At 56.7% G+C, this 55663-nt stretch carries 56 protein-coding genes (1 of these 56 only partly in view); 25 read left to right on the forward strand and 31 right to left on the reverse strand.

All coding sequences use genetic code 11. From position 1 onward, the window contains the following. Positions 1-277: 277 nt before the first annotated feature. Entirely contained in the window at positions 278-868 is a 591-nt protein-coding gene (locus V8L70_RS11180; protein WP_101147949.1) for a TetR/AcrR family transcriptional regulator, read from the reverse strand. Positions 869-942: 74 nt separating this feature from the next. Further along, entirely contained in the window at positions 943-1830 is an 888-nt protein-coding gene (locus tag V8L70_RS11185) for an AraC family transcriptional regulator (protein ID WP_101147950.1), read from the reverse strand. 227 nt (positions 1831-2057) lie between these two features. On the opposite strand from V8L70_RS11185, the gene V8L70_RS11190 reads away from it, so the two are divergent. Then, entirely contained in the window at positions 2058-2453 is a 396-nt protein-coding gene (locus V8L70_RS11190) for a VOC family protein (protein ID WP_008957857.1), read from the forward strand. 2 nt (positions 2454-2455) lie between these two features. Further along, the gene (locus V8L70_RS11195; RefSeq protein ID WP_232774974.1) at positions 2456-3466 is read left to right on the forward strand and encodes a saccharopine dehydrogenase NADP-binding domain-containing protein; all 1011 of its coding nucleotides are present in this window, start codon (positions 2456-2458) and stop codon (positions 3464-3466) included. A gap of 2 nt (positions 3467-3468) precedes the next feature. Here the strand turns inward: V8L70_RS11195 and V8L70_RS11200 are convergent, their stop codons facing one another. After that, positions 3469-4074, reverse strand: a complete 606-nt coding sequence (locus tag V8L70_RS11200; RefSeq protein ID WP_101147951.1) for a TetR/AcrR family transcriptional regulator — start codon at positions 4072-4074, stop codon at positions 3469-3471. Between the two features lie 141 nt (positions 4075-4215). Here V8L70_RS11200 and V8L70_RS11205 point away from each other — a divergent pair, with 141 nt between their 5' ends. Next, the gene (locus V8L70_RS11205) at positions 4216-4959 is read left to right on the forward strand and encodes an SDR family NAD(P)-dependent oxidoreductase (RefSeq protein WP_008957854.1); all 744 of its coding nucleotides are present in this window, start codon (positions 4216-4218) and stop codon (positions 4957-4959) included. Between the two features lie 129 nt (positions 4960-5088). On the opposite strand, the gene V8L70_RS11210 is transcribed toward V8L70_RS11205, so the two are convergent. The 4 genes from V8L70_RS11210 to V8L70_RS11225 all read right to left on the reverse strand — a co-directional run bounded on the left by V8L70_RS11210 (position 5089) and on the right by V8L70_RS11225 (position 7398). Then, on the reverse strand, positions 5089-5817 hold the full coding sequence (locus tag V8L70_RS11210; protein WP_101147952.1) for an SDR family NAD(P)-dependent oxidoreductase: 729 nt from the start codon (positions 5815-5817) through the stop codon (positions 5089-5091). Beyond that, entirely contained in the window at positions 5817-6299 is a 483-nt protein-coding gene (locus tag V8L70_RS11215; RefSeq protein WP_101147953.1) for a nuclear transport factor 2 family protein, read from the reverse strand. The genes V8L70_RS11210 and V8L70_RS11215 overlap by 1 nt, the downstream gene beginning before the upstream one ends. A gap of 65 nt (positions 6300-6364) precedes the next feature. Next, on the reverse strand, positions 6365-6766 hold the full coding sequence (locus tag V8L70_RS11220) for a VOC family protein (protein ID WP_008957851.1): 402 nt from the start codon (positions 6764-6766) through the stop codon (positions 6365-6367). After that, positions 6763-7398 carry a TetR/AcrR family transcriptional regulator gene (locus V8L70_RS11225; RefSeq protein WP_008957850.1) on the reverse strand — a complete coding sequence of 212 codons (636 nt, stop codon included), beginning with the start codon at positions 7396-7398 and terminating at the stop codon, positions 6763-6765. The genes V8L70_RS11220 and V8L70_RS11225 overlap by 4 nt, the downstream gene beginning before the upstream one ends. A gap of 84 nt (positions 7399-7482) precedes the next feature. Between V8L70_RS11225 and V8L70_RS11230 the strand changes: the two genes are divergently transcribed. Then, positions 7483-8229, forward strand: a complete 747-nt coding sequence (locus V8L70_RS11230) for an SDR family NAD(P)-dependent oxidoreductase (protein WP_198556153.1) — start codon at positions 7483-7485, stop codon at positions 8227-8229. Between the two features lie 193 nt (positions 8230-8422). On the opposite strand, the gene V8L70_RS11235 is transcribed toward V8L70_RS11230, so the two are convergent. Further along, positions 8423-9343, reverse strand: coding sequence for a DMT family transporter (locus V8L70_RS11235; RefSeq protein ID WP_101147954.1), 921 nt, complete (start codon positions 9341-9343; stop codon positions 8423-8425). A gap of 93 nt (positions 9344-9436) precedes the next feature. Here V8L70_RS11235 and V8L70_RS11240 point away from each other — a divergent pair, with 93 nt between their 5' ends. Next, positions 9437-10366, forward strand: a complete 930-nt coding sequence (locus V8L70_RS11240; protein ID WP_101147955.1) for a LysR substrate-binding domain-containing protein — start codon at positions 9437-9439, stop codon at positions 10364-10366. 189 nt (positions 10367-10555) lie between these two features. On the opposite strand, the gene V8L70_RS11245 is transcribed toward V8L70_RS11240, so the two are convergent. After that, positions 10556-11788, reverse strand: a complete 1233-nt coding sequence (locus V8L70_RS11245) for an MFS transporter (RefSeq protein ID WP_101147956.1) — start codon at positions 11786-11788, stop codon at positions 10556-10558. Between the two features lie 80 nt (positions 11789-11868). Here V8L70_RS11245 and V8L70_RS11250 point away from each other — a divergent pair, with 80 nt between their 5' ends. Both V8L70_RS11250 and V8L70_RS11255 read left to right on the forward strand, forming a co-directional pair. Beyond that, on the forward strand, positions 11869-12882 hold the full coding sequence (locus V8L70_RS11250; RefSeq protein WP_101147957.1) for an AraC family transcriptional regulator: 1014 nt from the start codon (positions 11869-11871) through the stop codon (positions 12880-12882). A 70-nt stretch (positions 12883-12952) separates the two neighbouring features. Further along, on the forward strand, positions 12953-13135 hold the full coding sequence (locus tag V8L70_RS11255) for a hypothetical protein (protein ID WP_101147958.1): 183 nt from the start codon (positions 12953-12955) through the stop codon (positions 13133-13135). 40 nt (positions 13136-13175) lie between these two features. On the opposite strand, the gene V8L70_RS11260 is transcribed toward V8L70_RS11255, so the two are convergent. Next, complete coding sequence (locus tag V8L70_RS11260) at positions 13176-13550, reverse strand: GFA family protein (protein WP_101147959.1); 375 nt, start codon at positions 13548-13550, stop codon at positions 13176-13178. Positions 13551-13852: 302 nt separating this feature from the next. Between V8L70_RS11260 and V8L70_RS11265 the strand changes: the two genes are divergently transcribed. The 7 genes from V8L70_RS11265 to V8L70_RS11295 all read left to right on the forward strand — a co-directional run bounded on the left by V8L70_RS11265 (position 13853) and on the right by V8L70_RS11295 (position 22191). After that, a complete protein-coding gene (locus V8L70_RS11265) occupies positions 13853-14215 on the forward strand; it encodes a glucose dehydrogenase (RefSeq protein WP_101147960.1) in 363 nt (120 codons plus the stop codon). 11 nt (positions 14216-14226) lie between these two features. Beyond that, entirely contained in the window at positions 14227-16317 is a 2091-nt protein-coding gene (locus tag V8L70_RS11270) for a pyrroloquinoline quinone-dependent dehydrogenase (protein ID WP_101147961.1), read from the forward strand. Between the two features lie 655 nt (positions 16318-16972). Continuing rightward, positions 16973-17983, forward strand: coding sequence for a TRAP transporter substrate-binding protein (locus tag V8L70_RS11275; protein ID WP_101147962.1), 1011 nt, complete (start codon positions 16973-16975; stop codon positions 17981-17983). A gap of 84 nt (positions 17984-18067) precedes the next feature. Beyond that, positions 18068-18571, forward strand: a complete 504-nt coding sequence (locus V8L70_RS11280) for a TRAP transporter small permease (RefSeq protein ID WP_101147963.1) — start codon at positions 18068-18070, stop codon at positions 18569-18571. Positions 18572-18575: 4 nt separating this feature from the next. Continuing rightward, positions 18576-19856, forward strand: a complete 1281-nt coding sequence (locus tag V8L70_RS11285) for a TRAP transporter large permease (protein ID WP_101147964.1) — start codon at positions 18576-18578, stop codon at positions 19854-19856. Between the two features lie 24 nt (positions 19857-19880). After that, entirely contained in the window at positions 19881-21479 is a 1599-nt protein-coding gene (ggt, locus tag V8L70_RS11290) for a gamma-glutamyltransferase (RefSeq protein ID WP_232774975.1), read from the forward strand. Positions 21480-21504: 25 nt separating this feature from the next. Continuing rightward, a complete protein-coding gene (locus V8L70_RS11295; RefSeq protein WP_101147966.1) occupies positions 21505-22191 on the forward strand; it encodes a TetR/AcrR family transcriptional regulator in 687 nt (228 codons plus the stop codon). A gap of 85 nt (positions 22192-22276) precedes the next feature. Here V8L70_RS11295 and V8L70_RS11300 read toward each other — a convergent pair whose 3' ends face one another. Together V8L70_RS11300 and V8L70_RS11305 are read right to left on the reverse strand one after the other, a co-directional pair. After that, positions 22277-23191 carry an AraC family transcriptional regulator gene (locus V8L70_RS11300; RefSeq protein ID WP_232774976.1) on the reverse strand — a complete coding sequence of 305 codons (915 nt, stop codon included), beginning with the start codon at positions 23189-23191 and terminating at the stop codon, positions 22277-22279. A 91-nt stretch (positions 23192-23282) separates the two neighbouring features. Beyond that, entirely contained in the window at positions 23283-24266 is a 984-nt protein-coding gene (locus V8L70_RS11305) for an NADPH:quinone reductase (RefSeq protein WP_336269419.1), read from the reverse strand. Between the two features lie 153 nt (positions 24267-24419). On the opposite strand from V8L70_RS11305, the gene V8L70_RS11310 reads away from it, so the two are divergent. Next, complete coding sequence (locus V8L70_RS11310) at positions 24420-24776, forward strand: winged helix-turn-helix transcriptional regulator (protein WP_008957830.1); 357 nt, start codon at positions 24420-24422, stop codon at positions 24774-24776. 221 nt (positions 24777-24997) lie between these two features. Continuing rightward, positions 24998-25807 (forward strand): sulfite exporter TauE/SafE family protein, encoded by an 810-nt coding sequence (locus tag V8L70_RS11315; RefSeq protein WP_101147967.1) that lies wholly within the window; start codon positions 24998-25000, stop codon positions 25805-25807. A 115-nt stretch (positions 25808-25922) separates the two neighbouring features. On the opposite strand, the gene V8L70_RS11320 is transcribed toward V8L70_RS11315, so the two are convergent. Beyond that, positions 25923-26843 (reverse strand): LysR family transcriptional regulator, encoded by a 921-nt coding sequence (locus V8L70_RS11320; protein WP_101147968.1) that lies wholly within the window; start codon positions 26841-26843, stop codon positions 25923-25925. A 174-nt stretch (positions 26844-27017) separates the two neighbouring features. On the opposite strand from V8L70_RS11320, the gene V8L70_RS11325 reads away from it, so the two are divergent. The 3 genes from V8L70_RS11325 (at position 27018) to rhuM (ending at position 29268) form a co-directional block, all read left to right on the forward strand. After that, positions 27018-27989 carry a zinc-dependent alcohol dehydrogenase family protein gene (locus V8L70_RS11325; RefSeq protein WP_269801120.1) on the forward strand — a complete coding sequence of 324 codons (972 nt, stop codon included), beginning with the start codon at positions 27018-27020 and terminating at the stop codon, positions 27987-27989. A gap of 383 nt (positions 27990-28372) precedes the next feature. Beyond that, positions 28373-28513 carry a hypothetical protein gene (locus tag V8L70_RS11330; RefSeq protein WP_232774978.1) on the forward strand — a complete coding sequence of 47 codons (141 nt, stop codon included), beginning with the start codon at positions 28373-28375 and terminating at the stop codon, positions 28511-28513. Between the two features lie 386 nt (positions 28514-28899). Continuing rightward, entirely contained in the window at positions 28900-29268 is a 369-nt protein-coding gene (gene rhuM, locus V8L70_RS11335) for a RhuM family protein (protein WP_336269421.1), read from the forward strand. 133 nt (positions 29269-29401) lie between these two features. Here rhuM and V8L70_RS11340 read toward each other — a convergent pair whose 3' ends face one another. After that, entirely contained in the window at positions 29402-30481 is a 1080-nt protein-coding gene (locus V8L70_RS11340; RefSeq protein WP_101147970.1) for an ATP-binding protein, read from the reverse strand. Then, positions 30478-31212: a response regulator gene (locus V8L70_RS11345; protein WP_008957824.1), complete on the reverse strand. Its 735-nt coding sequence runs from the start codon at positions 31210-31212 to the stop codon at positions 30478-30480. Before V8L70_RS11345 ends, V8L70_RS11340 begins: the two co-directional genes overlap by 4 nt. A gap of 139 nt (positions 31213-31351) precedes the next feature. Between V8L70_RS11345 and V8L70_RS11350 the strand changes: the two genes are divergently transcribed. Both V8L70_RS11350 and V8L70_RS11355 read left to right on the forward strand, forming a co-directional pair. Then, positions 31352-32512 carry an efflux RND transporter periplasmic adaptor subunit gene (locus tag V8L70_RS11350; RefSeq protein WP_101147971.1) on the forward strand — a complete coding sequence of 387 codons (1161 nt, stop codon included), beginning with the start codon at positions 31352-31354 and terminating at the stop codon, positions 32510-32512. Positions 32513-32530: 18 nt separating this feature from the next. After that, on the forward strand, positions 32531-35677 hold the full coding sequence (locus tag V8L70_RS11355) for a multidrug efflux RND transporter permease subunit (RefSeq protein WP_101147972.1): 3147 nt from the start codon (positions 32531-32533) through the stop codon (positions 35675-35677). A gap of 159 nt (positions 35678-35836) precedes the next feature. Here the strand turns inward: V8L70_RS11355 and V8L70_RS11360 are convergent, their stop codons facing one another. Then, entirely contained in the window at positions 35837-36346 is a 510-nt protein-coding gene (locus tag V8L70_RS11360; RefSeq protein WP_101147973.1) for a cupin, read from the reverse strand. A 212-nt stretch (positions 36347-36558) separates the two neighbouring features. Here V8L70_RS11360 and V8L70_RS11365 point away from each other — a divergent pair, with 212 nt between their 5' ends. Beyond that, the gene (locus V8L70_RS11365) at positions 36559-37758 is read left to right on the forward strand and encodes a Bcr/CflA family efflux MFS transporter (protein WP_101147974.1); all 1200 of its coding nucleotides are present in this window, start codon (positions 36559-36561) and stop codon (positions 37756-37758) included. A gap of 33 nt (positions 37759-37791) precedes the next feature. Here V8L70_RS11365 and V8L70_RS11370 read toward each other — a convergent pair whose 3' ends face one another. The 4 genes from V8L70_RS11370 to V8L70_RS11385 are packed head-to-tail and all read right to left on the reverse strand — an operon-like array spanning position 37792 to position 41720. After that, complete coding sequence (locus V8L70_RS11370) at positions 37792-38640, reverse strand: ABC transporter ATP-binding protein (protein WP_101147975.1); 849 nt, start codon at positions 38638-38640, stop codon at positions 37792-37794. Then, complete coding sequence (locus tag V8L70_RS11375; RefSeq protein ID WP_101147976.1) at positions 38637-39680, reverse strand: FecCD family ABC transporter permease; 1044 nt, start codon at positions 39678-39680, stop codon at positions 38637-38639. The genes V8L70_RS11370 and V8L70_RS11375 overlap by 4 nt, the downstream gene beginning before the upstream one ends. Further along, entirely contained in the window at positions 39677-40768 is a 1092-nt protein-coding gene (locus V8L70_RS11380) for a FecCD family ABC transporter permease (RefSeq protein WP_232774980.1), read from the reverse strand. The genes V8L70_RS11375 and V8L70_RS11380 overlap by 4 nt, the downstream gene beginning before the upstream one ends. Then, the gene (locus V8L70_RS11385) at positions 40725-41720 is read right to left on the reverse strand and encodes an iron-siderophore ABC transporter substrate-binding protein (RefSeq protein ID WP_101147977.1); all 996 of its coding nucleotides are present in this window, start codon (positions 41718-41720) and stop codon (positions 40725-40727) included. Before V8L70_RS11385 ends, V8L70_RS11380 begins: the two co-directional genes overlap by 44 nt. 294 nt (positions 41721-42014) lie before the next feature. Between V8L70_RS11385 and V8L70_RS11390 the strand changes: the two genes are divergently transcribed. Further along, a complete protein-coding gene (locus V8L70_RS11390; RefSeq protein ID WP_101147978.1) occupies positions 42015-44141 on the forward strand; it encodes a TonB-dependent siderophore receptor in 2127 nt (708 codons plus the stop codon). Positions 44142-44178: 37 nt separating this feature from the next. Here the strand turns inward: V8L70_RS11390 and V8L70_RS11395 are convergent, their stop codons facing one another. The 5 genes from V8L70_RS11395 to V8L70_RS11415 all read right to left on the reverse strand — a co-directional run bounded on the left by V8L70_RS11395 (position 44179) and on the right by V8L70_RS11415 (position 47879). Then, the gene (locus V8L70_RS11395; protein ID WP_008957813.1) at positions 44179-44475 is read right to left on the reverse strand and encodes a DUF1330 domain-containing protein; all 297 of its coding nucleotides are present in this window, start codon (positions 44473-44475) and stop codon (positions 44179-44181) included. A 79-nt stretch (positions 44476-44554) separates the two neighbouring features. After that, the gene (locus tag V8L70_RS11400) at positions 44555-45100 is read right to left on the reverse strand and encodes a hypothetical protein (RefSeq protein WP_008957812.1); all 546 of its coding nucleotides are present in this window, start codon (positions 45098-45100) and stop codon (positions 44555-44557) included. A gap of 80 nt (positions 45101-45180) precedes the next feature. Beyond that, positions 45181-46473: a PQQ-dependent sugar dehydrogenase gene (locus V8L70_RS11405; RefSeq protein WP_101147979.1), complete on the reverse strand. Its 1293-nt coding sequence runs from the start codon at positions 46471-46473 to the stop codon at positions 45181-45183. Beyond that, positions 46470-46898, reverse strand: a complete 429-nt coding sequence (locus V8L70_RS11410) for a DUF2231 domain-containing protein (protein ID WP_101147980.1) — start codon at positions 46896-46898, stop codon at positions 46470-46472. Before V8L70_RS11410 ends, V8L70_RS11405 begins: the two co-directional genes overlap by 4 nt. 237 nt (positions 46899-47135) lie before the next feature. Beyond that, positions 47136-47879, reverse strand: coding sequence for an SDR family oxidoreductase (locus tag V8L70_RS11415; RefSeq protein WP_101147981.1), 744 nt, complete (start codon positions 47877-47879; stop codon positions 47136-47138). Positions 47880-48048: 169 nt separating this feature from the next. On the opposite strand from V8L70_RS11415, the gene V8L70_RS11420 reads away from it, so the two are divergent. Continuing rightward, on the forward strand, positions 48049-48981 hold the full coding sequence (locus V8L70_RS11420; protein ID WP_101147982.1) for an AraC family transcriptional regulator: 933 nt from the start codon (positions 48049-48051) through the stop codon (positions 48979-48981). 76 nt (positions 48982-49057) lie between these two features. On the opposite strand, the gene V8L70_RS11425 is transcribed toward V8L70_RS11420, so the two are convergent. From V8L70_RS11425 to V8L70_RS11440, 4 genes are all read right to left on the reverse strand, one after another. Then, positions 49058-51133, reverse strand: a complete 2076-nt coding sequence (locus V8L70_RS11425) for an FUSC family protein (protein ID WP_101147983.1) — start codon at positions 51131-51133, stop codon at positions 49058-49060. A gap of 3 nt (positions 51134-51136) precedes the next feature. Beyond that, the gene (locus V8L70_RS11430) at positions 51137-52033 is read right to left on the reverse strand and encodes an efflux RND transporter periplasmic adaptor subunit (protein WP_101147984.1); all 897 of its coding nucleotides are present in this window, start codon (positions 52031-52033) and stop codon (positions 51137-51139) included. Positions 52034-52068: 35 nt separating this feature from the next. Continuing rightward, positions 52069-52287, reverse strand: coding sequence for a DUF1656 domain-containing protein (locus V8L70_RS11435; RefSeq protein WP_008957805.1), 219 nt, complete (start codon positions 52285-52287; stop codon positions 52069-52071). A gap of 140 nt (positions 52288-52427) precedes the next feature. After that, the gene (locus V8L70_RS11440) at positions 52428-53330 is read right to left on the reverse strand and encodes a LysR substrate-binding domain-containing protein (protein ID WP_101147985.1); all 903 of its coding nucleotides are present in this window, start codon (positions 53328-53330) and stop codon (positions 52428-52430) included. 201 nt (positions 53331-53531) lie between these two features. On the opposite strand from V8L70_RS11440, the gene V8L70_RS11445 reads away from it, so the two are divergent. Then, positions 53532-54110, forward strand: coding sequence for an NAD(P)H-dependent oxidoreductase (locus V8L70_RS11445; protein ID WP_008957798.1), 579 nt, complete (start codon positions 53532-53534; stop codon positions 54108-54110). A 20-nt stretch (positions 54111-54130) separates the two neighbouring features. Here the strand turns inward: V8L70_RS11445 and msrQ are convergent, their stop codons facing one another. Beyond that, positions 54131-54751 (reverse strand): protein-methionine-sulfoxide reductase heme-binding subunit MsrQ, encoded by a 621-nt coding sequence (gene msrQ / locus V8L70_RS11450; protein ID WP_101147986.1) that lies wholly within the window; start codon positions 54749-54751, stop codon positions 54131-54133. Next, positions 54751-55663 carry the 3' portion of a protein-methionine-sulfoxide reductase catalytic subunit MsrP gene (msrP, locus tag V8L70_RS11455; protein ID WP_008957794.1) on the reverse strand. 104 nt of this gene lie beyond the right edge of the window, so the window shows 913 of its 1017 coding nt (coding positions 105-1017); its start codon lies off the right edge, out of view; it ends in the stop codon at positions 54751-54753. Before msrP ends, msrQ begins: the two co-directional genes overlap by 1 nt.

The following is a 55663-nucleotide window of genomic DNA, read 5'->3' on the forward strand; positions in this document are numbered from 1 at the left end:
GAAGCGAAGTGCCATACCATCTAGTCCACGCTGTTCATTTCGTCATAGCGGCCGCTTCCGTCGATCCTCCTCTCTAGCTCATCCCCACAGTAGCGCCGAGAATGATTCGGATAGAATTCTTCGCATATTTTTCACATTAGCTTCCTACTAGAAGGTAGGGTGAAAGGACGAATTGAAGTTACCCTGGATGCGATATATTGGGAGAACCCATCGGAGTGTGGTTAGTGATATTTACCTTCTAGTAGGTAGGCTAAGTCGATAAATGAAAACTGCCTTTTTACTTACCCTGATCATTGATAAGTCGTTCGATTAAGGGTTCGGTAACAACGCTAAATACTTTTTCGTCGCCGTAGACTCTTGCCGACAGCATGGCGCCATGCACGGCCGCCATGAAGCTTTCCGCTTCAGATTGCGCGGTCCCGGTAAGTAAAAAGGCATTTTGCATCGCCCCTTCCTCTATTACAGAGGCCAGCCACGTCGATAGCGTTCGGAAATGAGCCCTCACCTCAACCACAATCTCTGGGGGTAACACCGGGATTTGGCTCGCGAGTAATGCGCACACACAAAAGCTGCTCGTGGGATCGCCAATACACGCCGTCCAGTAGTTGATATAGGCGCGCAGTTGGTCTGCTGGGTCGGTATTATAGCTTTTTACTGTAGCCAACCCCGCTTTCGCTTCTTCACGATAAAGCTGCAATAGTGTTCGGACTAAATCGACTTTGCTGGGAAAGTGATGGTGAATGCTTGCCTTTCGAATACCGACAACGTCGGCAATATCAGCATAACTGAAACCGTTATATCCGCCCGCAATGATCAAGGTGCGCGCGCAGCGGATGATTTCGTCAGAAGTGTTAGTCAGTTTAGTCATGCGCCAAACCTACCTTCTAGTAGGTTTGCTGTCAAGAAGCCCGACGTAAAATTGAGAGGATGTGGCGCGCTAAGTTACCTCGACTTCATCTGCTCAACAATCCGCGCAGCATCTTTCGCCGGAGGCCGGCCGAAAGTGCGGGCATATTCCCGGCCAAACTGCGTGGAGCTTTCGTATCCCACTTCGTGAGCTGCCTCCGTGACACTGTAGCCAGTGGAAATCAGTAGTGTCCGCGCCTTAAGTAGCCGCACCTGCTTCTGATACTGCAAGGGGCTGAGCGCCGTCACGGCTTTGAAATGACGGTGGAACGCAGAGACGCTCATGGCTGCTTCCTTGGCCAGTGCCTCCATCCGTAAGGGCCGTGCATAATCGTTACGAAGTCGCTGAATGACCTGGTGCACCCGTGCCAGGGCGGTGTCTGGTGTGGCGATGTCGCGCAGCATCCAGCCCATTGGCCCCTGAAGCACGCGGTAAAGAATCTCGCGCTCGTAGGCGGGTGCCAGCGCCGCAATGTCGGCTGGCTGCTCCATCAATCGCAACATGCGCACCCAGGCATCGAGCAGTTCCGGCGTCACCGCTGCCACAGAAAACCCCGTTGTATGCCCGGCGCTGCTTGCAGCATTGGGCAGTTCCGATAGCAGGCCTGCCAGATGGCTAGCGTCTAGGGTTAGGCTCACCGCGAGGTAGGGTTCTCCCGAGTCGCTACTGCGTACAACCCCCGCCGCAGGCAGGTCAACCGACATCACAAAATAGGTCGCGGGGTTGTAGTGCAGGGTACGCCCGCCCACGGTCATGGATTTGCTGCCCTGCAGGATCAGGTTGACCATGGGGTCGTACACGGCGGCAAGCTCGTGTTCTGGAATGGCGCCTTGCACCATCGCCACCCGGGGAATACCGGTCTCGGTGCGGCGGTTTTGTGCATGGGCAGCCAGACGGCGGAGTTCGTTGAGTTGTTCTTCCATGGCGCTATTGAATGCCAGACCAGGAGCAGAGGCAAGCGAAAAGCAGAAATAGGCAGGATTTCGGTAGGAACAGGCGGGCCGTTAGGTGAGCGGGTACCTATCATGGGGAGACTAAATCTCACAGGAGCGTCACATGAGCACTATCGTCATTACCGGAGGTAGCCAGGGGATCGGCGCAAGCACGGCACTGCGCTTACCGGTGGCTATGCCATCTAAAGGGGTGACCCATGCTTGATCATATTTTCCTCACGGTGAGCGATACCGAGCGCTCCATCGTTTTTTACGAGCGGGTGCTACCCCTTTTGGGAATTACCAACCGGCATGACTTTGACGGCCATGATGGCCCGCCTGGCCACCCTGATCTGAAGGGGTTCGGTGCCAAGGGGCGTGTGTTTTTCTGGCTAAAGCAGGGAGAGGCGGCGCCCGGCGCGGTGCATGTGGGCTTCGTTGCAGCGTCCGAAGAGGAGGTCAATGCCGCCTATGCCGAAGCCTTGGCAGCGGGCGCCACAGCGATCCACCCGCCTGGGCCTCAGCTCCACTATGATCCCCGCTATTACGCCGCGCAGGTCAGGGATCTTGACGGCTACACCCTAGAGTTTGTCTACAAAAGCTGGCAGCACTGACCATGAAAACATTGATGATCTATGGCGCCGCCGGTTACACCGGTGGCATGGCGGCGGAGCACGCTGCATCCGCAGGTATTCACCTAGTTGTCGCAGGGCGTGCGAAGGATCGTGAGTCTCTGGACATATTGGCAGGGCGTTTAGGCGCTGATATTCGGCTCTTTTCGCTCGATGATCCGGAGGCAATCGCAAGGGGCCTTGAAGGCATCTTTGTTCTGCTCAACGCCGCCGGGCCTTTTATGAACACGGCCAAGCCGCTGATGTCGGCCGCCATTCGTGCTGGCGTGCACTACCTCGATTTCTCGGCCGAACTCGATACCTACCGGCAGGTGTTGGCGCTCGACGGGCAGGCGCGTGCTGCGGGTGTGATGCTGCTGCCGGGAAGCGGTGGTAGCGTCGCGATGCTGGGAAGCTTGGCGGGGCATGCCGTGGCGCGGGTCACCCATCCCCGCACGATCAGTATCGCCTTGCAGGTGGCGGGGGGAATGTCGAGAGGGTCGGTGACCAGCGCGAGCCAGAACATCACGACGGAGACGCTTCATCTGGTTGGCGGCGAACTCGTTGCACGCAGCCCAGAGGAGGTGCGTGATTTCGATTTTGGCGAGGGCCCGCTATCGTCGTTCCCTGTCACGCTGCCCGATCTCGTGACACTTCACCAGGCGACAGGCGTGCGTGATATCGAAACCTTCGTGCACGTGGCGGCGGGTGCGTTCCCCGATGGAGACGCCAACGAACTCCCAGCGGGGCCCAGTTCCGATGAGCGGGCGGCGAACCGCTACCATGCGGTTGTCGAAGTGACCGATATGGACGGTTCGGTGGCGCGCTCGGTGCTTGATACGGTGAACGGTTACACCTTCACGGCCATGGCGGCGGCAGAGGCAGCCCGGCGAGTACTTGCAGGTGAGGTGCAGCCTGGCTTCCAGACCCCTGCGGGCCTGTTCGGCAACGGCTTTGCCGAGAGCATCGCCGATACACGGATTATCGACGTTACGCCCAGCGAGGATGGGGATTGACGTTAGCTGGAAGCGAACTCAACGTCCAAAGCGCGCCCGGCGACCTCTGCGCACCCAACGAGCTTTTGCTGAGGCAGCCCAAGACAGGCATAGGAAGAGAGGCCGCGCAGCGTGAGTAGGACATAGTCGGTGATTTGGTCGACATCTCCCGAGCGGCAGAAGTTGGCGATGTAGCCATGAATGTCTCCGCTAATGGGTTTGGCCAGCGTGGCAGCCAACGCCGCGGCTTGCGGGTCGTCCGCCCGCATTGCCTCTGTCACCATGCACCCGCGCAACACCGGGTCGCGCGTGTAATGTTTCGCTGCGGCAACGAACAGGCCGGTAAGCGCCTCAGCGGGGGAAGCATCCGAGGAAAGGATCTTGTCCAGCGGCAGCATTTGCTTCGCCATATAACTCTGCAAAGTACGCTCGAACAGTGCCAACTTGCTTCCGTAGGCGGCATAGAGACTTGGCGGCACGATATCCAGTGCCTGCGTAAGCTCTGCGATCCCGACCGCATCATATCCTCGTGCATGAAAGAGCGCCCGCGCGGTCTCGATACCTTGTTCACGGTCGAACGCAGGCCTGCGCGTGCGGGCGGTCTTGATTTTTATGGACTGATTGGCCATGGCAACGGCTACCTAAAATGAAGAGCAAAGCAAGAGTTCTGTTACCGATCGCTACGTTCTGCTATCGATCACTACATAGTACTTGCGCGCCGTTTTAATGCCAAATATAGTGACCACTATACTCAATCAGAGGGAATATCCATGCACTTCGAAAACAAAGTAGCTTTGGTGACAGGCGGCTCTTCAGGTATCGGCCTTGGCATCGCCACGCATCTCGCCCAGTTGGGTGCCCACGTCATCATCACCGGTCGCGACCCTGCGAAGCTGGCGCAAGCAGCTCAAAGTATTGGACCAAACGTCTCTTCTGTCGTTCTGGACGTCACGAATGTCGCGGAAATCGACGCGCTCTACGAAACTGTGCGGCGCGATCATGGTCGCCTCGATATTCTCGTGGCCAATGCAGGTAGCGGGCAGATCATTCCTCTTGGATCACTCACCGAAGAGTATGTCGACAGGACGTTCGATACCAACGTCAAGGGTGTCATTTTCACGGTGCAGTCGGCACTCCCGCTGATGACTTCCGGCGGCTCGATCGTGATCGTGGGCTCCACCTCGTCGATCAATCCCGCGCCTGGTCTAAGCGTCTACGGTGCATCGAAAGCCGCAGTGCGCACTCTTGTTCGAGCCTGGATCCAAGACATTAAAGGCTCCGGCGTTCGTATCAACGTGGTCAGTCCTGGCCCGGTTCACACGGAAAGCCTTGAGAACTTCTTCCCGCCAGAGCAGGCTGAAGCGGCTTTCGAATATATGAAGGGGCAGAGCATGGTCGGCCGGATCGGCACGCCGAAAGACATTGCGCATGCAGTCGCCTACCTCGCAAGCGACGAGGCGGCCTACACCAACGGCATAGAGTTATTCGTAGACGGCGGCGCCTCTCAAGTGTGACCGCATGGGCCAAGCCTTTTGCTATCGCCTCGATCTGCAGATGGATCAGCAGATCGGTGGCCCGTTCCTGAAGTGGCGATAGAAAGCTGACACGCTTATGTCTGCCAACGCTCTATCCGAATCGTGCAATTACCAGGGCTGGCGGCCGTTGCTTCCGAAGAAGCCACCGGTGGGGCCGTCATCGCCTATTAATGACATCCTAATCGCAGTCACTGCGCCTTCATCCGGCGTGAGCGCACCGACGTTGCCATTGAGGTCGGTCTGGACATTGCCGGGCTCGACCACGTTGACCTTGATGCCGAGCGGCTCAAGTTCCTTCGCGAATGCAACCGTGACGGCGCTCAACGCGACCTTCGACGTCGTGTAGTCCATGAAATTGACGCTAGAGTAAATGGACGTCGGATCGGTGATCAGGGCGAGCGAACCCACTCCGCTGCCCATCATGACGATCCGCGCTCCACCCGCCGCCTTGAGTAGCGGAAGGAACTTTTGCGTGACCCGGATCGGACCGTAGAGGTTCACCTCGAAAGTGGCCTTGATGTCCTCCATCCGGGCCTCGCTCGGCGGCAGTTTCGGGTCGATGATGATGCCCGCATTGTTCACGAGAACGTGCAGGGCGCTGGCTTCAAGCGCGACTGTATCCGCCGCGCGGTGAACGCTGCTTTCGTCGGCAACGTCAATATCGAGGAACCGGACGTCTAGTCCCTCATCGAGAAGGGTTTTGACCGCCGCTTCTCCACGGGTGCGGTCGCGCGCCCCCATCCAGACCGACATGCCTGCCTGCGCGAGCCCCCTGGCGATGGCTAAGCCGATGCCTTTGTTGGCACCGGTGACCAGGGCTTGCCGCTTTCCAGACATCACTTGGCCGCCTGTTCGACCGGGACGGCGACGTGGCGGCTGATGTCACCGAACAGGCGCGGGTCGACTTCGCGCGAAGCGTAACGCCATGCGCCGTCGTGATGCTCGAACGTGTCAACATACCGGCCAGTCACGATCGGCTGCAGCGGAAAGCCGGGAAGTTCCTGGTGGACAGTGAAATAGCTGACCGTGCTGACGCTCGTGGCGCTCTTGATATCGATAAGAACGTTCGAGACGGAGTGCCAGGTCCGCGGGGTGTCGTCCACATGATACTGGAGATTCGTGCGGAGAAAATTCGCGATGTCGTCGCGACCTGTGACATAGGTATCGATGACCTTGAACTGGGCGTGCGCGAGCAGCTCGGCGTTCGCGTCGACCTTCCCGATATCCAGGTTGTGGACATAGGCGGCGAGCAGGCGGCGAACCTCGCTCTCTATCACTAGGCGGTCGAGAGCAGTAAGCGTGGTTTCGGGAGTGGTCATAGTCTTCCTTCACAGAGTTAAAGAGATTACGTATATAGCGTGGTTGTCCTCAAGAGGCTGAAGAGTCAACGCTCGGATGGCTGCTGACAGACGACCTCAACATTGACGCCATCGGGATCCAGGACATAGGCGGCGTAGTAGTGGTCGTGATAGTGGGTGCGAATGCCCGGTGCGCCGTTATCCTCCCCACCCGCTGCCAGCGCGGCGCGATAAAACGCATCGACAATGGACCATTTTGCTGCGGCGAAGGCGATATGGAGGCCTTCGCCCGGTAGTTCGTTGTCGTGTATCCATAGCCTTGGGTAGCCCTCCATCCCAAAACCGTGCCGTGTGCCGCCGCTGCGTGTGCGGTCTGGCCCTACGGTGATGATGCGGGTGAACCCCAGCGGGGCAAGCGCCTGTTCGTAGAAGCATCGCGATACTTCCGCATCACGTACGGCGAACTCGACATGGTCAAGAATACTCATGCGTTTTTGCTCTCATCAGGTGTGTGAAGAAAGGTCTCGAAGGCCTGGCCAGACAGTTCGGCTACGGCAAGCAGGCGAGCCCTGGAGCGGCCAGCGCGCGCGCCTGCTGAGAGACCTTGCAGTGTCGTCACGACGTAATCGGCTAGTTGTTGTGCCTGGTGCGGCTGACTTCTCTTGATGTAGCCCTCGATAAAGTCCGCCGCTGCATCGCCATAGGCGTTCGCCAGTTGGCGGGCCTGAGGATCATCGGCGCGCATGCCTTCAGCCACCATGCAGCCACGCTTGGCTTTCGACTTGGTGTAGAGCCGGACGGCTTGCCGCAGTAAATCATCGATTGCTGCTGATAAGGGCCGGTCGGGCGTCAGGATCTTGTCGGCCGGCAGGTTGGCTTCTGCCACGTAGATCGCCAGGCAGCGTTCGTACAGCCCCGCCTTGTTGCCATAGGCGGCGTAGAGGCTAGGCGGGTTGATGCCCAGTGCACGGGTGAGCTCGGCAACTCCTACCGCGTCGTAGCCGCGTTCGTGAAATAGATCTTTTGCAACGGCAACGCCCGCCTCTCTGTCGAAGGGGCGTCGAGGTGAGCGTTCTGCCACACGTTCGCCAGTACCTGTATTGGATGGTTTGCTTTTCATGTTGACGATACCGATTGACTCTTTGGTTTGTAGTGGTCACTATAGCATTGCTTTAGTGACTACTACAAACTGAAAGGTGATACTGTGAAACAAGATATGAACCGTAACGTTGCTGTTGTGACCGGTGGCAGTAGTGGTATCGGGTTTGCCATCGCCAAGCGCTTGATCGATGACGGAGCCGATGTCGTGATAACGGGAAGGCGGCAGGCGGTATTGGATGAGGCCGTACACAGGCTGGGCAGCAGCGCTACGGGGATAGTGGCTGATGTCGCCAGTGCTGCGAGCTTGGCGTCTTTCTATGAGTCTGTGAAAAACCGCTTCGGACGTATCGATACCCTGGTGGCCAATGCCGGTGGCGGTAGTCATGCACCGCTTGGGCAAATCACGGAGCAACAGATCAACCAGCAGTTCTCAACCAACGTTAAAGGCGTGGTGCTGACCGTCCAGGGAGCGATGGGATTAATGGGCTCCGGTGCCAGCATCGTGATCGTTGGTTCCTCGTCCTCAATAGACCCAGGGCCAACCATGAGCATTTACGGTGGCACCAAGGCAGCCGTGCGCAACATGGTGCGCAGTTGGGTGGCGGAACTGAAGGGAACGGGTATTCGCATCAATATCCTGAGCCCTGGGCCCACCAACACGGCTTCATTGCGCGAGGCATTCGGCGAGCACGCTGAGGAAGGCATGGCGTTTCTGACAGCCAAAAGCCCGCTGGGGCGTATCGGTGAACCCGAGGAGATTGCCTCGGTCGCGGCCTTTCTGGCCAGCGATGCCGCCAGCTATGTCAACGGGGTGGAGTTGTTTGCTGATGGTGGCGCTTCACAGACATAGTGAGGCACCAGCACCGTCGGATAGAGCCATACAGTTCCTTGCTATCCTTATCTGCCATTGACTGATCTATGAGCCGAATATAAACCATAATCGGCTCAAGATATGATTTGAATAACTGAGGTGGTAAGGGAATTTGTTGATGCTGGTTAAGCAACTACCGAAGGCTTTTCGGTAGTTCATCAAGAAATAGGCGTCAGACCCGCCGTTGCCGTAACACCATCACCCCCGCCATTAAGATCATGCCCATACCCAGCCACGTCATGGCATCGGGCACTTCGCTGAATAGCAGGTAGCCCCAAAGGCTGGCAAAGATGAGGTAGGCGTAATCAAAGGTGCCGATCAACGCCGATGGGGCAATTTGATAAGCCCTTGCCACCCCGGTATTCACAATGATCAGCAGTAGGGCGTAGGCGCCCACGATCAATAACGCTTTGGCGTCTAGCGGTTGCCAACCGGCGAACAGGAATGGCGCGCGTTCAGCGAGTGTTTCTGTGCTGTTGATTGCTACCAGCACACTGAAGAGAGTGCCTGCTGCCAGGAAGGCTAGATTCAATCCCAGGGTGAGAAGTAAGGGGTGCTCCCGTTGGCAGTGGTGGCGAGTGACCAGCATGGCTAGCGCATAAAAGAGGGCGGCAAGCACGGGTAGAAGTGTGGCAGGTGTGAAGGTGTCGCCGCCAGGGCGCAACACTACCACCACGCCCAGGAAACCGCAGAGGATGCCCAGCCAGGCCTGGCGTGAAAGATGCTCGCCTGCACCAAAAGCAGCTAGCACGGCAATAAACAGCGGTGTGGTGTAAATGGCGACCGCTGCCACTGAGAGCGGAATCAGCGGCAGTGCTGCGTAGTAGGCGATCCACATCAGCAACAGAAGCAGGCTTCTTATCGCCACCCAGCGGCGTGATTTTACCCTGGGGCGAGGGCCTGGATGGCCAATGATCAATCCAAACAGTATCGGCAGCGATAGTGTTGAGGCGATGACATAGAGTTGCCATAGCGACATACTGGCACTCAGATACTTAACCAGAGCGTCGGTCAACGCCAGGAAAAAGACAGCCCCCACGATAAGGCTTATGCCCTGTAGGATATTATCTTGTGGTTCAGCGGTGGCCTTCATTGCAGCATTCCAAGTATGAATTCCGCTCTAGAATGCCGCTGCCTTTAGCAGTGCTTCAAACGACTTCTGCGTCACCATGCATGAGCTCAGATTATGGATAACTTCATCAAGTCTCTTCCACCGCTGGCTTCGCTGCGCCCCTTTGAGGCAGCCGCCAGGCTCGAAAGCTTTTCGCGTGCGGCGGATGAGCTCCACCTGACCCAGGCGGCGATCAGCCGACAGATCCGTGCGCTGGAGGAAGACCTTGGCGTAATGCTTTTCGAGCGCCGTCATCGCCGTGTGTTTCTTACCCGTGAAGGGCGTGAGTTTGGCCGTACGGTCTCCCAGGCGCTGGAAAGTATTGCTACGGGGGCTCAGGCGCTGCGCGGCGACCCAAATGATAAGCGCGTCGTGTTGTTCTGCCAGTTATGTGAAGCGTTCTATTGGCTGATGCCAAAGCTGGCTGACTTCAATCGTCGCTATCCTGACATTGAGATACAACTGGCGACGTCGACACGCCCGATTACCGAATTTAGTGGTAGCTTCGACATTGCGCTGCAAACCAACGGAAGGCCTAGCGGGAGCCATCGATTGGTGTTTACCGCCGAGGACGAGATATTTCCGGTCTGCAGCCCAGCGTACCTGAAAGGGGTCACTACGCCGTTGAGTCTCAACGCGTTGCTGAACCAGCGGCTACTGCACCACCATGCTGACCCGGCGGATTGGTTGGAGTGGGATGACTGGTTGCGTGCCATGGGGCACTTTGAACTCTCAGCAGCGGAGAGTGCTGTTTTCGATAGTTATCCGCTGCTACTGCAAGCGGCTGTCGCGGGGCACGGTATCGCCTTGGGATGGCAGCGCACGACGCAACGCTTAATTGAAAGTGGCGAACTGATCCGCCCGGTGGCCGAGAGCTTGCCCCAGCACGATGCCATCGCTCTATACACACGCCAAGGCGCACCTCAACGCGCAGGCAGCGAAGCGTTATTGGGTTGGCTGCGTGAGGTGTTGGGTGATGAGCAGACTGCTGAAACGGCAGGCTAGGCGCTAGATGAAGTGGCTGAACTGCGTATTGTATTGAAGGTAAGCGCTGATCCTTGCTTTCATTTCCGTATGCCCGCTTCACACATAAAACGAAAGGACAGTCCAAGTGACTGCCCTCTCCTGCTTGATGGCGCTCGAGGTGGCCATCGACCGTGGCTGTTTTTCACGGCTGGCGAGAGTTTCCCTTCTTTACTGACAGGCCTCCGCGACGGCATCGCCATCGGTAGAGACAGTAGGCCGCGTTCTCACGCCGACGAGCACCAGGGCGGCAGCGGCCAGCAACAGCGTGCCGGCGGTTGCAAACACGCCCAGCACGCCGCTGATATCGAACATCACGCCACCGATGGCGGCCCCCAGGGCGATTGCCAGTTGTATCGAAGCGACGATGAGACCACCGCCGCTTTCGGCTTCGTCCGGCACGACACGGGTGATCCAGGTCGACCAGGCGACTGGCACGGCGCCGAAGGCTAAGCCCCACAGCGCCACCATGACGATATCGGTGCCCATCGAGAAACCGCCCAGTGTGGCCAGCAACCAGCCCAGCACCCCCATGATCAGCGGCATCAGCAGCAGCGTCAGGCGCAGGCTACGCTCCAGCAGGTAACCCGCGGCCAGCGTGCCTACGAAGTTAGCGACTCCGAACGCCAGCAGGGTCGAGGAGAGCTCGTTGATACCCATCCGGGATATGCCTTCGAGAAACGGCCGTACATAGGTAAAGAAGGCGAAATGGCCGCAGAACACAAGCAGAAGGGCGACGATGCCGGCCGCCATGCCCGGCCGCTTGATGACGCTCACCAGCGTGCCGAGCGGCGTCGGGCGTCCGGGTGCCATCCGCGGCAGAGTGAAGTACTGCAGCACCAGCGTCAGCACCGAGAGTGCCGTCGTCAGCAGAAAAACATTGCGCCAGCCGATCATGTCGCCGAGATAGCTGCCCAACGCTGCGGCGCTGATGGTGGCAATGGGCACGCCAGCGAACAGCAACGACAGCGCGCGCGGCACGTCATGTTCCGACACCAGCCGCATGACTGTGGCGACAGATAGCGCCCAGAACCCGCCCAGCGCTACCCCGAGTAGTACCCGCCCGACCAGCAACCAGGCTAGATGCGGCGCGAATGCGACGATCAGGTTAGCGGCGATCATCAGCACGGAGAACGCCAGCAGCACGTGGCGACGGTCGAGTCGCTGTGTGACGGAGGTCACCAGTAAGCCGGCAAGCAGCGCCACCACCGCGGTGACCGTGACAGCCTGTCCGGCCTGCCCTGCGCTGATCATCAGCGAATCTGCCATCGGCGTCAGCAGGCTGGCCGGCAGAAATTCAGCCATCACTAGGCTGAACACGCCCATCGTCAGTGAAAACACGGCGGTCCAGCGCGATGGGGTCTGCGACTCGTGTGGCGAGTGTTGAGATTCGTATGCCGTCATTTCGATACTTCCGATTAAGACTTGGGATGACGCGTAGGTTAAAGTATTACCTCAAGACCCTCTATCACTATGAGTGCGGTATGTTTGATAAAACGTCCGAAAATTTCGCCACTGTCGGCCCTGAGAACAGCTCCAGCGAATGGATCAACGAATTGATGCTTGGCATGCGCTTGTCCGGGTTGAGCTATCGGCATGTCCAGGTAGCGCCACCTTTTGGCATTCTTTTCGATACCGACGCCAACTGTGCGCAGTTTCACTTTATTGCCCGGGGGGCCGTCATCCTGCGGCTCGGCGGTGAGGAACAGGTTCTGGAGACCGGCGATGCCATACTCCTGCCTCGCGGCGGCCAGCACTGCCTGCTTTCTTCGCCCGAGGTGATGAGTCGCGACATCGAACAGATCGACTCACTGCCGGTGTGTGATAACTTCAGTTGCGTCAACGAGTGCCCGGACACTGCTGATGTCGCTCCATCGGTGCGTCTATTCAGCGGCTGCATGCAGTTCGATCTCGGTGGTATGCAACCGCTGGTCTCGATGATGCCTGACGTCATGCATGTGGGGACGCTGCTGTCGCGCTATCCGGAGGTATTGCCGATGCTGGAAGCGATGGCGCGTGAAGCGAGTCTTAAACGGGCCGGTTCTGCTGGCATTCTCTCCCGGTTGGCAGATGTGGTAGCCGCCAGCATCGTGCGAGGCTGGGTTGAGTGTGGCTGCGGTGATATCGGTGGCTGGGTCGAGGCGCTGCGCGATCCGCGTCTGGGCAAAGTCATCGCCGCCGTCCACCGCGAGCCCGGGCGTGACTGGACCGTGGCCACCATGGCAGCAGAGGCGGGCAGCTCGCGCTCGGTGTTCGCCGAACGCTTCCGCAGCTCACTGGGTATCTCGCCGCTCGGCTATGTCACCCAACTGCGTATGCGCTTGGCCACGCGATGGATTGCCGAGCGGCAGCTATCCATTGATCAGATCGCCTGGCGCCTGGGCTACGGCTCTCAGGCCGCCTTTAGTCGCGCTTTCAAGCGGTCGACTGGGCAGACACCGGGAAGGTTGAAACACGGCCAAGCACCCGGTTCAAGCGTGGCACGCCTAGGCCAGTAGTAGTTTTGGCGGGTGATCGTGGTGTCGCTCGACGGTCCATCAGCTCAACAGTTTGGTGGAGGATAAAGAAATGTTGGCAGAAAATTTGAGAAACTGGGCTCAGCAAGAACGTCAGGAAGGCGAAAAGCTGGGTATTGAGAAAACAGCTCGTAATCTGCTCAAGCTGGGGGTGCTTAGTGACGAGCAAATTGCTGAAGTGACCGGCTTGGCGTTAGAGGATGTGGTTAAGTTGCGTATTGAAGGTAAGTGCTGATCGATTGCCTTCTGACCTAAGCGGCAGCCCTTGAACCTGCTCAATCTTGCCGATCCCGGTCATATCGCTCCATGGCAGGGAAAGGCGGCAGCCAATGTTCGCGGCGAATGTTCCAAAGCTCATACGTCGGTTTTAGTTGATTCGGAGCATCAAGAGCACCAAGGTGTATTTCGATTTCTTCCTCGCTTACCGAAAAAACCGACGAACCGCATGTCGAACAGAAGTAACGCCCCTGATAACTCTGCGGCTCACCTTCGATAATGACAGCTTGCTTGGGATAATCAGCAGCCGCATAGAAAAGCGCCCCATGATGCTTGCGACAATCCATACAGTGGCAAATACCTACCCGAAGCGGCTCGCCATTGGCCACGATTCTGATCTTACCGCAGAGACAGCCGCCTGTTAGTTGCACCATTGCCAATCTCCAGAAAATTCATACCTTCTGAATTCAAAGTAGGTGGCACTTTCGGTTTTGTCTTGCCGCCATCTCGTTGGTATTTAATGGCCGTCAATTTAATGGCCGTAAACTGACATAAATCGAGAATGACAGGCTTTAACACATAAGTTAATCAAGTGATCCTTTACAGGGTCGAGAATCTCTACTTGGATTAAGGAGGACGGCGCTTCATTTTATAAAGGCATTTTGTAAAGGCATTGTTAGTGGGTTTGCCAAGCGCTCTTGATAGCAATAAACCACGATCAACGGAGGTATCTGGTTTGGCTACCGATAACGCATCTCGAAGTGTGGGCGGTTGGTTTCTGCTCGTGTTCGCCATCATTCTGGTCATCCTCGGCCTGATTCTTGCCGCTGGCGGGATCTGGCTGGTGACGCTGGGAGGCTCTTGGTATTACCTCATTGCCGGTCTGGGGCTGATCATTTCGGGTGGCTTAATGGCCAGGGATTCGCTCACGGGAGTCTGGGTCTATTTCTTGGTGCTGTTCGGCACGCTAATTTGGGCCTTGTGGGAGGTGGGCTTTTCGCCATGGGAGCTGTTGCCCCGGGTATTCGGTTACATCGTCCTGGGTGTCATCGTCTTGGCGCTCCTGCCTACTCTCAAACGCCGCCAAGCGACTATATAAGGAGCGCTGCCATGTTCACGTCACTGCGAGTGCTGGCTTATGTCGTCAGCCTGTCACTGGCGACGCATGCCGTTGCCCAGAATGCCGAGGGTGAAACCGAAGCCCCTGAGGAGCCCACCTCAAGCGAGGCCCAGACACCGACCTTCTCGACGACGCCGCAGCCCAGCGATGACCCAGCGCCCGGCGATTGGGCCGCCTGGGGGCGAGAGAGCGGCGCCTCACGTCATTCGCCGCTGGATGAAATCACGCCCGACAATGTCAGCCAGTTGGAGGTTGCCTGGACCTATCGCACTGGCGATATGCCGGAAGAAGGGGAGGGCAAATACGCGCCCGAAACTACACCGCTCAAGGTTGGCGACAATCTGTATCTCTGCTCGGCCATGAACGTCATGGTCTCCCTTGATGCACGGACCGGCGAGGAGCAGTGGCGCCATGATCCCCAGGTCGATCCAGGTGCCATTCCCTATAGCGCCAGCTGCCGCGGCGTGACCTATTACGAAGTTCCTGATGCCGCCGATGACCAGCTCTGCGCAACCCGCATTATTGAGGGGACGTTGGACGCCCGATTGATTGCCGTCGATGCGCAAACGGGCGAGCTGTGCCAGGAGTTTGGTGACGGCGGTACGGTAGATCTATGGGCAGGCATCGGCGAGAAGGTGCCCGGTTGGTACTCCGTCACCGCGCCACCGGTCGTCGTCCAGGGCGTCCTGGTGACCGGTGCCCAGGTCAAGGACGGACAAGCGGAGGATGCGCCATCTGGCGTGATTCGCGGCTACGATGCCGTTACCGGTGAACTGGAGTGGGCCTGGGACATGGGCAAGCCCAATCTGGACGGGCTGCCACCCGAGGGCGAGACCTATACCCGAGGCACTCCCAACATGTGGACCACTGCTTCCTCCGATGAGGAGTTGGGTTACGTCTACCTGCCGATGGGCAACTCCTCGGTCGATTACTGGGGCGGGAACCGCAGCGAGGAGGAAAATGAATTCTCGACCTCGCTCGTCGCCATCGACGTCAACACCGGCGAACCGGTCTGGCACTTCCAGACCGTCCATTACGATGTCTGGGATTATGATCTTGGTTCGCAACCGACCCTGGTCGATTTCCCACGAGATGACGGCAGCACGGTGCCGGCGATCATTCTGCCCTCCAAACAGGGCGATATTTACGTTCTCAACCGTGAAACCGGCGAATCGCTATTTCCCGTGGAAGAGGTCGAGACGCCCACTGGCGGTGTTGAGCCAGATAACCTCTCGCCCACACAACCTAGTTCAGGTTATCACTCCCTCGCTTTCCCGAACCTAGAAGAGAAGGATATGTGGGGGATGACGCCCATTGACCAGTTGTGGTGTCGTATTCAATTCCGCCGAGCCTCCTATAAAGGCATGTACACGCCGCCGACCGTGGGTCAGCGCTTCATTCAGTACCCCGGATACAATGGCGGCAACGACTGGGGCAGTACAGCGGTGGACGCCGAGCGTGGCATCATCATTGCCAATTACAATGACATTCCCAACTTCAACCGTCTCATCCCCCGTGAAGAAGCCGAGGAACGTAATCTTCGACCCATCTATGCAGGAGGTGACAACACCGATAGCGAGTCGGATGGGCCCGCCGAAGGGGCCGGCGATCCACAAGTAGGTGCGCCTTATGCGATCGACGTCAATGCCGGCTGGCGAGCGCCGGTTACCGGCATGCCCTGTACCGCGCCTCCTTATGGCGGCATTCGCGCCATCGATCTCGCGAGCGGTGAAACGCTCTGGGATGAGCCATTGGGCACGGCACGCAAGAATGGCCCCTTCGGGATACCTTCATATATGCCTTTCAAGATCGGCACACCCAACAACGGTGGCCCTCTGCTGACAGCCAGCGGTCTGATATTCATCGCTGCCGCCACCGATGATCTGATTCGCGCCATCGACACGGAAACCGGTGAGGTGCTTTGGAACGATGTACTGCCGGCCGGTGGGCAGGCCAACCCCATAACCTATGAGGCGAATGGTCGCCAATATGTAGTCATCGGGGCCGGCGGGCATCACTTCATGGAAACACCGATAGGCGATTATGTAATCGCCTATGCGCTACCGGAAAACGGGAACTAAGATCGCTGTCTTGGCTGAGCCAGTATTCGACTGGCTCAGCTACCAGCCTGTGAGGATGAATATGGGAAGGGCTGACAAGAAATACAAGCGTCCTAACAAGCCCTCTGAATGCCCATGAGCCGAATATAAACCTTAATCGGCTCATAAAATGATCCGAATAGATGGTGCAATCAGCTCATTTATATTTGGGAACAGCGCAACTGGCCGTCTTTTTAGCCGAGCAACTGTGCACCTGCTTCATCGCCGTCCCGTTCATTTGAGTAATTTAAGGCCCATGAGAGCTAATATGGGCCTTTAAATGCTCATTCATGAGAATTGACTAAGAGAACGATGACTTCAAAGCGATTCAGGCTAGGCGCTCACAACGGTGTCTTTGCCATGCCAACACCGTGCTGAACGAACGGTACATCATAGTCGCTTAGGTGCTCGACGCTGGTTTGATGGGTGGCATCAGGCCCTGAATAAATTCGCACCATATTGATTCCTTCAGCACAAAGTTGGTGCGAATTTATGCATCGGTATGTTCGACAACCCGCAGAATCTCTCATTTTCTGAAGTGGCACGATAATTGCTTTTCCATTAAGTAAGTAAATAGTTACTTAACTCGCTCCATGAAGAGTGTTGCCTGAATGGGCGCAATGGCAAGGATCTCACTATGAAAAAGCAATTTAAGAACATGAAGCTGAAGGCTCTCGCTTGTAGTTTCGCGTTGGGCACCTTGGTACACACCGGCATGGCAAGTGCCGATATCAATATCAAATTCCACCATGATTTGCCTGAAGACAGCGCACAGCACCTAGCCGCTGAGCGTTTCAGGGACATGGTGGCTGAGCGTAGTGGCGGTGAGATTTCAGTAGAAATTTTCCCCAACAACACCCTTGGTGATGATGTCGAAGTCACCCAGCAGTTGCAGATGGGGGCTGTGGAAGCAGCGATTATTCCGACCGCCAAGCTATCGGGCTTCGTTCCTGCCATGCAGATCGTCGATCTGCCTTTCTTGTTCCCTTCTCCCGATATCGCCCACACCGTTCTTGATGGGCAGGCCGGTGATGATCTATTGGCGACTGTGGAACAGGTGGGTCTGAAGGGGGTTACTTTTTGGGAAAGTGGTTTCAAGCAATTTACCTGTGACCAACCCGTTAATGGCCCGGAAGACTTCGCAGGCCAAAAGGTACGCGTGATGCAAAGCCCTATCATCATGGAACAGTTTAAAGCGATGGGCGCTAATCCGGTACCGATTGCCTTCGGCGAAACTTACAATGCGTTGCAACAACGCATTGTCGACTGCCAGGAAAATCCGCTGGTATCAATTACACAAATGAAATTTTATGAAGTGCAGTCGGATGTGGTTATCAGCAACCACGCTTATCTAGCCTATGCATTTCTGTTTAGCCAGAGTTGGTTCGATAGCTTAAGCCCTGAAAACCAGGCGCTATTGACGGACGCTGCACGTGAAACCACCGCATTCCAGCGTGAAGAAACCGCCCGCCGTGAAGAAGGTTACATTGCCACTATCGAAGCCAGTGGCACTAACGTTAGCACTCTGGATGATGCCCAGCTGACGGCTTTCAGAGAGTCGACCGCATCGGTGCACGATGCATTTGCCAATGAAATTGGCGCAGATCTCATGGCGGAATTCCAGCAAGCGATTGCCGATACCGAATAGTCGCGCTTCACCCATTAAAGGGCTGATCGGTTATCCCGATAGCCCTTTCCTTCCCCATTGTTTTCATCGCTGGTGGAGTTCGCTATGCGCAAACTTGATCGCCTAATATCGCGTGCCGAGGAGGTTTTGATTGGCCTGCTGATTTTGTCTGCTTCGTTCATTCTTTTCGCCAACGTCATTGCACGCTATGTGTTCAACGATGGTTTTTCATGGGCCGAGGAGTTGGTGCGTTACCAAATTGTATGGATGGTGCTGCTTGGAGCAAGCGTTGCTGCGAGACAAGGGATTCATATTGGGATCGATATTTTACTCAGGTTTAGTCCTCCCCTTATGGCGAAATGGATAGAGTTGCTAGTTCATGCGATTTCTATCGCTTTCTGCCTCTTCCTGGTGTTTTACGGTATCCAGTTAACTGAGCAAACCCATCGGTTCGGCCAAGTGAGCTCTGCTCTTCAAGCGCCTATGTGGATCGTTCAGTTGGCCATTCCTGTGGGCGCTCTCTTGATGGGCATTCGCTTTACCCAGCATTTCTTCCGGATATTGCTTGGTCGAGAGCAAGCCTCTGCCCACCTTGATCAAATTGGATAAGAACATGGTCATCACATTCCTGGTGCTATTAGCTGTTTTGATGTTAGTGGGAACGCCCATCTTTATTGCGTTGGCGGGTTCTGTGGCGGTGGCAATGGGTAGTTTTAGCTATATTCCGTTGACCATTGTTGCCGAGCGCTTGTTTGCTGGATTGGATAAGTTTCCATTGATGGCGATTCCCTTTTTTATTCTCACCGGTAGTTTGATGAGTGCGGGTGGGTTATCGCAGCGTATCATCCGCTTGGCCAACTTGTTGGTGGGGCGTTTTACCGGTGGCATGGGTATGACGGCGGTATCAGCGAGTATGTTTTTTGGTGCTATTTCTGGATCGAGCCCGGCCACCGTTGTGTCTGTGGGCTCATTGCTCTATCCGGCCATGCGCAAGGAGGGATATTCCGGTCAATTTTCGATTGGCGTGCTGGTGTCTGCCGGTTCGTTGGGCATCATCATTCCCCCTTCGGTTGTGATGATCGTCTACGCAGCTGTCACTGGAGTGTCAGTGGGTGCGCTGTTCATGGCGGGGGTGGGAGCTGGTTTATTATACGCCGCTTGTTTGCTGCCTTACTGTTGGTACCGCGCCAAAAAGGACGGTGTTACTCCCTCGAAGCCGCCTAGTTGGGGCGAAGTGCTGCAGGGACTCAAAGATGCTTCGTGGGGATTAGGGGTACCTCTCGTCGTTTTGGGTGGTATTTATCTGGGTGTCTTTACCCCCACTGAGGCCGCCGCTGTATCCGTAGTATATGCACTGTTGGTTTCAGCCCTGATTTATCGTGAGAAGAGCTTTGCAGAGTTATTTCAAAGCATGATTGAAGCGGCAACCACAACGGCTCAGGTAATGATTATTCTTGCTGCTGCCTCGGTGCTGGCGTGGTTTCTTTCCAGTAATGGGTTAGCCGCGATGTTGGCTAACGCGATCCTGTCGTTATCAGAAAATCCGTATCATATCTTCCTGCTGATCAATGTGACGGTACTGATTGCCGGCATGTTCCTCGATGCTTCCTCCATCATGGTGATTCTTGCACCCCTGTTTTACACCGTGGGCATACGCGTTGGTATTGACCCTGTCCACCTGGGGGCAGTGCTGACCGTAAACGGGGCGATTGGCATGTTCACGCCGCCGTTTGGCCTCAACCTGTTTGTGGCAGGCACTATTAACGGTGTCGATTACGTCCAGGCGGTACGTGGTGCATTGCCCTTTATTGGCATTGCTCTGTTTGCCTTGATACTGCTGACCTATATTCCTGCGATCAGTATGTGGCTACCCAATATGGTGTATGGCGGCTAAACAGCCAAAATAAGGATGGTAGCAATGTCTACTAGTATAACTGCATCAGCATTGGCGCATTCCCATGAGGGGGTGGTGACCAGTCCACATACGTTGGCAACAGAGGCGGGTCTTAAGGTACTTCGTCAAGGGGGCAATGCGGTTGAAGCTGCCATCACCATGGGTGCCTGCCTAGCAGTGACGTATCCGCATTTTACCGGGCTTGGCGGCGATGCCTTCATGATCATTGCGGATGCAAACGGTGGTGTGCAATCCCTGTCAGGCATTGGCCAGGCGCCACAGGCTAAGTTGGAACTGTCTGGCCAATTGCCTGCGAGAGGGCCAGGTTCTATGTTAACGACGGCTGCCACGGTCGATACCTGGGGGCAGGCGCATGAGATTTCTCGTCAGAGCTGTGGTGGCCAAATGGGCTGGGCAGCGCTGTTAGAGCCAGCGATACAGCTAGCGAAAGAGGGCTTCCCCGTGACGCCATCGCAGCGCTTTTGGCTTGATTATCGTAGCGATGACCTGTGGATGATGCCTGGCGTACGAGAGCTCTTTATGTCAGGCGGGAAGATTCCCCGTGACGGTGAACAGCTGTGCCAGCCACAGCTGGCCGCCTCGCTGCAGTCCATTGCAACCCACGGCTACCGGGACTTCTATGAAGGGCAGTTGGGGGCGAAAATTGCCGCGGGACTGGCTGCGGCAGGGTCTCCACTCACTGGCGCTGATCTGGCGGCTACCCGAGCACGAATCGAAAAGCCGTTGTCTGTTCCCTACCGGGGTGGGGAGCTGTTGGCCCATCGTCCCCCAACCCAGGGTATGACGACTCTAGAGATAATGGGTATCCTGGCGCGTTTTGATCTCTCCAGGATCGAAGAGGGCAGCGCCGATTATTACCATCTGCTGGTGGAAGCGGTAAAGCGCGCTTTCCTGGATCGTAATAGCTACTTGGCTGATCCCGACTTCGCGTCGGTGCCTTGTGAAAGGTTGCTATCGCCTGCCCATCTTGATGCTGAAGCGGCAAAAGTGGAGGCGGGAAAAGCATTGGATTGGCCCTTCGCTTACCAGCATGGCGATACGGTTTATCTGGCAGCAGCTGATCGTTTCGGGAATGCCGTCTCCATGCTGCAGACGATTTATTACGATTGGGGCAGTGGTGTCAGTGTCGGTGATACGGGGATTTTATGGCATAACCGTGGTGCCGCGTTCAGTCTTGATCCTGCTCATCCAAATGCGCTTGCCCCCGGAAAGCGTCCTTTCCATACCCTTAATCCGGGTATGTATCGTGTCGATGGAAAGCCTCGTTTACTTTACGGTACTCAAGGCGCTGATGGACAGCCGCAAACCCTCGCTGCCGTGCTGACGCGCTTGATAGACTATGGCATGGATCCGCTCAGTGCGCTTAAAGCGCCGCGTTTTCTACTGGGACGAACCTTTTCCGATGGCAGTGACACCTTAAAACTGGAGCAGGATGCGGGAGATGCTGTCTTCGCTGAATTGAGTCAGCGTGGTCATCAGATGAGTCCGCTACCCGCACAAAGTGCCCTGGCTGGCCACCCTGGCGCCGTCGTTATCGACCCGACGAAAGGCTTTTACGCGGCTCATGATCCTCGCAGCGATGGCATCGCGTTAGGGCTCTAGCACCTATAGAAACAAGGATGTGTACATGACAAAAAGCGATACGCTCGATGTGAAACAGAGTGCCCGTACCCGGGGTAAAATCCGCCGCAATGCTCATGAAACGCGCGAGCGCCTGCTTCAAGCGGCGACTCAAGAGTTTTCCGAGCGCGGCTACGATGGCGCTCGCATGGAGCGCATCGTGCGTGCCGCCGATTGTAATGTGCGTATGGTGTATCACTACTTCGATGATAAGGAAGGTCTTTATCTGGCTGTTCTCGAGCGTGTTTATGAGGAGTTGCGCGCCAAGGAGCAGGCACTCAATCTAAGCTATCTTGAACCAGTTGCAGGTATGCGCGCGTTGGTTGAATTCACCTTCGATCATATGGCCGAGCATCCCGAGTTCACCAGTTTGGTACGCAATGAGAATCTGTTGGGTGGGCGCATGCTGCGCAAATCGAGTAAAGTCGTCCAGCAAACGACGCCGCTCGTAGGCATGATCCGGGATACCCTAAAGCGAGGGGAAGCAGCAAGGTTATTTCGCTCGGCTGTAGACCCTACCCAGCTCTACATTTCGATTCTTTCGCTATCAATCATTCATATTAATCAACGCGACACGCTATCCATCATCTTCGAGCAGGATCTGGCTGCCCCAGATTGGTTGAGTGAGCGGCGTGCCCATGCGGTCGAAGTAATACTTTCCTATCTATGTGTTGAGTCCCGGGCGATCAAATAAGCGATAGGGGCTATCTGTTTAGCTACTTGCCCATCTGTATAAGCTCACGCCAGCAAACTAAGCCAGCGCCGCCGCTTTTTTCCTACTAACGATTAGCCGCCCGAACAAAAGCGCTGGGGGATTGGCCGAGCACCTTGCGAAACATGCTGGAGAAAGCGGCAGGGCTGTCGTAGCCGAGTTCCAACGCGGTTCGGGTAACGGAATTGCCGGAGAGCAGCCTGGGAATCGCCGCCATTAGGCAGGCCTGCTGGCGCCATACGCCAAAGGAGAGTCCGGTCTGCTGACGGAATAGACGATTGAAGGTGCGTTGACTGCAATGCAACTGCCGCGCCCACTCTTCGGGAAGGGTATGAATGCTCGGTTGGCCGAGAAACGCTCTGCACAGGCTAGCGAGTGGAAGGTCATGGGGCAGGGGCGCAAACAGTGGCAGGGCCTGAGCCTGTTCCAGTTCGCATAGGAGTAGTTGAGCCAGGGCACCGTCGCGGCCATTTTCATCATAGAGTGCGGGGATGTGGGCGGAAGCCAGCAGCAGGTGATGCAGGAGAGGCGTCACGACCAGCACCTCGCAGTTGTGCGATGTGCGTGGCGCAATGTGGGGCTCGATATACAGGCTTCGGGTGCTCACCCCGTTCATACGCACTTGGTGCCGCTTGTCCGCAGGTAGCCAGACGCCGCTATAGGGCGGCACCATCCAGGTGCCGTCATCCGTGTTCACCTCCATCACGCCGGTCATGCCATAGAGAAACTGGGCACGGCGATGGGTATGAAAGTCGAGGAGGGTGCCGGGGCGGTAATCAGTGCCGATGGCCACCATGGGCCGTGCTACATGATCCACATCTGACAGGGGCGTATTGAGCATTAGCGTTAACCTGGCTGAAACGCGTTGATGGTCTGTGCTGCTTTCCTGTCCACATGGCGCCACCACCAACGGCAGACCGTGCAATGGCACGGTGGGCTCATGGCTCGGGATCCGCTTGGCGTCGTGATGGATCTGGCGCATTCTTGATCGCATTCATACTAGGGCGTCCTGTTACTGCTGACGGTAGTGCTGGTGGTGATAGTCGTCATGCGTGATTCCAAGTAATCTCAGCTCACATGTGTACAAGAACCTTGCCTATAACGCTGGACGATTCCAATGCCTCGTGAGCATCCGCTACGTTCCGCAAAGGCATGTTTAAACCAATTTTTGGCGAGTAGTATCCGGCCTCAAGGCACGAGTTGATATCCGCTATAGCAGCTTGTTTCAACTCATCGGGTACATTGTAGATATACACGAAACGGAAGACACAGCCATGCATCATGGCCTTCAATAATGGAATGGAAAGCTCATCCATCGCATTGGCGGTTGCATAGGCGCTTATAACCCCTCCTTGGGACAAACAGGCCAAGTTAATGTCAAGATTGGGCTTCAAAGCGACATCGACAATATGGTCAACGCCGAGTCCTTCTGTGGCTTCTAAAACAATACTCGCAACATCTGCCGACTTTCGGTCGATCACTAGATCTGCGCCATTTTCTTCGGCTACGGTGGCTTGTTCAGTGCTCATCACCGTTGTTGAAACCCATGCGCCGGCCCACTTTGCCAATAGAATTGCTGCTGTTCCGACCACTCCGGCTCCGCCATGAATCAGCACTCGTCGGCCTTTAAGACTGCCATCAGAAAACAGGCAGCGGTGAGCTGTTAGCGCCGGAATCCCAAGCGAAGCACCTACTTCAAATGAGGTCGTATCCGGCAAGTGAACCGCCTGACGCGCAGGAACCACAACGAACTCTGCTGCCGTGCCTGTCGCTCGACCGTATTGTGCTTCGTATACCCAAACCCGCTCGCCGAGCCTATCCGGTGGCACGTTCGCGCCAACGGCATCAATAACCCCTGCGCCATCTTGATGGGGAATGATGCGCGGATAAGGCATTTCTGCGGAGAAACCAGTTCGCGCCTTGACATCGGTTGGTTTGAGTCCGGAAACATGAATGCGGACGCGCACCTCGTCTGACCCTGGTTCTGGTGTCGGCAATTCACCGACTTTCAGCACATCACGAGCGCTGCCTTGGGCTTCATAGTAAGCTGCTTTCATCAGGGTGCTCCATCAAGCTTTTCAGGTAAAAGGGTGCAGCACAGCACTAGCCGCTGCGGAAGAGATATTCTAGATACTAGGGGTGAAATTGAAAAGTAGGCACTGATTTGATATATAGGGATATATTTTATACTAATGGCGGGTGTATAACGGATGAAGAAGCAAGAAGCTCGTGAGTATCGGTGCACTGTTGAAGCGACCGTTGCTGTTGCTGGCGGCAAATGGAAACCGCTGATCATTTACTATCTACTCAGCGGAACCAAACGATTTGGAGAGCTTCGCAAGCTTATCGGTGGCGTTACGCAACGGTCGTTGACATTGCAACTTCGAGAGCTTGAATCGCACGGTATTATCTCTCGAGAAGTGTTTGCCGAAGTTCCCCCACGTGTCGAATATTCGCTTACCGAGCTTGGGCTGACTCTGGCCCCTGTGCTCAACGCCATGAAAGAGTGGGGAGATAGCTATCTCTCTTGGCAAGACACCAACAGCAATAATACTCATATTAACTAACAGCCTCTTTTAAGCTTGGTAATTGATATGGTCAATCTGTGCTCCTTAATCAGTGCCGATGGCCACCACGGGCCGTGCGACATGATCCACATCTGAAAGCGGCGTATTAAGCATTAGCGTTAACCTGGCTGAAACGCGGTGATGGTTGTCCGAATGACGAATGTCGGCCAAGCCTCGCCAGCATATAGTGCCTGCTGTTTCGTTTCATCAGGAGAGTGCCGGTGTATAGCGTATTGCTTCTTTGTGGCGGGGTGGCGGGAGTGACCACCGTATTGTTCGGTTTCGGTGGCGGGTTCGTGGTGGTTCCCTTGCTGTATACCCTGCTGATTGCCGTCCATGGGTCGGATAGTGGTATCGGCCAAGCGGCCATGCATATCGCGGTGGCTACCTCGACGGCATTGATGGTATTTGCGGCTTCCCTGTCCACGTGGCGCCACCACCAACGGCAGACTGTGCAATGGCACTTGGTGCGTCCGCTGGTGGGCTATATCGCCGTGGGCGCTGTGCTAGGCGCAGCGGCGGCCGTGTCGTTAAGTGGCGATTGGGTGCGCTGGGCGTTCATTGGTTATTTAGTCCTCACGATTGCGGATGCCATTTTGCGGCCCGGTTTTCTGCATCAGTCAGGGAGTGATGTGCGTCCTATGGGGCGTGGAGTAACGGCGATGACGGGGACATTGATTGGTGCGGTGGCCGCCCTGCTGGGCGTTGGCGGCAGCGTGATGACCGTACCGCTCATGCGTCGGAGAGGCGCGAGCATGACGGCAGCCACTGCTATGGCCAATCCGTTGTCGTTGCCCATGGCGGTGAGTGGCACCGCGACGTATGTGTTGCTGTCGGCAAATCACCCGGCGTTGGGGGACTGGTATGCCGGTTATGTGGATCTGCGCGCCTTGCTGGTACTCGCAGTGGGCTCATGGCTCGGTATTCGCCTGGCGTCGACCTGGATCGGGCGCATCCCTGACCGTATTCATGCCAGGGTGTACTTGCTATTGCTGACCATGGTGCTGGTGGTGATGGTTGTCATGCATTAACACAGGCCATAGTCCAGAGATGAGTGAAGGTGGGGCGCTGCATCACGTGCGCTTCGAAGTAAATGTAGGTATTTCCTCACAGGTATTTCCACCATGACGCATGCTTGCGCCTCCGTTATAGAGGTTGTGAGTGTGGTGGCTGGCTCATGGGCCCCGTCATGAAGTCGACGAAGGCTCTCAACGCGCTGGGCATGTGCTCGCGATGAGGATAGTAGAGATAGAACCCTGGGATCGATGGCATCCATGAGGACAGGACTCGCACCAACTCACCGCTGTCAAAATGGGCTTGCAGGTGATTCTCGGGCAAATAGGCGAGTCCGGTGCCTTCCAGAGCCGCCGTGGCAATCAGGCTGGTGTCATTGATGGTCAATACGTGGCGCACCTGTAGATCGAAACATCTATCGTCCTCCTGAAAAGTCCAAGCGTACAAGGCATTCGAGGCGCTCCAGCGGTAGTTGATGCAGACGTGGTCGTGAAGATCGGCCGGCACTTCCGGTGGCGGGCGCCGAGCAAAGTAGCTTGGTGAACCCACTACGGCCATATCAAGGGCCGGCGTCAGTTGTCTGGCGACCATATCCTGTTGCAAGCGCTCGCCCGAGCGAATACCCGCGTCGAAGCCTTGCGAGACGATATCGGTCAGTGTGTCATCGATGACGAGATCTACATTGATATCAGGATAGTGCTCCAGGAAGGCATGAAGTTGTGGCATTAGCACCAGCTGTGCTGCGATGCGGGGCAAATTGATCCTGATCGTGCCTTGCGGTGAGGCCTGAAACGCTGCCGACTCATGAACGGCCTGCCGGATGTCCATGATGGCTGGCTCCACACGCTGTAGTAGACGTTCACCCGCCTGAGTGAGCGATACGCTACGGGTGGTTCGACTCAAGACTCGTACGCCCAGACGCGTCTCCAGCGAGCGGATGGTGTGACTCACTGCCGATGGCGACATTCCCAGGCGTAACGCAGCACGACGGAAACTCTGCGATCTGGCCACCTCCATGAACGCGATGAGCTCGGCAATCTCCTTTCCATTCATATTGATGTCTCTCATTCATCACTACGTGTTGATTGGTGCGTATTATAGTACACGCGCCGTCGTGGGATAGTTCCGACACGCTGTCGACATCCGTCGGCACGACTCGATGGAGCTAACATGATGAAAGAGATAAGGCGTTGGGAGATGGACGCGATCGGTCGTGGAAGACTGAAAATGGCCACCCGCGAGAAGCCGCGTCCCGCGGCGGGGGAGGTGCTGGTCAGGGTGGCAGCCGTCTCGCTCAACTACCGCGACAAGATGGTAATCGAAAGCGGCAGAGGACTGTCGTTGACTTACCCCTTCACTCCCGGTTCCGACATGGCTGGCACCATCGTCGAACTGGGGGAGCAAGTGGATGGGTTTGACGAAGGAGATCGTGTCATCTCCGTGTTCACGCCTGACTGGATCGATGGACGTCGACCTGGTAACGCGCGAACACCGGCTTACCGCACCTTGGGAGGTTTCTATCCCGGTGTGCTGAGCGAATACGTTGCCATTCCTGCCGCATGGGTGGTTCATGCGCCGCGCTCTCTGAATGATCTCCAGGCAAGTACATTGCCCTGCGCTGGACTCACCGCCTGGTTCGCGCTCGTCGAGAGATCCGGTGTCAAAGCTGGCGATCGGGTGCTGATTCCGGGGACAGGCGGGGTGGCGCTATTCGGTTTGCTCATTGCGAAGATGAGCGGGGCAGAGGTGATCGTTGCCACCCAACCGTCTAAAGGCGAGCGAGTGCTGGCGCTGGGTGCTGATCACTGGGTGGATCGTTCCCGCGACGACTGGATGGAAGCCGTGTACGCGCTGACTGACGATGAGGGCGTGGATCACGTGCTCGACGTGGTCGGTGGCGATAATCTCGGCGTTTCAGTCCAACTGGCCGCCGTCGGTGGGCACGTATGCCAGATCGGGGCGTTGGCAGGATTCGATATCGCATCCCCGGCCATGCCTTTGATGCTAAAGGACGTCACGATTCACGGTATTGGCACAGGCAGTCGACGAGCGCTGGAACGCTTCGTGCGGGCGGTAGATCAAGCTCGGCTTGAGCCGGTCATTGATGCACGTTATTCCCTCGCCGAGCTGCCTCAGGCACTGGATCATCTGGATCAAAGGCCATTTGGCAAGATCGTGATCGACGTGCATGACGATTGAGATCAGTGCGGTGGAGCGCTGGTCTATGAAGCCGATGCGATCATGTGGTTCGAATGACGAATGTCGGCCAAACCTCGCCAAGATATAGTGCCTTCTGTTTCGCTTCATCAGGATTGTGTCGGTGTATAGCCTATTGCTTCTTTGTGGAGGAGTGGCAGAAGTAACCACCGCGTTGTTCGGTTTCGGTTGTGGGTTTGTAGAAGTTGCTTTACTGCTTCCCTGTCGGCATGGAGCATCACTAACGACAGATCGTGCAATGGTACCTAGTGCGTCCGCTGGGCGTTGTCGGCAGCGTGATGACTACACAGCTTATGCAACGTATGTGTGACTAACGGAAAATCACCCATGGAGACTGGTATGCCGGTTATGTGGATCTGCGCGCCTTGCTGTTACTCGCAGTGGGCTCATGGCTCGGTATTCGCCTGGCGTCGACCTGGATTGGGCGCATTCCTGACCGTATTCATGCCAGGGTGTACCTGCTATTGCTGACCATGGTGCTGGTGGTGATGGCTTTTGTAGGTTGAAGCGCCCACTTTTGCTAGGCAGATTTATTTGGCAGAACCAGGGTAATATTTAGCTGTATAAATAAGCAGCTTTTATGCTAAGGTTTACTTAATCTCTAATGGCGGGCGCGCTGGAGTCTCTCTTTTAGTATGGAAAGATGAGTACTGCTGGATTGACCACTGCTGGATTGAGTGCTGCTTGCTTGGGAGGTGCTTGTTTTGAAGATGCTTGTTTTGGAGATGCAAGGCGCTTTATGTAAACCTGGGAGGCAACACTCATGAATGATCAGCAAATACAGATATTCACCAGCGAAGATGGCCAAGCCCACCTTGAGGTGACGCTGGAGCAAGAGACCGTTTGGCTGAGTTTAGATCAGGTGACTAATCTATAAGGTCGGGATAAGTCTTTGATATATCGCCATATTCGCAACATTTTTCTTGAAGGTGAGCTTGAAAGGGAGCCAGTTGTTGCAAAAAATGCAACAACTGCCGCTGACGGTAAGATCTATCAGGTTGAGTACTACAACTTAGATGTGATTATTTCAGTTGGCTACCGCGTGAAATCTCAGCGTGGTGTGCAATTTCGTAAGTGGGCAACTCAAGTATTAAAAGACTACTTGGTGCAAGGCTATACCCTCAACCAACGCCGTCTAACCGAGCGTGGCATAGAGTTTGAGCAGGCGGTGAATTTGCTCAGCCGAACCCTGACCAATCAAGGCTTGGTTTCAACAGAAGGCGAAGCGGTTGCTCGTGTGATTAGCGATGTTAGTGGCTGAAAGCCTACCTGATCAGAAAACGTTGATGATTCGGCTGATCGAGCATTTCATACTGCTGAAAGATGAATAAAGCTATCAATCAGGCAGCGCTGAGATCTAATGCCATGGCACCGACCGCCGATTATTCAAGCAATCACGTGCTATGTGATGGAGTAGGCCAGCGCAACTCAAAACAAGAGCCACCCTCATCAGAGGGGTAGCATTTAGCCTCGCCACCATGGGCCCTTGCAATAGCCGCGACTACCGCCAATCCTAGCCCGCTTCCTTGTTTGTCTCCTGGCATACCACTGTCAGCGTCCCGCGCATGGCGGAATGCCGTGAAAATATGAGCGGCATCTTCCTGCGGTATGCCTGGGCCAGCATCGCTAACACGCAAAACACACCACCCGTCGTTCTGGCGCGTTTGGATGATGAGTGTCCCTGGGGATGCATGCTGGCGAGCGTTTTCCAGCAACGCAAGCAATGCCTGACGTATACGGAAGGGGTCGCAATACGCAGTGCCAGACTGCAGATCAAGGGTTGGATAATGCTGTGAGGCATTCAGAGCATGTCGACAAAACTCAACGACAGATTCAATTTCAGCAGAAAGATCACATTCCTTGTTCTCAATATTCAGATGACCGCTTTCGGCCAAGCTCACGGCGCGAAGGTCTTCAATCAGTTGTGCCATGCCGTCGATTTGGGTAAGGAGACTTTGAAACTGGGGTTGTTCAGGAGGGAAGACGCCTTCTGCCAAGCCTTGCAGACGTCCGCGTAAAATAGTGACCGGCGTACGCAGCTCATGGGCAATAGCGGCATTCCAGAACGTCATTTCCTTGGACATACGCTGTAATTGGTCTGCTAGCGCATTGAAGTCGTTGGCTAACACGGCGGCCTCGCCTAAAGAGCGATCACCCGTTGTGGCGCGTGCGTCCAGGTCGCCTTGCGCGACGCGACGCATGCTTTCTGTGACGGAGTTTAGGGGTACCAGAATGCGACGTGCCAAGTGAACGCCCACTATCACGGCGAACGCCAGCCCAACCAACGTTGTGCTAACGAGCCAAGCCCACTCTAGCCCCGACGGGAACATGTTGGGTTCGTTAATCGACCCCTGCCAAAAATGGAAGGTAATGAAATAGAACACATAAGAGGTCACCACGACTAACAGTGTGATGCCAAACGCCATCGCTGCCATTGTTAACGCGATGGTGCGGCTTAGCCCAACGAGCTTCATTCTGTTCCCCATAGCCGGTACCCAACGCCGCGTATGCCAACGGGTATGCCTCTCACATCGACATCTTCCAGTTTTTTACGCAGCTTGCTGATATGGCTGTCGACAGTGCGCTCGAGCGCCTCGCCCTCGGGCAGGCAGGCGGCCAACAGCTCTGCGCGGGTGCAAACTTTTTTGGGCGCGCGGGCAAGGTGCGTCAACAATCTGAATTCGGTGAGCGTTAACGCAAGGCTGTGCGAGTCTCCACCCACCTGAACAAAGGCTTCGTGTTGTTCAAGGTCGATCTCAAAGGGCGGCACCCGGAGGACACGGGGTTGGTGGCTTGCATCAGCCATGGTGCGTCTTAACACTGCCTGAATGCGTGCGACGACCTCGGCAGGGTTAAACGGCTTGACGACGTAGTCGTCGGCACCAAAACGTAAACCCATGAGTTTATCGATATCCTGATCCATCGCGGTCAACATGATGACGGGTGTCTTACCACGGTGGCGAACCTCTGACAGCACCTGCCAGCCATCCATTTTAGGCATCTTTACATCAAGTAAGACGAGATCGGGTTTCATCGACATATGCATGTCCAATGCTTTGCGTCCATCTTCTGCGTAGATGGTTCGGAGCCCCGCCCGTTTCAGATAAGCCTGCAGAATATCAGCGATCTCAGGCTCGTCTTCGGCGATGAGAACCAGTGCTTGCTGGCCAGAATAAGAACTTGGCGACTGATGAGTCGTGGACATGAAAGCGCCTAATGAAACATTAATTGTGTTCTCCATCATATCTACACATACCGTCGACGTTAATACCACGCTACAGCGATATAGTCCCCTTCAATTTTATGGCTAGGCAAATGTTTGCCTATGTCTGAAGGGACGATACATGACGATCCGACATATCTATCGAAATGGTGGCTTCTGTGCCTTGCTGCTGATCGTGCTAACTGCTTGCGGTTCAGTTGAGCAAGAAGTAGCGCCGCCTCCTGCTCGAGTGACGGTTGTTACCTTGGAACCCGTTAAATTGGAGCTGACTGAAGATTTGTCGGCCCGGGTCGTTCCTTTTCAAATGGCGGAAATTCATCCGCAGGTCAGCGGGATTGTTCAACGTCGCCTGTTCGAACAGGGAACCGACGTGAGTGCGGGGCAGCCATTATTCGAAATCAACCCAGCGCCGTTTCGAGCGGAAGTGGAAACAGCAGAAGCCGCTTTGCAGAAAGCCGAATCCGAACTTGCTCATGCCCGTGCGCAGTCAGCCCGGTTGGAGCCGCTTGTCCGGGCACAGTCGGTGAGCCGTCAGGCCTACGATGACACCGTCTCCAAAAGTCAGCAGGCCGCTGCTGATGTGGCCCAAGCGCGTGGCACGCTGTCGCGCCGCCGCCTTGACCTGGAGTTCTCCACGGTGGTGTCCCCCATTGCAGGCCGAATTGATCAGGCGTTGGTAACGGAGGGAGCGCTGGTGGCCAGCAGCGATAGCACGCCCATGGCCCGTGTTCAGCAGATCGATAAGGTCTATGTCGACGTTCGGCGCTCGGCTTCCGCGCTCGAATCGCTTCAAGATGCGATGGCGGCGCAACCCTCCCTCGACAATGGCTTACCGGTCACCATCCTGGGCAGCAACGGTACACCCTACGATGTCACCGGACGCATTCTTTTTTCCGGAGTCAATGTGGACACCAGCACGGGTGACCTTTTGCTGCGAGTACTTGTAGACAATCCCAATCGGCGCTTGCTGCCCGGCATGTTTGTGCGTGCCCGCGTGCCGTATGCACGCTATGACGATGCGTTGACGGTACCGCAACAGTCTGTGGTGCGCATTGGCGGTAAGCCCTACGTTTGGTTGATTGGTGCTGACAACAAGGCGGTGATGGTTTCAGTGGAGCTTGGTGAATTGGCGAACGGCAATTATCGGGTGCAAACAGGAGTGACAGAGGGGCAGAAAGTCGTCGTCGAGGGTATAGAGCGACTGACTGATGGTGTCGACGTCAGCGCGACTGATTGGAAGATGCCTATGCCACTCAACGCCTCAGCGGCATCCTCTCACTAAGTTTCAGGAGTATCCGCAATGCCCCAGTTCTTCATCCAGCGCCCAGTCTTCGCGTGGGTGGTCGCGCTGTTTATCATCCTGTCGGGTGTGATCGCCATACCTAAGCTGCCGGTCGCTCACTACCCTTCGGTAGCGCCCCCTTCGGTGACCATCACCGCGACGTATCCCGGCGCCACACCGCAGACCATGAACGACGCCGTGCTCAGTCTCATTGAACGAGAGCTGTCCAGCGTCAAGAACCTGCTGTACTTCGAGTCGTCCGCCGATGCTTCGGGGTCAGCCTCTGTCACCGCCACCTTCAAGCCAGGGACAAACCCAGAACTGGCCCAAGTGGATGTGCAGAACCGGCTCAAGGCCGTCGAACCCCGGTTACCCCAGGCGGTTCGTCAGGATGGGCTGAGCGTAGAGTCAGCGTCATCCAGTTTTCTGATGATTGTGGGCCTGAATTCCGATGATGGGCGCTTTGATGAGATCGCGCTGAACGACTATATGGCGCGCAATATCGTGGAGGAGCTACGCCGCATTGACGGTGTCGGTCGTGTGCAGCTGTTCGGTGCTGAGCAGGCAATGCGCATCTGGATAGAGCCGGAGAAGCTGATTGCTTTCGGCTTGTCGGTGAATGATCTCTCGACCGCGATCACGGAGCAGAACGCACCGATTGTGCCGGGCAGCATCGGCGCGTCTCCGGCCTTACCCGGTCAAAAGGTGTCCTCGCTGTTGACCGCACAGGGGCAATTGAGCACGCCTGAAGCGTTCGCCGCTATCGTCCTGCGCGCTAATGTCGACGGTTCAAAAGTGGTGTTGGGCGATGTGGCGCGCGTCGAGTTGGGCGCCCAATCCTACGGCTTCTCCAATCGTGAGAATGGCCAGCCAGCGACGGCGGCTGCCATACAACTGGCACCCGGTGCCAATGCGGTGCGCACGGCGGAAGGCGTGCAGGCGCGTTTGGCTGAGTTAAACCAGGCGTTGCCTGCGGGCATGAGCTCATCGATCCCCTTTAATACGGCCCCGTTCGTTAAGGTGTCTATCAAGAAGGTCATCCATGCCCTCATCGAGGCGATGGTACTTGTCTTCCTGGTGATGTTGCTGTTTCTACAGAACATCCGTTACACGCTGATTCCCGCACTGGTCGCGCCGATTGCACTGTTGGGGACCTTCACGGTGATGCTGCTGGCAGGTTTCTCCATCAACGTGCTGACGATGTTCGGCATGGTGTTGGCGATTGGCATCATCGTCGATGACGCTATCGTGGTGGTCGAGAACGTTGAGCGCATCATGGCGAAAGAGGGATTGTCGCCAAAGGACGCCACCGTCAAGGCGATGAAGGAAATCACTGGCGCCGTGGTGGGGATCACCCTGGTATTGACGGTGGTGTTTATCCCGATGGCTTTCTCGAGTGGCTCGGTCGGGGTGATCTACCAGCAATTCGCGCTGGCAATGGTGGTTTCGATTCTGTTCTCGGCGTTTCTGGCGCTGTCGCTGACGCCAGCGCTATGCGCCACCCTTCTCAAGCCCATTAAGCCGGGGCACCACGACAAAGGCGGTTTCTTCGGCTGGTTCAACCGGGCGCTTACCCGTATGACCACCCGTTACGAATCGCGTGTTGGAAAGCTGGTCGCTCGCAGCGGTCGGGTCATGATGATGTTTGTGGTCATCGCGGGTGTGCTGCTGCTCGCCTTCCGCCAGTTGCCTTCGGCTTTTCTGCCGGAAGAGGATCAAGGCTATTTCATGACCAGTATCCAGCTACCCGCCAATGCGACCACCGAGCGTACCTTGGATGTCGTCAAGGCGTATGAGGAGTACGTCATGGCGCGCCCTGCAGTGGACGGCAATATGTCTATTTTGGGCTTCGGGTTCTCGGGGTCCGGTGCGAATACGGCACTGACGTTCACCACGCTAAAGGATTGGGGGCAGCGCGACGGCGTTACGGCGGCGAGTGAAGTGGAAGGGGTTCAGGAAGCCATGAGTCAACTGAACGAAGGGACGGTAATGAGTATGTTACCGCCGGCCATTGATGAATTGGGCACCAAGTCCGGCTTTACGATGTTCTTGCAGGATCAACGCAATCAGGGGCCGGCCGCCCTTAAGGCTGCCGAGACGACGCTGCTAGAACTGGCGGCGCAGAGCAAGATAGTCAGCGACGTCTATTCCGATGGCCTTCCGGCAGGTGCGAGCATTCGTCTTGATATTGATCGTCAAAAGGCCGAAGCGCTCGGGGTGTCGTTCGCCAACATTAGCGAAATCCTGTCGACCGCAATGGGGTCGTCTTACATCAACGATTTCCCGAATGAGGGCCGGATGCAGCAGGTGATTATGCAAGCGGATGCGTCGGCACGCATGCAGGTTGATGACGTGCTCAAGCTGCACGTGCGTAATAGCAGGGGTGGCATGGTGTCCTTGTCAGAGGTGGTTACCCCGGTGTGGGACGAAACACCGCTACAAATGGTGCGTTACCTGGGCTATCCCGCCACCAGCATTTCCGGCAGTGCGGCGAAGGGGGCTTCCACTGGTGACGCCATGGCTGAAATGGAGCGTCTGGCGCAGCAACTTCCGCCCGGTTTCGCCGTGGCCTGGACGGGGCAGTCCCTTCAGGAACGCCAGTCGGCAGCCCAGGCGCCAATGCTGGTGGCGCTATCCATCCTGGCGGTGTTCCTGGTGTTAGCCGCGCTCTACGAGAGCTGGACGATTCCGCTGTCGGTCATCCTGGTTGTGCCGCTGGGGTTGCTGGGTGCGGTGGCCGCCATGTTGCTGCGTGACCTGCCGAACGATGTTTTCTTCAAAGTCGGTATGGTCACCGTGATCGGACTGTCGGCGAAAAACGCGATCCTGATCGTTGAGTTCGCAAAACAGTTGCGTGAGCAAGGTAAAGGGCTGATGGAGGCCGCGGTGGAAGCCGCCAGCCTGCGCCTGCGCCCGATTCTGATGACCTCACTCGCTTTCGGCTTGGGAGTGGTGCCGTTGATGGTTGCGTTTGGCGCCAGTGCCAAAACCCAGCATGCGATAGGCACGGGCGTTTTCGGCGGCATGGTTAGCGGAACGCTGCTGGTGATTCTCTTTGTTCCAGTGTTCTTCGTTTTTGTGATAGGTCTTCAGGAGCGCGTTAGTGGCTGGCGTGCGGCTCGTCGCCCCTCATCATTACAACCCGATAACGATATAGCGCATTAATGCCATGCGACGACTGATGCTGCCAACTTTGAGCATCGGCCTGACTGCTCCTCAATTGTAATTATGGGGGCAGCAGGTGCCTGTAGAGGAGGGACTGCAGGCTCTTTGGAAGCCACCGGCTACCTGACCCGTCCATCGAACAGTTGATCAACAGTCGCCTTAGCGCCACAGCCCTGTAAGTGGCCCGCCTACCGGGGAATCCTTGGGTAATGTCACGGCAGCGACTCGCGATTGTGCTGCTGCAAACTGTGCGGGGTCGCCGCGCTCTATTTCCGGCTCTTGCCCTGGTGGGTAGGCGCCTACCATGCAGAAATCATCGTCCGCCTCCAGGCTGGCATGCCCAACGCCCGCTGGCAGCACTAGCACATCGCCTGCGTAAAGCATCAGTTCCTGGCCGTTAGGGCCTCCCAGCCGTGCCCGGGCCTGCCCTCGGAAGATGCCCAGTGCTTCATGGGCAGTGGAGTGAAAGTGGTCAAAGTCATACAGGTGGTAGCGCCACGCTGGTGGCCAGCCGTGGCGTTTGAACATGGCTTCGAACGACTCGGCCCGTTCCTCGGCATTGCTGAGGTCGAGAACCTGGCGATAAACCAGCACCGGGAGAGGGGAGTTGGGGTAGCCGGTCGCTTTATCGCTGTCAAAATGGAGTAATTCGGGCTGGGGGATCGGCATCCTGGTCTCCTCGTTGGGGGGTGTGTTTTTAGAATAGCTTTGAGCACACTCTTTTGCATAGCCGAGCTAACCGATAACGGGCTGGCTGCGTATTTAGTCGATTACCGCCAAGCAGCGTATCCCTCGTTTTCTGTTCGATTGCCTTGATAGCATCAGTCGGTATCATATCCTTGATGTTGTCCATCATTACGTCCTTATTACCGCGAGCTTCTATGACCCAATCTAAAACGCCCTTCATTGTGGTACTGAGCTTGGCATTGACCATGATGCTGGGCCCGTTTTCCATGGACACGTACCTGCCGGCTTTTCCGGTTATCGGCGAATCGCTGGGGGTTTCTCAGCAGGCGGTATCGTTGAGTGTTTCGGTGTATGTATTCGCGATGGCGTTGGGGCAGTTAATCGGCGGTGCGCTTTCAGACCGCTTCGGGCGCCAGCGTGTTTTGATGAGCGGGCTGGCGATTTTTGCGCTTTCAAGCGTTGTTATTGGTGTGGCGGATTCTTTAAACATGCTACTCAGCGGGCGGGCCGTTCAAGCCCTTGGCGCCGGTTTTACTCTGGTATCTGTACCGGCGCTGGTACGCGACCGAGTGGCGGGCCGCGACGCCGCGAAACTGTTTTCGATGATGGGCTTTATCATGGTGCTGGCACCTGGCATTGCTCCGAGCGTAGGCAGCGCGATTCTGGCGCTGGGTTCCTGGCACACTATCTTTTTCGCCTTGGCGGTATACGCGTTATTGCTGGTGCCGTTGTTGGTGCGGGTGATCTTTACCGGTACGGGCAAGGTGTCTCGAGCGAAAAGCCCTAAGATGAGCCTGCTGGCGCGTTACAAACTGGTACTGTCGACCAAGCCGGCCCTGCCGTTCATCGTTTGGCAGGCCGCTTCTTTTTCTACCCTGATGATGTTCATCACCTATGCGTCATTTATCTATCAGGGGCATTTCGGCCAGTCACCTTCGGCCTTTTCGATACTGTTTGCGGCGAATATCGTCGCTATGCTTATCTTCAATATTCTCAATCGGGCGATGCTTTCCAGGCTGTCTTCGCTGCTTATCCTGCAGTTGGCAACGGGCTGTCAGGCAGTTGGCGTAGTATTGCTGGTGATGGCTGCCTTTATGGATTGGCCGATGTATGCCTTCCTGCCCCCCATGATGCTGACCATCGGCTCGATAGGGGCGATCTCGCCGAATATTCAGGCCTGTTTTTTGGAGTTTTTTCCCACCAGTGGCGGGACGGCCGCAGCGCTTCTGGGCGCAGCCCAGTTCGGTGTCGCCGGGCTGCTGAGCGCATTGTCCGCCATGGTGCCGCATACGCTTGAAACGGTCATTCTGGCTATGGCCGCCTGTGGCTCGGTGGCGTATCTGATGCTTGCCCGCTCTATCATCAAAGGGCGTGCCGCTGGCGAGGTGCTCTAGGTCAGACGGCGCGCTCTTGCTAAAAGCCTTGTGTTAACCAAAACATGGGGCTTTTTTAGTTCGTGAACATGTGTCGTTGGCGGTGTGGTGCCCGCTATGTCGCCCGAGCGGTATCATCATCGGTTTGCCGGTGACGGGGTCTTCGATCACCCGGCTCTCCAGGCCAAATACCTCCCGGACCATCTGCTCGGTCAGAATCTTTTCTGGTGGGCCTACTACGTACACCTGGCCGTTAGCCATGGCGACCAGTTGGTCGGCGTAGCGGGCGGCCAGGTTGAGTTCGTGGAGTACCATCACGATGGTGGTGCCGCGCTGTCGGTTTAGGTCGGTGAGAAGATCCAGCACGTCGACCTGGTGGTTGATATCCAGAAAGGTAGTGGGCTCATCCAGCAGCAGCACTTTGGTTTGTTGGGCCAGCGCCATGGCGATCCACACCCGCTGGCGCTGCCCGCCGGAAAGCTCGTCTACATGGCGTTCGGCCAGCTCGCTCATATGGGTGGCGGCCAGGGCGTCGGCGACGGCAGTCTCATCGGCCGCGCTCCAGCGTTTGAATAGCCCCTGGTGCGGGTGGCGGCCTCGGCTGACCAGCTCGAGCACGCTAATGCCTTCCGGGGCGATGGGCGATTGCGGCAGAAACCCAAGTTGCTGCGCCAAGCGGCGGGTGGGTAGCTGGTGGATGTCGTTACCCTCCAGCAGCACACTGCCCTGGGTGGGTGTCAGTAATCGTGAAAGCACGCGCAAAAGCGTCGATTTTCCACAGGCGTTGGCACCCACAATGGCGGTGGTCTGACCGGCGGGCACGGTCAGGCTAACGTCATGCAGAATGGTGCGTTCCCCGTAGCCTGCCACCAGGCCTTGGGCGAGAAGTGAGCAAGCGCTCATAGAGTGCCTCGGGTTTTGTTGTCGCGAAGTATTAAGTAGAGAAGATAAGGCGCACCTAATACGCCGGTCACGATGCCGACCGGATAGCGGGCGGGCAGCAGGAACTGTCCGGCGTAATCCCCCAGCAGCACCAACAGAGCACCTACCAGAGCGGCGGGCACCAGCAGCGAGCCGTTGCGGCCCATCAGCCGCGCCGCAATGGGGCCGGAAAGGAACGCTACAAAGGCCACCGGGCCGGAAACGGCGGTGGCAAACGCCACCAGTGCCACCGCGGTGATGATTACGATCACCCGCGTCACCGCCAAGCGAACACCCAGCCCGGCGGCAAGGTCGTCACCCATGCGCAGAGTTTCAAGATCGCGGCGGCAGCTTAGCAATAGTCCGCCGAACAGGAGCAGGGCAATCAACAGCGGCAGCGCTTGATCTAGCTGTGCGCCGTTGACGCTACCGGTGAGCCAGCGCAGGGCCTCTTGCAGTGTCCAGCTGGGTGCGCGCATCAGCAGGTAGGCGGTCACGCTTTGCAGCATCGCGGCCAATCCGATACCAATCAGAATCAACCGACCGCCGGTCACGCCCTGGCGCCAGGAGAGCGTGTAAATCAACAGCGCCACGCCCAGCCCTGCAGCAATCGCCACCATCGACACCGCCGGGCCGCTCAGCGATAGCACCACGATGGCAAACACGGCGCCGGTACTGGCGCCGGTGCTGATGCCAATGATGTCCGGGCTTGCCAGCGGGTTGCGCAGCATGGTCTGAAAGGCGATGCCGCCCAGGCCAAAACAGGCGCCTACCAGCACTGAAACGATGGCCCTGGGCAGGCGCAGCTCACGCACGGTGAAACCAGCGCCAGGCACTTCCGCACCGCCAAGTATGCGTAGCACCGTGGTTAGCGGGGTGAAGGACTGTCCCAGCATCAGGGTTAATAGCACGCCTGCTAAAAGACAGGCAACAAGCACCGCCATGATGCGTGCGCGGTGCCTGGCGTTCGTCCGGCGGATGTGTCGGAAGTGGCTGATCGCGTTGAGGGGCGGCTGGTTCATAGCGAGCCTACCTTGCGGTTGCGCACAATCCAGATAAACACCGGCGCACCGATAAAGGCGGTCACAATGCCAACGTCCAGCTCCGATGGGTGGGCCACCAGCCGCCCGGCCACGTCTGAAAACGTCAGTAGTACTGCACCACCCAAAGCAGAGAAGGGCAGCAGCCAGCGGTAATCGCCGCCCGCAAGCAGGCGGCAGGCGTGGGGCACCACCAGTCCTACAAAACCAATCGGGCCACACACGGCGGTAATCGAACCGCATAGCAGTACCGCGCCCACCGCCGACATGGCTCGAGCTACCGCTACCTTCTCACCCAGCCCGGCGGCGGTGTCGTCGCCCAGCGCCAGCATATTGAGTTTGCGCGCGGCGAGTAAGGTGATCACAAACCCCGTCGCCAGAAAGGGCAGCACCGGCAGCAACTGGCCATAGGTCGCGCCGCCCACGCCGCCGACTAACCAGGATTGCACCAGCCCACCGATATCGCCACGCGGCAACACTACGGCGGTCGTCAGCGAGCTAAGTGCCGCGGTGATGGCGGCACCTGCCAGTGCCAGCCTGAGCGGCGTGGCGCCGCCCCGGCCAAGGCTGGCAATCGCGTAAACCGCACAGGCTGCGATACCGGCGCCAGCTATGGCTGTCCAGATGTAGCTGGTCGTCTCATCGATACCGAACCAGGCAATGCCAATCACCACCGCCAGCGCCGCTCCGGCGTTGACGCCCAGAAGGCCGGGGTCGGCCAGTGGGTTACGGGTCAGGCCCTGCATGACTCCACCAGAAACGCCTAGCGCGGCTCCCGCCAGCATGGCAAGTAACGTGCGTGGCAGGCGGCTGGCCACGGCGGCATCGCCCATGGTTTCTACTTGGCCGCTCAGCGCGGCGACGATTTCCGACCAGCCTACTTCTCGGGCGCCAAACGCGACAGAGAGCGTGGCGGCAAGGCCGAGCAGAACAAGCAGCGCTGCGCCACCGGACAACCGCTGGGCAGCATTGCGTTTGATGCGAAGAGCGACAGCGCGATTAACGCTTGAGCCAGACGCCGGGACGCTACTGCTGTGACTTGCGTGCGGCTTCTGAGAGCAGGTCTGCATAATCGTCCAATAGCCATGAAATCGACATGGGGGTAGGGTTGGCCGCCGTGCCCAGCGGCGTGTTGCCGAGCATGACAATGGCGCCGTTTTCTACTACTGGCAGGCGGGAGGTGAGCGGGTGCGCGTTGAGCTGATCGATCAGCGGCTGACCACCGTAAGTGACGAGAATATCCACGTCGTTGAGCTCGTCGATCAATTCAGAGCTGATTTCGCCAGCAAATTTACCGGGAGTGGAGTTCTGTTTGACGACTTCAGGCGAGACTAGCCCGAGGTCATGAAAAAACCGCACCCGCGCGTCGTTGTCGGTGTAGAACGAAATGCGCCCCAGGTTAGTGGGGTCAAGGTGGGTCACGAACATGGCTGTCTTGCCCGCTAGCTCTGGGTGGTTGTCGGCGGTGTCGGCAATCTGTGTCTCGATTTGCTCGATGAGCGCCTGGCCTTCCTCCGCCATGCCTAGTCCGGCGCTGTTCAGTTGAATCATATCCCGCCAGTCGGTTGCCCAGGGACCTTGGGGGTAGGCCACCACCGGGGCAATCTGGCTCAAGGTGTTGTAGTCCGCTTGGCTCAACCCCGAGTAGGCCGCCAGAATCACATCGGGCTGGCTGGCAGCCACGGCTTCAAAATCAATCCCATCGCCTTCATCGAACAGGGGCGGGGGCGCGCTACCTAGCTCTTCAAACCGGGCTTCCACCCAGGGCAGCAGCCCGTTGTCGTTGTCATCGCCAAAGTTGGCAGCGGCAAAGCCGACCGGTATCACGCCAAGCGCCAGCGGCACTTCGTGATTGGCCCAGGCCACGGTCGCTACCCGTTCGGGCTTCTCAGAAAGCACGGTTGTGCCCAGAGCATGTTCGATTTCAAGGGGATATTGCTGCGCGCCAACGGGAGCAGCGCCAAGGCTGCACGCAGTGAGAAGGGCCACACAGGCGGCCAGACGTTGATGGAGCGATGCCATCGCTTCCTCCGAAAGCTTGAGTCTTTGAAATAGCTCTTTGCTAAAGCCCTTTGAAAACGCTCTTTGCAATAGCGTGATATCCGAGAGGTAAGTTCGCGGTGTCAGTGGGCTTGGCAAGTGGCTCCAATAACGTATGGCGTGTTGCCAGTGTGGTCGCTATTTTTAAAACAAATGATTATGATTGACATTAGCACTATTGACTCGGTGATGCTAGCTTCGGATACTCTCCCGGCTTTTCAAAAGAAAATTATAAGGCGAGCAGGGCCGGTTTAATTATTTCAAGGGATCTTCAACATGACTGATAGCAAAGGCACCGTCCGGCGTAACGCAAGCCGCTTGCGGTGGCAGCAGACCACGACAGCCATTCTGTGCGGCACGACGCTGGTCACACTTCCCATGATTGGGAACGCACAGGAAACCGGCGATGGCAGTGACGATAATGAGGGGTATCGCCTCACTCCCATTATCGTCAATGCCCAGGCCTACGCTGATGATGATGCCAACTCGATCGTTGCTCAAGAGCTGTGGGTGGGCGGCAAAGTGGCCACCAGTATTCTCGATACGCCGGCCTCTGTGTCAGTCATCACTGAGAAGGAGATCGAGCAGCGCAACGCCTCAACCACTGAGGAAGTGCTGCAATATACGCCTGGCGTTCTCACCGATTATTACGGCACCGATGACCGTAATGACTATTTCCAAATCCGGGGCTTTCAGGCGACCACCTACCGTGACGGGCTGACGCTAGGCTCAATGCGGGGTGTGCGTGAGGAGCCTTACGCCTATGAGCGCGTCGAGGTGTTGCGTGGGGCCAACTCCACTCTATTTGGTCCCGCGGATCCGGGCGGTTCGGTCAACTTTGTCAGCAAGCGGCCACTGTTTGAGCGGTTTGGAGAGGGCTATCTCTCCTACGGTTCATTTGATGCAAAAGAGGCCGGTGTTGATGTGGGTGACACATTGAACGCTGACGAGACAGTGGCCTACCGCTTTACCGGCACCATCCGAGACAGCGATCGCGAGTACGATCACTCGAAAGACAACAATGGTTTCTTGATGGGCGGCCTGACCTGGGAGCCAACGGATGCCACGTCAGCCAGTGTTATCTTCGATTACCTGAAGCGTGACGACACCCCTAACAGCGGTGGTTATCCGCTTGACCGTGAGTATGATCGCAGCGAGTTCTTTGGTGAGCCTGGCTTTAATTATCATGATGTCGAGCGTACCAGCCTTACCGGACAGCTCACCCATGATTTCAACAACGGCCTGACGTTGCGGGGCAACTTGCGTTACAGCGACCTGACCGACGACTTCGGCTATGTCTATATCACTGACTCTGCGGCGCGAGTTGGCAGCGTGGTGGATCGCGACTACTTTGGTACCGACAACGAAGCTCAGGAGCTGATCGGCAACGCTATTCTGCAATACGATGCCCGCTTTGATCAGGTCGATAGCAGCACGCTCGTGGGTGTCGAGTATCGCGATGCTTCAACCGAAGACAGTTCGTTTTACGGGGATGCGACCTCCATTGATATCGCAAATCCCGTCTTTAGCGGTGCCCCGAGTACCCTGAACGTCTACAGCAGCAATAAGCAGGACTTCACCACCGAGTCGGTCTTCCTGACCCAGAACTTGTCCTTTTATGATCGATTTATCGTGACGGCGGGCGTGCGCAACGATGGCCTGGATATCTCCAGCACGAACATGGCGGGTGACACTGATTCCGCCGACTATTCGGAAAACTCCGTTCGTGGCGCGCTGACCTATCGCGTCACCGACGAAGTTTCCGCTTATGTCAGCATGGTGGAGTCTGTCGCACCGCCCACAGTTGGTGTCGAGCCCGAGAGGGGCGAGCAGTATGAGATTGGCGCGAAATACGCTCCATTCGGTACCAATGCGCTGTTTTCGGCGTCCATTTATGACCTGACCAGAGATGATGTCACTATCTCGGTGGTACAGGACAATGGCGTTATCGAGCGGGAAACCGTGGGTGAGTCCCGCGTGCGGGGTATTGATCTTGAGGCCAAGGCTGAATTGACCGATAGCCTTAGCCTAGCGGGTGGTTACTCCTATATGGAGTCGGAAGTGGTGCGCGACAGCAATGCAGCCAGAGAAGGGAACGAGTTTACTGCGGCACCCAAACATACGGCGTCGTTGTGGGGCTACTATACCTTGCCACGCCAGGACATGAGTGTTGGCCTTGGCGCCCGTTATGTCGGCTCCTACTACTTTGACGCCGCCAATACGTCCAAGAGCAGTGCGGCCACGCTCTTCGATGCAGCCTTCAGCTACCAGCTCACCCAAGATGCCGACCTGGCCGTCAATGTCAGCAACTTGCTCGATGAGCAGCACGTGGTCGGTTCCAGCACGGCTGATTACTATAATCCGGGGCGCGAAATCAGCGCTAAAGTGAGCTATCGCTGGTGATGTACTTCCCCCGCTTTTAAAGGCGGGGGGAGGCGCTTTACGCTTCTTGAACACCGTCAACGATAAAGACGCGGTAGTCGGCGCCCTGGAAGCGGTGCTTGCGAGCTTCCTGGTAGGCGGGGCTTTCATACCAGGCGCGGGCGGCAGCCATATCGGGGAAGCGCAGAATCACGGCCCCTTCCATGGCGCTGCCTTCCAGCACTTCAAAATCACCGTAGAAGGCGAGCGGCTGCGGGTCGTGGCCTTCACGAGCGGCTTTCGCCTTCTCGCCGTAGCGCTCCATCTCCTGAGCATCGTGGGTGTGTTCGCGGGTCAGTACGACATAAGCGGGCATTCAGTTCTCCTGATGTCATCGTTAATCAATCCGCTAGAGCATATCACCGCCTAACAGCGGAGCCACATTAGAAAGATCGTTATTCAGCTTTACTGGAAATATCGGCTGTCAGGGGCGGCACTGGTTCAGGCGCTGACGCTATCAACGCCACGGGCTCCAGTTGGTCGTTTTCCAGCGTTGCCAGGATTATCTCGTAACAGTCGTCGATATGGCTGTTGCCCAAATACTTCATGGTGGCGAAGCTGATCCCGCCCGCAATGGCGCTGCCCAGGAAGGGTACATACTTAGACGCACTTTTTGCCGATATCCTGCCAGTCATCCTTTTGAACGTCATCATGAGCAGTTTACGGGTGATGTATTTGCCCGCCATCTTGCTGCCGGTCGTTGAAATGGAGTTCATGACAAATAGCCGGGTCTCTGTATCCAGGCTCTCGATCTGTTCAGGCGATAAGCCAAATTTTTCGTTAATCTTGGGAATTAACCGCAGCAATATGGCGACATCCGACCCGATGTTCACGCCTGGGATGGGAATGATGGCGGTGCCCGCGGAAAGGCCCGAGCTCTTCGTAACCATCGAGCGGCACGATTGCTTGATGGCCTCGAGCTCTTCAAGTGACTCGATCATATAAGGTCCTTTTTAGATCAAACGGAAAAGGCGGCAGCCCAAGCGGCTGCCGCCTTGCTCACGCTGTTGATTTAAGCGTCTTATTCGTCACCTTCATAGGTGACACGCCAAACGGCGTTCGTCAGGTCATCAGCGATGATAAGGGCGCCTTCGGGGTCGATGGTGACGCCGACCGGGCGACCGCGGGTTTGACCCTCTTCAGTCAGAAAACCGGAGACGAAATCAATGGGGTCGCCAGAAGGGCTGCCATCGCTGAAGGGCACAAAGACGACCTTATAGCCAACGGGGTCGGCGCGATTCCAACTGCCGTGCTCGCCGATAAACACACCTTCAGCGAACTCATCGCCCATTTCGGGGGTAGAAAAGGCGAGGCCTAGCGGTGCCACATGCGAACCCAGGCTGTAATCAGGGGCAATCGCCGACTCGACCTTTTCAGGGTCCTGTGGGCGAACGCGGGGGTCGACATTCTGGCCCCAATAGCTATACGGCCAGCCGTAGAAACCACCTTCCTGAACAGTCGTAAGGTAGTCAGGCACCAGGTCGGGGCCTAGCTCGTCGCGCTCGTTGACCACGGCCCATAGCTGGTCAGTGTCTGGCTGAATGGTCAGCGCGGTTGGATTGCGCAGCCCGGTGGCATAAGGCCGATGCATGCCCGTTTCGGCATCAATTTCCCACACCTCGGCGCGGTTAACCTCCGCTGCCATGCCGCGTTCGGTGATATTGCTGTTGGAGCCAATACCCACGTACAAGAATTCACCGTCGGCGCTGGCGGTCATCGCTTTCGTCCAGTGGTGATTGATTTCAGCCGGTAGCTTGGTAAGCTCCTCCGGTGGCCCGCTGGCCTCGGTTTGGCCTTCTTCGTAGTCAAAGCGAACGACCGCATCCTGGTTGGCCACATAGAGATTGTTATCAACTAACGCCAGCCCGTAGGGCGCGTTGAGGTCTTCGGCAAACACCGACTGCTCGTAGTTGCCATCGCCATTTTCATCGCGCAGCAGGGTTAAGCGATTGCCGCTCTCAACAGTGGTGGTGCCCTGGCTTTTGATATATCCGGCAATGAAATCTTTCGGCTTCAACTGAGGCGCGTTGCCGCCGCTACCTTCGGCCACCAGAATGTCGCCGTTAGGCAGCACCAACGTTTGACGCGGTATCTGAAGATCCGTCGCAATGGCGGTAATGGTGTAGCCGTCGGGAACGGTGGGTGACTGGCCCCCCCATTCAGCGGGCTCGGGAATTGTCATGTCGGGCAAAAGCCCGCGTTGCGGTTCAGCAAGGTCAGGGTTTGGGCCGTACTGTTGTGCGTCTTGGGCGCTGGCGCTACCTGCCATCAAAAGCACCGAGAGAGGTGCAGCGTAGAGGCTGGGAAGCTTCATGACTTACCTCCAGTGCCTAGGCGAGAAAAACCGACCCACGTGGCTGTGCCGGCCAATAAAACAACAACAATGGAGAGGGCAAAGCCAGCAGGCATCATGGCCCAGGCGTCCCGCGCATGCGCCAGCGCATTAACAAAAGCCAGTATCCCTGTCAGCAGTAGTAGCGCTGGGTAAATCATGTGCGCCAGGCCGCGGTGCGAAGCGCGAAAGAAGCCAATAATGGCACATAAAAATGCAAGCCCTGTGAATACAAGCCCACCCACGTTTAACCAGGAAGCAAAGGTAGCCCATTGAATATGGTAGGTCGTTGAGTAGGCGTAATCACTTAGCGTGGCGCCCAAAAAGAGAGGGATAGTGCCAGCAAGCAGTGTGGCGTGAAGCGGATTCAGCCCGCTTCGATAAGTGCGATTGTCAGTGGCTGTCACGGCAAACTCCTTATGCTGTTCAAGCTAATTAATTTACCTAGATTGACCGACGCTAAACGCCAAGCCATCCCAGGCAACGACATCATGTTCGTCAGGGGGGAGTATAGTTGACGATCAAAAACTTGCCCAAAGCGAAGCGGGCAGGTGGTTAGCCGCACGTGATGCTCATGAATGCTTACCATAAGAACTCTTTAATGCTGCCACGAGACCGCTTTTTGTGAGGAGATGCGGGGGAAGTCACATCTTACTGAGCATTTCGACCGCTTGATCGAAGTGTCCATCCCGCTCTGCCCAGCGCAGGAACTTCACTTTCTCCACCAGAATTTCCTTGGGTGTCGGTTGTTGGCTAAACAGCGTCATGACTTCTTCGATGTAGTCATTGAGCGGCATATAGCCTTCCCGGGTCGACTGGCCTGGCGTCAGCTCTGTCTGTACGGCGGGAGGAGCGAGCTCGATGAGCTCGACCTTACCCTTGAGCTGTTCGCGTAGGGAGATTGTGTAGGAGTGGATGGCTGCCTTCGTGGCGTTATAGGTAGGCGTACCGCTTAACGGTACAAACGCCAACCCGGAGGAGACGTTCACGATTGCCGCGTCTGGCTGCTTTACCAGATGGTCGGTCAGTGCGTTCGTTAGCCGAATTGGCCCGAGCAGATTGGCAGTGACCGTCTGCTCGGCATCGCTCAAATCGCGGGTGCAGGACACGTCTTCGCGCCGCATAATGCCCGCATTGTTGATCAGTACATTGAGGTTGGGGTGCTCAGCGACGACACGCTCTGCAAAGGTAGTAATGGCTTTTGGGTCCTCGATATCGGCGACCATCGCGTGCATATCGCGCTGACCAGCAATGGTCTCCTCCAGCGTTTCCATGCGCCGACCGGCGACGATGACGGTGTTGCCAAGAGCATTGAAGCGTAAGGCAAGTTCACGGCCAATCCCGGAGCCGCCACCGGTGATAAGCATAGTATTTCCTGATGTTTTCATGGTTTCACTCTCCGTCTATTTGTAGGATTCGATGCCACTATGTTTTAACAATTCGGTGGCGGTGGGGCTTGCCAACACCTGCGCAAAACTTGCCTGATCCTGCAGGTGTGGAGAAACAACTTATCGGCCATGCTAAATTTGAGTCGAGAGGGTGGCTTGAGGAAAGCAGATGAACTCACTTATACAAGCGGTTCAGACATATGCCACGCAACATGCTAATAGCGATGGTTTGGTGTTATCCCGTGTGCCGGGGCTTAGTATGATGTGTGTAGAAACCCCCGCTGGTGACTTGCAATCGATATATAAACCGCTGGTTTGCCTAGTGTTACAAGGGGCAAAGCGGATGATGGTCGGGCGCCAGAATAGAGTGGTAACTGCGGGGGAATCCGCGATCGTGAGCGCGGATATGCCTGTCGTCGGGCGGATAGTCCAGGCGAATCCGAGCGAGCCCTATCTGGCGGTCGCGGTCGAACTGGACATGGTTATCTTGCGCGAGCTTGCCGCTCACTTAGGGACGCCGCGGCCACAGCGGCCATCTGAGATGCAGACACTATTTGCTGAAGATACCGAAGCCGAGGTGATTGACTGCGTATCACGGCTGATGAAGCTGCTGGATCGCCCTGACTCAGCACCGCTTCTACGCCCGGGTATCATGCAGGAGTTGCACTATTGGCTGCTATCGGGCCCTCATGGCATCGCTTTGCGGGGTATTGCCGACCCTGATAGCTACGCGAGCCGTCTTGCCGCTGCCATTGACATCTTGAGAGCCGAGTACACATCGCGCGTGCCGGTGGAGCAATTGGCGACAAAGGCAGGCATGAGCCTCACCTCGTTTCATAAGCACTTCAAACACATGACGTCGCTTACGCCGGGGCAGTACCAGCAACGGCTGCGCTTGATCGAAGCGCGCCGCCTAATGCTCCATGAAGGGTGTTCCGCGAGCCATGCTGCCTTCGAGGTGGGGTACGAAAGTGTTTCTCAGTTCACTCGCGAATACGGTCGCCTTTTCCAGCTGCCGCCAAAGCGTGATGCGCTGCGCTTTCAAAAATCCAGCGAGGCGAACAGCAGTCATGCAGCGGCGTCGCAACGACTAGGTGCCTGAGCCTTCTGCAGGCACGTCAGTGCCAAGCTGTGCGTGTTTATCGATTGGGTCGTGGCGTTGATGGCGCAGCACGCACCTACGGTTGATCGACGGGGAATAGACGTTTGAGAGGTGAGCGGGGCCGCGTTGGCTGATTCGCCATGATGCGCGCCAGGCGCTCGAGGGCCAGTTCGAGCCGCTCAATCAAGCCCTCCAACAATACCCGACGGTCGGCGGGTACGTCGCCGTAAGCCTTTATCGCCTCATCCAACTGCTGGCCTGCTTCACGAATCCCTTGGGGTGGCCGCCCGTTGGCGCTCGCTTCAAACCCCTCTGCCAGCGTGCGCAACAGGTGGTGGTGGGCGTCGCGAATGAACGGGTGAGGTGCATCATCCAGCCGGTCACGCAGGCGCAGCGTTGCAGTGCCCAGGTCGAGCCCGGTCAAACCAAGAATAAACAGATGGCGCTGGTCCTCTGGCAGCATGTCGTCGTGCTGGGCCAGCTGCAGCAGGCGGTCTGCCATGTGACCGCTGAAACGGGTCTCGGCGTCGCGAATCGAGCGTCGTCCAAGCTCGTGTATATCCCGGGATATGGCCTTGATCAGACGCCGCCGCCTGAGCCTTGCGCCAAGGCCTGGCAGCAGCCGAAAGCCCATGACCACAGCGCTCAGCCCGATTACTACCGCCACCACCCGGTTGGCGAAACTGTCGAACGAGAAGTCCATGCCGTTGCCGGGCATGGTGAGCAGGATATTGAAAATGGTAAATGCCAGGCAGTAACCCATGGTCGCTGGGTTGGTGGCGCCCAGCAGGCCTAGAAACAGCGGCGTGCCAAACAGCATGGCCAGCATCGGGAAGCCGTTGGCCTGTGAGAGCAGCACGTGACCGAACAGAAAGGCGCTGGGGATTGCCGCCAGCATGCCCTTGTAGAACATCATGGTAATCGCCAGGGGATTGTCACGGCTGGCGAAGAAGGCGGAGAAGAGCGTGCCCAGCATCATCGCGATCATGGCGCTTTGCCAAGCAGTGACAATCCAGAAGGTTGCCAGCAGCGAAAATAGCAGCCCCGAGCGTAGGGCGTTGATACTGGCGGCGAGGTGGTCACGGTGCCAGGCCAGTGGCGACGAACGAAGCTTGTGGCTCGCCGGTGAGGCTATCGCCTCGCGGGCGTCGAGCATGATCATGGCGTGACCGATGGATTCACGTAGCCCCAACCGGAGACGACGATCGAGAGGGGCTAAGCTGGCCTCTTCCTCACTTTCATGAACCCTATGGCGTAACGCCTGCAGGGCTTTTCTAGCCTCAATGACTCCTTTGACGTGTTCAGCATCGCGAAAGCCTTTTGCGACCTCGCCCGCGAGTTCGATACTTTCAGGGGCAAGGCGGTCGGCGTGGTCGTGCATCAATTGGTGAAGCGCCTGCAGGTTGGCGAAAAAGCGTAATGTGCGCCGCGTTAGAACATGAGTAGCACGCACTCGGCCGGGGCCCACCGGGCCTTCAAAACGAGCGGCCTGGCTATCGGTTTCAAGCAGCGTTAACGGCCCTAGACTGCTGCGCAGGGCCTTCTGCATGGCTGGAATATCGTCACTGGCTTCTAAGCGCAGGGCAGCATGCTCGAAGGCTTCATTGATGACGCTGTCAGCCTGGGTGGCAAGGTGGGTGCCTACATGGGAAGGCCAAAGCAGTGAGCTGACCAGCATGGCGCACACTGCGCCAAGCCCCAGTTCTGAAAGGCGTGCCACGGCGATGTCGAAGATGCCAGCCGGGGTGCTGCCACTGGAGATCACCACGATCAGCATCGCGGTCACGGCGGCCATCAGGCAACCATAGGTGTAGTTGTTACGCCACAGCGAACCGACATAAGTGCACAGCATGATCCAGCCGGTCAGCACGATAAGCGCAGGTATTCTGGCCTGGGCAAAGAGTGCCATGATCGTGATACCCGCCACTGCGCCGATAAAAGTACCGACAAGCTGGCAGATGCCTTTTTCGACCACCATGCCACTCATGGGTCGGATCTGGAGAAATGCTGCCGAGATCAGTGCCCAGTAAGGGCGCTCCAGGTCGAACAGCAGCGCGATGTAAAGCGCGAGCATCATGGCCAGGGTCGTCTTGATGGCGAATTTGACCGCCGTGGCGTTGGGTGTCAGGTAAGTACTAAGAAACGGTGACATGGGTCACTCGGGCTGTTGGGTCGAGAGTTCGTCGGTAGACTCGGCTGGCTCGACGCGTACCGTGGCCGTCATGCCAACGCTCAGCAGCGTGTCATCGGGCACCTCGTCTAGTGCGATGCGCACCGGTATACGCTGCGCCAGTCGCACCCAGCTAAAGGTGGGCTCCACCTGCGGTAGCAATTGCTGGTTGAGGGTCGTGTTGCTATCGGCAATGCCGCGGCCAATACCGACGACGCGTCCTTCCAGGTGTGTATCGCCATTCATCAGCACGACCTCGACCGGCGCGCCAACCTGGATAGAGGGCATTTTAGTCTCTTCAAAGTAGCCCACGACATAGAAAGAGTTTTCGGCAATCAGCGCCATGACCGGGGAGCCGCGATTGACGTAAGTCCCCGTGCTGAGTTGCACATTGAGTATGTGGCCACTGACGGGAGCACTTATCTGGGTGCGCGCCAAATCAAGCTGGGCGCTGGCCAGTTCCGCTTGGGCCTGTTGCAAATCGGCTTCGGCAATCCGCGAGTTGATCTGGGCGATCTGCTGGTTCTCTGCGCTAATCGCTCGATTGTTGCTCAACTGGTTGCGACGGCTCTCTTCGGCACGGCTTAGTTCCAGCGTTGCCTGGCGATGATTGACCGTGGCCTGGGCGCTATTCGCCGCTGCCTGGTAACGCGTGTCATCGATCTCAAACAGCGTATCGCCCTGGGTTACATGGTCGGTGTCAGCGACATTTAGGCTGCGCACCCAGCCGGAGACATCCGGTGCAATAGTGACGACCTCGGCGTGAACGCGAGCGTCGCGGGTCCATGGGGTATAGAGATAGTACCGCCATAGCCAGGCACCGGCGGCGATGGCAATGGCAACGATGATCAAGGTGAGCAAAATACGAAGCGAAGGGCGCATCAACGGTTCTCTCAAGGGCTGTCACAAGGACTGTATTAAAGGCGTTCAAGCAAGACGGTAAACAGGAAGGTGGTCGCCGCCATTAAGATGACAAAAAGCGAGATATCGAACCAGGCTTCATACCAGAGTGCGTACTCGCCAACCATCCAGTGCAGCAGTGAGCGAATGACCAGTGTGCCGATAAAAGCAATCAGCGCGTAGATCAGCAGTGGACTGAGATAGATGCCGCCAACGGCAATTTCTTGAAGACCCATAACATCCTTACGTGGCAGGGTGTTGATAATGATGAAAGTAATATTAGCCTGTTAACAATAGATGGGTCAGGTATTTTGTCTCCCTTTAATACTCGGAAAAAATGATGAAGTCGAACAGGGTTAGCGACGTTATAAGCCCTTTATCCTTGCAAATACTTCCCTGGTAACCGTTCGGCCAGATACTCCATAAATAAGCGAGTGCGTTGAGAAAGCGTGGCTTGTCGGTAGTAAACGGCGTTGACCGCTTGAGTCTGCAGCTCGGTGTGGTCGGGCAATACGTCGATCAGTGACCCCTTCTGGCGGGGAGCGATGGTCATAAAGTCGGCCAGGCAAACAATCCCTTCTCCGGCGATGGCCAGCTCTATTAGCGTGCTGCCGCTGGAGGCCGACAGGGTAGGTGTGATGTGTAAACGCTTGCCGTCGGCGCCGGTGAGCGGCCACTGATTAAGGTGTTCTAATTGACTAAAACCCATCAGGCTGTGTTGCGTTAATTCATCAATGTTTTGCGGAGCACCGTGGCGTTCAATATAGGTGGGGCTGGCGAGAAGTCGCAGCGGACTATGGCCCAGCAGGCGGGCGTGAAGGGATGAGTCTTCCAAATCGCCGATGCGAATGGCTAAATCGACCCGCTGTTCCAGCAGGTCGACAAACCGGTCGTGGGTATCCAGTTCCAGCGTAATACCGGGGTAGCGGGCGCGGAACTCGCCAATCACCGGCACAATCACGAACTGCATAAAACTAGGGGCTGCGTTGACCCGGAGCCTGCCTTGAGGCTGGTTGTGGCGATCCAGCATGGCTTCTTCGGCCTCTTCCACGGCGGCCAGAATACGGCGGCAGTGGTTCAGAAATGTTTCGCCCTCTTCCGTCAGTTCCAAACGGCGCGTGGTGCGACGCAGTAGTGTGGCACCGAGTTTCTGCTCTAGACGATTGAGTGAGCGGCTCACCCCGGAAACAGTGATGCCCAGCCGCTCGGCGGCGCCGGTGATTGAGCCGCTATCCACTACTGTCACAAAGGCTTGCTGCTCTTCAAGGGTACTTTTCATGATGTGTTTCTCATAAAGTGCTTTTCACAACGTTCTCAAACCCCTTAATGGTCAGTGATGAGCATTGTTGATTTTAAATCAAAAGTGTCTTGCCGCAGCATCGCTTCTTTTTTTTCGCCATAACTCCCACAATACGCGCCATTAACATCATGTCTACTTTCGTTAGCGATGATGGTGAACCTCTTTGGGAGAAATTGCTAAATGAAGATCCTGCTGATTAATGGTGGTAAAGCCTTTGCACACTCTGGCGGTGAGCTCAACAATACGCTACACGGCGTGGCGGTGAGTACGCTGACGGAGATGGGCTACGAAATTCGTGAGACGGTCATTGATCAAGGCTACGATCTTGAAACCGAGGTGCAAAACTACCTATGGGCAGACACGATCGTGTACCAGATGCCTGGCTGGTGGATGGGCGCGCCCTGGATCGTGAAGCGTTACATTGATGAAGTGTTCACCGAGGGTCACGGTTCGCTTTACGCCAGTGATGGCCGCAGCCGCCAAGACCCAACCAAGCAGTATGGCAGCGGTGGTTTGCTACAGGGCCGTCGTTATATGTTGTCGCTGACCTGGAACGCCCCCTTGGAAGCGTTCGAAGAGCCGGATAATTTCTTTGAAGGGCGTGGCGTGGATGGTGTTTATTTCCCGTTCCATAAATCTCAGGAATTTATCGGTCTAGAGTCGCTGCCGACGTTTATTGCCAACGATGTGATGAAAGTACCGCAGGTAGACCGCAACCAAGCCGATTACCGCGACCATCTGCGTAAAGTACTTGGCTAAGCTTTGTACGTCATATGTCCCTAAGCACGACTAAACCGGTAACGAATTTTAGGTAGCGTACGAGCGACAGAGGGAAGGCGGGTTACCATCACCAGCGCCGCAATAGTGGCATACATCGCCCACTCCTGCATATCGGCGCGTACCACCCAGAAGAAGTGCAGCAGTACCAACCCCAAAATGGCGTAGGAAAACTTGTGCAGCGGTTTCCAGCGTTTGCCTAAGCGCTTCATCGCCCAGCGGTTGGACGTGGCGCCCAGTACGGCAAGGCCGATCAGCGCGATCATGCCGACAATAATGTAGGGGCGTTTAACGATTTCGCTGCCTAGCAGCGCCCAGTTAAGCCCCAGAATAAACAGCGCGTAGCTGAGCATATGCAGGGTGGCGTAGGCGAGTGTCCAGAGACCGAGCTGGCGCCGGATCAGCGCAAAGCCTTTCCAGCGGGTAAGCTTGGTAAGTGGGGTAAGGCTAAGGGTGAGCAGCAACATCCACAGCCCGCCGATACCGATATTCAGCAGTAGGTAGCGTCCAGGCTCGGGGCCGGCAGCGTTAGTCGCTACCTGCCAACTCCAGAACAGCAGCGGTGCTAGCGCGGCCAGAAACACGCCCACGCGCCATGCTAACCATATACGTGGGCTGGCCATTAGTAATTTTCCTTCAAGTTCATACCCGCATAGAGCTCGGCGACTTCGTCGGCATAGCCATTAAACATTAGGGTATCAATGGTGTTGGGGTTGAAGAGGCTGTTGGGCAAACGACGCTCGGTGGCTTGGCTCCAGCGAGGATGGTCAACCTCGGGGTTAACGTTGGCGTAAAAGCCGTACTCATCAGCGGCGATCTTCTGCCAGGAATTCACCGGCTGCTCTTCCACCAGCGATATCCGCACAATCGACTTGATGCTCTTGAAGCCGTATTTCCACGGCACGACCAGCCGCAGAGGGGCGCCGTTTTGGTTGGGCAGTTCCCGGCCGTACATGCCCATGGCCAGTAGCGTTAGCGGGTTCATGGCTTCATCCAGGCGTAAGCCTTCCACGTAGGGCCAATCAATGATCGAAAACGAGGAGCGCTGCCCGCGCATTTGCTCAGGATCGACGAGGGTTTCAAAGCGTACGTATTTGGCTTTGCTGGTAGGGTCGGCGCGTTTGATGATTTCGGCCAGTGGAATACCCAGCCAGGGAATCACCATCGACCACGCCTCCACGCAACGCAGGCGGTAAATACGCTCTTCAAACTGTGACGGTTTGGCGAAGTCCTCTAGGGCAAAGCGACCGCCGTTGTTAACTTCGCCATCGACCACCACGCTCCAAGGTTCCGTCTTCAGACTGCCCGCATGGCGGGCAGGGTCGCCCTTGTCGGTGCCGAATTCGAAAAAATTGTTGTAGCCGCTGGCATCATCAAAGGGGGCGATCTTGTCTTTTTTGGGGTCGCTGGGCGTAATCGCTTCCCACTGAGTCTCGCTGATTTTTTCCTTCAACCACGCTGGCGCATTGCCATCAGGAACATCCGAATAATCGGCATTAGCTTGAGCGTGGCCGGAAAGGGCCAGCCCCGCACCC

Origin of the sequence: Vreelandella arctica (assembly GCF_037070215.1) — a bacterium.
GTDB lineage: Bacteria > Pseudomonadota > Gammaproteobacteria > Pseudomonadales > Halomonadaceae > Vreelandella > Vreelandella arctica.

Coding starts and splice junctions, on each gene's coding strand:
- V8L70_RS11415 (WP_101147981.1), bottom strand. CDS start 47,879: ATGAAAACATCAGGAAATACTATGCTTATCACCGGTGGCGGCTCCGGG.
- V8L70_RS11435 (WP_008957805.1), bottom strand. CDS start 52,287: ATGGGTCTTCAAGAAATTGCCGTTGGCGGCATCTATCTCAGTCCACTG.
- V8L70_RS11305 (WP_336269419.1), bottom strand. CDS start 24,266: ATGAAAGCAGCTTACTATGAAGCCCAAGGCAGCGCTCGTGATGTGCTG.
- V8L70_RS11270 (WP_101147961.1), top strand. CDS start 14,227: ATGTTCACGTCACTGCGAGTGCTGGCTTATGTCGTCAGCCTGTCACTG.
- V8L70_RS11325 (WP_269801120.1), top strand. CDS start 27,018: ATGGCCACCCGCGAGAAGCCGCGTCCCGCGGCGGGGGAGGTGCTGGTC.
- V8L70_RS11395 (WP_008957813.1), bottom strand. CDS start 44,475: ATGCCCGCTTATGTCGTACTGACCCGCGAACACACCCACGATGCTCAG.
- V8L70_RS11275 (WP_101147962.1), top strand. CDS start 16,973: ATGAAAAAGCAATTTAAGAACATGAAGCTGAAGGCTCTCGCTTGTAGT.
- V8L70_RS11210 (WP_101147952.1), bottom strand. CDS start 5,817: ATGTCTGGAAAGCGGCAAGCCCTGGTCACCGGTGCCAACAAAGGCATC.
- V8L70_RS11405 (WP_101147979.1), bottom strand. CDS start 46,473: ATGAAGCTTCCCAGCCTCTACGCTGCACCTCTCTCGGTGCTTTTGATG.
- V8L70_RS11180 (WP_101147949.1), bottom strand. CDS start 868: ATGACTAAACTGACTAACACTTCTGACGAAATCATCCGCTGCGCGCGC.
- V8L70_RS11370 (WP_101147975.1), bottom strand. CDS start 38,640: ATGAGCGCTTGCTCACTTCTCGCCCAAGGCCTGGTGGCAGGCTACGGG.
- V8L70_RS11360 (WP_101147973.1), bottom strand. CDS start 36,346: ATGCCGATCCCCCAGCCCGAATTACTCCATTTTGACAGCGATAAAGCG.
- V8L70_RS11260 (WP_101147959.1), bottom strand. CDS start 13,550: ATGGTGCAACTAACAGGCGGCTGTCTCTGCGGTAAGATCAGAATCGTG.
- V8L70_RS11285 (WP_101147964.1), top strand. CDS start 18,576: ATGGTCATCACATTCCTGGTGCTATTAGCTGTTTTGATGTTAGTGGGA.
- V8L70_RS11445 (WP_008957798.1), top strand. CDS start 53,532: ATGAAGATCCTGCTGATTAATGGTGGTAAAGCCTTTGCACACTCTGGC.
- V8L70_RS11340 (WP_101147970.1), bottom strand. CDS start 30,481: ATGAAGCTCGTTGGGCTAAGCCGCACCATCGCGTTAACAATGGCAGCG.
- V8L70_RS11220 (WP_008957851.1), bottom strand. CDS start 6,766: ATGAGTATTCTTGACCATGTCGAGTTCGCCGTACGTGATGCGGAAGTA.
- V8L70_RS11420 (WP_101147982.1), top strand. CDS start 48,049: ATGAACTCACTTATACAAGCGGTTCAGACATATGCCACGCAACATGCT.
- V8L70_RS11215 (WP_101147953.1), bottom strand. CDS start 6,299: ATGACCACTCCCGAAACCACGCTTACTGCTCTCGACCGCCTAGTGATA.
- V8L70_RS11195 (WP_232774974.1), top strand. CDS start 2,456: ATGAAAACATTGATGATCTATGGCGCCGCCGGTTACACCGGTGGCATG.
- V8L70_RS11375 (WP_101147976.1), bottom strand. CDS start 39,680: ATGAACCAGCCGCCCCTCAACGCGATCAGCCACTTCCGACACATCCGC.
- V8L70_RS11430 (WP_101147984.1), bottom strand. CDS start 52,033: ATGCGCCCTTCGCTTCGTATTTTGCTCACCTTGATCATCGTTGCCATT.
- V8L70_RS11350 (WP_101147971.1), top strand. CDS start 31,352: ATGACGATCCGACATATCTATCGAAATGGTGGCTTCTGTGCCTTGCTG.
- V8L70_RS11320 (WP_101147968.1), bottom strand. CDS start 26,843: ATGAATGGAAAGGAGATTGCCGAGCTCATCGCGTTCATGGAGGTGGCC.
- V8L70_RS11385 (WP_101147977.1), bottom strand. CDS start 41,720: ATGGCATCGCTCCATCAACGTCTGGCCGCCTGTGTGGCCCTTCTCACT.
- V8L70_RS11310 (WP_008957830.1), top strand. CDS start 24,420: ATGAAGAAGCAAGAAGCTCGTGAGTATCGGTGCACTGTTGAAGCGACC.
- V8L70_RS11295 (WP_101147966.1), top strand. CDS start 21,505: ATGACAAAAAGCGATACGCTCGATGTGAAACAGAGTGCCCGTACCCGG.
- msrQ (WP_101147986.1), bottom strand. CDS start 54,751: ATGGCCAGCCCACGTATATGGTTAGCATGGCGCGTGGGCGTGTTTCTG.
- V8L70_RS11250 (WP_101147957.1), top strand. CDS start 11,869: ATGTTTGATAAAACGTCCGAAAATTTCGCCACTGTCGGCCCTGAGAAC.
- V8L70_RS11225 (WP_008957850.1), bottom strand. CDS start 7,398: ATGAAAAGCAAACCATCCAATACAGGTACTGGCGAACGTGTGGCAGAA.
- V8L70_RS11400 (WP_008957812.1), bottom strand. CDS start 45,100: ATGATCGAGTCACTTGAAGAGCTCGAGGCCATCAAGCAATCGTGCCGC.
- V8L70_RS11440 (WP_101147985.1), bottom strand. CDS start 53,330: ATGAAAAGTACCCTTGAAGAGCAGCAAGCCTTTGTGACAGTAGTGGAT.
- V8L70_RS11380 (WP_232774980.1), bottom strand. CDS start 40,768: ATGCAGACCTGCTCTCAGAAGCCGCACGCAAGTCACAGCAGTAGCGTC.
- V8L70_RS11425 (WP_101147983.1), bottom strand. CDS start 51,133: ATGTCACCGTTTCTTAGTACTTACCTGACACCCAACGCCACGGCGGTC.
- V8L70_RS11235 (WP_101147954.1), bottom strand. CDS start 9,343: ATGAAGGCCACCGCTGAACCACAAGATAATATCCTACAGGGCATAAGC.
- V8L70_RS11390 (WP_101147978.1), top strand. CDS start 42,015: ATGACTGATAGCAAAGGCACCGTCCGGCGTAACGCAAGCCGCTTGCGG.
- ggt (WP_232774975.1), top strand. CDS start 19,881: ATGTCTACTAGTATAACTGCATCAGCATTGGCGCATTCCCATGAGGGG.
- V8L70_RS11255 (WP_101147958.1), top strand. CDS start 12,953: ATGTTGGCAGAAAATTTGAGAAACTGGGCTCAGCAAGAACGTCAGGAA.
- V8L70_RS11355 (WP_101147972.1), top strand. CDS start 32,531: ATGCCCCAGTTCTTCATCCAGCGCCCAGTCTTCGCGTGGGTGGTCGCG.
- V8L70_RS11365 (WP_101147974.1), top strand. CDS start 36,559: ATGACCCAATCTAAAACGCCCTTCATTGTGGTACTGAGCTTGGCATTG.
- V8L70_RS11240 (WP_101147955.1), top strand. CDS start 9,437: ATGGATAACTTCATCAAGTCTCTTCCACCGCTGGCTTCGCTGCGCCCC.
- V8L70_RS11185 (WP_101147950.1), bottom strand. CDS start 1,830: ATGGAAGAACAACTCAACGAACTCCGCCGTCTGGCTGCCCATGCACAA.
- V8L70_RS11280 (WP_101147963.1), top strand. CDS start 18,068: ATGCGCAAACTTGATCGCCTAATATCGCGTGCCGAGGAGGTTTTGATT.
- V8L70_RS11200 (WP_101147951.1), bottom strand. CDS start 4,074: ATGGCCAATCAGTCCATAAAAATCAAGACCGCCCGCACGCGCAGGCCT.
- V8L70_RS11205 (WP_008957854.1), top strand. CDS start 4,216: ATGCACTTCGAAAACAAAGTAGCTTTGGTGACAGGCGGCTCTTCAGGT.
- V8L70_RS11190 (WP_008957857.1), top strand. CDS start 2,058: ATGCTTGATCATATTTTCCTCACGGTGAGCGATACCGAGCGCTCCATC.
- V8L70_RS11245 (WP_101147956.1), bottom strand. CDS start 11,788: ATGACGGCATACGAATCTCAACACTCGCCACACGAGTCGCAGACCCCA.
- V8L70_RS11300 (WP_232774976.1), bottom strand. CDS start 23,191: ATGCGCCAGATCCATCACGACGCCAAGCGGATCCCGAGCCATGAGCCC.
- V8L70_RS11345 (WP_008957824.1), bottom strand. CDS start 31,212: ATGTCCACGACTCATCAGTCGCCAAGTTCTTATTCTGGCCAGCAAGCA.